This window comes from Mycobacterium sp. E1214 (assembly GCF_001666755.1).
GTDB lineage: Bacteria > Actinomycetota > Actinomycetes > Mycobacteriales > Mycobacteriaceae > Mycobacterium.
Window position 1 is genome coordinate 1 of the sequence record NZ_LZJC01000142.1, and the last position, 48955, is coordinate 48955.

The 48955-nt window shown below is 68.3% G+C and carries 50 protein-coding genes, 3 tRNA genes and 1 pseudogene; 24 read left to right on the forward strand and 30 right to left on the reverse strand.

Features of this window, described 5'->3' with window-relative positions; translation table 11 throughout:
- The 6 genes and pseudogenes from A5700_RS19990 to A5700_RS20015 all read right to left on the reverse strand — a co-directional run.
- Positions 1–645, reverse strand: a pseudogene (locus A5700_RS19990) (hypothetical protein); the annotation flags it as partial.
- Positions 646–668: 23 nt separating this feature from the next.
- The gene (locus A5700_RS19995) at positions 669–1373 is read right to left on the reverse strand and encodes a Crp/Fnr family transcriptional regulator (protein ID WP_068071880.1); all 705 of its coding nucleotides are present in this window, start codon (positions 1371–1373) and stop codon (positions 669–671) included.
- A gap of 18 nt (positions 1374–1391) precedes the next feature.
- Positions 1392–1796 (reverse strand): FHA domain-containing protein, encoded by a 405-nt coding sequence (locus A5700_RS27060; protein ID WP_068071882.1) that lies wholly within the window; start codon positions 1794–1796, stop codon positions 1392–1394.
- A gap of 159 nt (positions 1797–1955) precedes the next feature.
- Positions 1956–2453, reverse strand: coding sequence for a hypothetical protein (locus A5700_RS20005; protein WP_068071884.1), 498 nt, complete (start codon positions 2451–2453; stop codon positions 1956–1958).
- Between the two features lie 125 nt (positions 2454–2578).
- Positions 2579–5821, reverse strand: coding sequence for an arabinosyltransferase domain-containing protein (locus A5700_RS20010; protein WP_068071885.1), 3243 nt, complete (start codon positions 5819–5821; stop codon positions 2579–2581).
- A complete protein-coding gene (locus tag A5700_RS20015) occupies positions 5818–9144 on the reverse strand; it encodes an arabinosyltransferase domain-containing protein (protein WP_068204953.1) in 3327 nt (1108 codons plus the stop codon). The genes A5700_RS20010 and A5700_RS20015 overlap by 4 nt, the downstream gene beginning before the upstream one ends.
- 205 nt (positions 9145–9349) lie before the next feature.
- Between A5700_RS20015 and A5700_RS20020 the strand changes: the two genes are divergently transcribed.
- Positions 9350–10492: a BTAD domain-containing putative transcriptional regulator gene (locus A5700_RS20020; protein ID WP_068071888.1), complete on the forward strand. Its 1143-nt coding sequence runs from the start codon at positions 9350–9352 to the stop codon at positions 10490–10492.
- A 3-nt stretch (positions 10493–10495) separates the two neighbouring features.
- Here the strand turns inward: A5700_RS20020 and A5700_RS20025 are convergent, their stop codons facing one another.
- On the reverse strand, positions 10496–11104 hold the full coding sequence (locus tag A5700_RS20025; RefSeq protein ID WP_068071953.1) for a maleylpyruvate isomerase family mycothiol-dependent enzyme: 609 nt from the start codon (positions 11102–11104) through the stop codon (positions 10496–10498).
- 181 nt (positions 11105–11285) lie between these two features.
- Between A5700_RS20025 and A5700_RS20030 the strand changes: the two genes are divergently transcribed.
- On the forward strand, positions 11286–11534 hold the full coding sequence (locus A5700_RS20030) for a hypothetical protein (RefSeq protein WP_068071890.1): 249 nt from the start codon (positions 11286–11288) through the stop codon (positions 11532–11534).
- A gap of 80 nt (positions 11535–11614) precedes the next feature.
- On the opposite strand, the gene A5700_RS20035 is transcribed toward A5700_RS20030, so the two are convergent.
- The 8 genes from A5700_RS20035 to A5700_RS20070 form a co-directional block, all read right to left on the reverse strand.
- Entirely contained in the window at positions 11615–14914 is a 3300-nt protein-coding gene (locus tag A5700_RS20035; protein ID WP_082960563.1) for an arabinosyltransferase domain-containing protein, read from the reverse strand.
- Entirely contained in the window at positions 14911–16791 is a 1881-nt protein-coding gene (locus A5700_RS20040) for a galactan 5-O-arabinofuranosyltransferase (RefSeq protein WP_068071892.1), read from the reverse strand. Before A5700_RS20040 ends, A5700_RS20035 begins: the two co-directional genes overlap by 4 nt.
- 2 nt (positions 16792–16793) lie before the next feature.
- Positions 16794–17558 (reverse strand): decaprenylphospho-beta-D-erythro-pentofuranosid-2-ulose 2-reductase, encoded by a 765-nt coding sequence (locus A5700_RS20045; RefSeq protein ID WP_068071894.1) that lies wholly within the window; start codon positions 17556–17558, stop codon positions 16794–16796.
- Positions 17559–17569: 11 nt separating this feature from the next.
- On the reverse strand, positions 17570–18958 hold the full coding sequence (locus A5700_RS20050; RefSeq protein ID WP_068071896.1) for an FAD-binding oxidoreductase: 1389 nt from the start codon (positions 18956–18958) through the stop codon (positions 17570–17572).
- A 33-nt stretch (positions 18959–18991) separates the two neighbouring features.
- Positions 18992–19357, reverse strand: a complete 366-nt coding sequence (locus A5700_RS20055; protein ID WP_156671323.1) for a GtrA family protein — start codon at positions 19355–19357, stop codon at positions 18992–18994.
- A gap of 85 nt (positions 19358–19442) precedes the next feature.
- On the reverse strand, positions 19443–19934 hold the full coding sequence (locus A5700_RS20060) for a GreA/GreB family elongation factor (RefSeq protein ID WP_068071956.1): 492 nt from the start codon (positions 19932–19934) through the stop codon (positions 19443–19445).
- A 119-nt stretch (positions 19935–20053) separates the two neighbouring features.
- Positions 20054–21169: a flotillin family protein gene (locus A5700_RS20065; RefSeq protein WP_068071900.1), complete on the reverse strand. Its 1116-nt coding sequence runs from the start codon at positions 21167–21169 to the stop codon at positions 20054–20056.
- Between the two features lie 67 nt (positions 21170–21236).
- Entirely contained in the window at positions 21237–21455 is a 219-nt protein-coding gene (locus tag A5700_RS20070) for a hypothetical protein (RefSeq protein WP_068071902.1), read from the reverse strand.
- A gap of 198 nt (positions 21456–21653) precedes the next feature.
- Between A5700_RS20070 and A5700_RS20075 the strand changes: the two genes are divergently transcribed.
- A complete protein-coding gene (locus A5700_RS20075; RefSeq protein WP_068071904.1) occupies positions 21654–21980 on the forward strand; it encodes a DUF732 domain-containing protein in 327 nt (108 codons plus the stop codon).
- A 16-nt stretch (positions 21981–21996) separates the two neighbouring features.
- Here A5700_RS20075 and A5700_RS20080 read toward each other — a convergent pair whose 3' ends face one another.
- The 5 genes from A5700_RS20080 to A5700_RS20100 all read right to left on the reverse strand — a co-directional run bounded on the left by A5700_RS20080 (position 21997) and on the right by A5700_RS20100 (position 27079).
- The gene (locus tag A5700_RS20080) at positions 21997–22827 is read right to left on the reverse strand and encodes an ABC transporter permease (RefSeq protein ID WP_068071906.1); all 831 of its coding nucleotides are present in this window, start codon (positions 22825–22827) and stop codon (positions 21997–21999) included.
- Entirely contained in the window at positions 22824–23738 is a 915-nt protein-coding gene (locus tag A5700_RS20085) for a glycosyltransferase (protein ID WP_068071907.1), read from the reverse strand. Before A5700_RS20085 ends, A5700_RS20080 begins: the two co-directional genes overlap by 4 nt.
- Positions 23731–24570, reverse strand: coding sequence for an ABC transporter ATP-binding protein (locus A5700_RS20090; protein ID WP_068071909.1), 840 nt, complete (start codon positions 24568–24570; stop codon positions 23731–23733). The genes A5700_RS20085 and A5700_RS20090 overlap by 8 nt, the downstream gene beginning before the upstream one ends.
- Positions 24571–24580: 10 nt before the next feature.
- A complete protein-coding gene (locus A5700_RS20095) occupies positions 24581–25027 on the reverse strand; it encodes a bacterial proteasome activator family protein (RefSeq protein ID WP_231973855.1) in 447 nt (148 codons plus the stop codon).
- 81 nt (positions 25028–25108) lie between these two features.
- Entirely contained in the window at positions 25109–27079 is a 1971-nt protein-coding gene (locus A5700_RS20100) for a DUF6541 family protein (protein ID WP_068071913.1), read from the reverse strand.
- Between the two features lie 118 nt (positions 27080–27197).
- Between A5700_RS20100 and A5700_RS20105 the strand changes: the two genes are divergently transcribed.
- Complete coding sequence (locus tag A5700_RS20105) at positions 27198–28394, forward strand: cysteine desulfurase-like protein (protein WP_068071915.1); 1197 nt, start codon at positions 27198–27200, stop codon at positions 28392–28394.
- Between the two features lie 7 nt (positions 28395–28401).
- Here A5700_RS20105 and A5700_RS20110 read toward each other — a convergent pair whose 3' ends face one another.
- Complete coding sequence (locus A5700_RS20110) at positions 28402–29379, reverse strand: NAD(P)H-quinone oxidoreductase (RefSeq protein WP_068071958.1); 978 nt, start codon at positions 29377–29379, stop codon at positions 28402–28404.
- 80 nt (positions 29380–29459) lie between these two features.
- Here A5700_RS20110 and A5700_RS20115 point away from each other — a divergent pair.
- A tRNA-Ser gene (locus A5700_RS20115) sits at positions 29460–29549 on the forward strand.
- A 15-nt stretch (positions 29550–29564) separates the two neighbouring features.
- On the opposite strand, the gene A5700_RS20120 is transcribed toward A5700_RS20115, so the two are convergent.
- From A5700_RS20120 to A5700_RS20135, 4 genes are read right to left on the reverse strand one after another with little or no spacing between them, the layout of a single operon-like run.
- On the reverse strand, positions 29565–30671 hold the full coding sequence (locus A5700_RS20120; RefSeq protein WP_068071917.1) for a hypothetical protein: 1107 nt from the start codon (positions 30669–30671) through the stop codon (positions 29565–29567).
- Between the two features lie 46 nt (positions 30672–30717).
- A complete protein-coding gene (locus A5700_RS20125; protein ID WP_068071919.1) occupies positions 30718–30909 on the reverse strand; it encodes a hypothetical protein in 192 nt (63 codons plus the stop codon).
- 30 nt (positions 30910–30939) lie between these two features.
- Positions 30940–32178, reverse strand: coding sequence for a lipase LipE (gene lipE / locus A5700_RS20130; protein WP_068071921.1), 1239 nt, complete (start codon positions 32176–32178; stop codon positions 30940–30942).
- Between the two features lie 19 nt (positions 32179–32197).
- A complete protein-coding gene (locus A5700_RS20135; protein WP_068071923.1) occupies positions 32198–33022 on the reverse strand; it encodes a crotonase/enoyl-CoA hydratase family protein in 825 nt (274 codons plus the stop codon).
- 23 nt (positions 33023–33045) lie between these two features.
- Between A5700_RS20135 and A5700_RS20140 the strand changes: the two genes are divergently transcribed.
- Positions 33046–33630 carry a TIGR03086 family metal-binding protein gene (locus tag A5700_RS20140; protein ID WP_197502883.1) on the forward strand — a complete coding sequence of 195 codons (585 nt, stop codon included), beginning with the start codon at positions 33046–33048 and terminating at the stop codon, positions 33628–33630.
- A gap of 21 nt (positions 33631–33651) precedes the next feature.
- Here A5700_RS20140 and A5700_RS20145 read toward each other — a convergent pair whose 3' ends face one another.
- Complete coding sequence (locus A5700_RS20145; RefSeq protein WP_068071927.1) at positions 33652–34113, reverse strand: DUF4334 domain-containing protein; 462 nt, start codon at positions 34111–34113, stop codon at positions 33652–33654.
- A gap of 10 nt (positions 34114–34123) precedes the next feature.
- Positions 34124–35191, reverse strand: coding sequence for a histidinol-phosphate transaminase (hisC, locus tag A5700_RS20150; RefSeq protein ID WP_068071929.1), 1068 nt, complete (start codon positions 35189–35191; stop codon positions 34124–34126).
- Between the two features lie 84 nt (positions 35192–35275).
- On the opposite strand from hisC, the gene A5700_RS20155 reads away from it, so the two are divergent.
- Together A5700_RS20155 and A5700_RS20160 are read left to right on the forward strand one after the other, a co-directional pair.
- A tRNA-Ser gene (locus A5700_RS20155) sits at positions 35276–35367 on the forward strand.
- Between the two features lie 30 nt (positions 35368–35397).
- Positions 35398–35470: transfer RNA gene (locus A5700_RS20160), tRNA-Arg, on the forward strand.
- A gap of 73 nt (positions 35471–35543) precedes the next feature.
- Here A5700_RS20160 and A5700_RS20165 read toward each other — a convergent pair.
- Together A5700_RS20165 and A5700_RS25535 are read right to left on the reverse strand one after the other, a co-directional pair.
- The gene (locus A5700_RS20165; protein ID WP_068071931.1) at positions 35544–36719 is read right to left on the reverse strand and encodes a tyrosine-type recombinase/integrase; all 1176 of its coding nucleotides are present in this window, start codon (positions 36717–36719) and stop codon (positions 35544–35546) included.
- Positions 36712–37272 carry a helix-turn-helix domain-containing protein gene (locus tag A5700_RS25535; protein WP_082960566.1) on the reverse strand — a complete coding sequence of 187 codons (561 nt, stop codon included), beginning with the start codon at positions 37270–37272 and terminating at the stop codon, positions 36712–36714. Before A5700_RS25535 ends, A5700_RS20165 begins: the two co-directional genes overlap by 8 nt.
- Before the next feature lie 108 nt (positions 37273–37380).
- Between A5700_RS25535 and A5700_RS27465 the strand changes: the two genes are divergently transcribed.
- The 8 genes from A5700_RS27465 to A5700_RS26220 all read left to right on the forward strand — a co-directional run bounded on the left by A5700_RS27465 (position 37381) and on the right by A5700_RS26220 (position 41227).
- Positions 37381–37563: a hypothetical protein gene (locus A5700_RS27465; protein WP_082960567.1), complete on the forward strand. Its 183-nt coding sequence runs from the start codon at positions 37381–37383 to the stop codon at positions 37561–37563.
- 175 nt (positions 37564–37738) lie between these two features.
- Positions 37739–37999, forward strand: a complete 261-nt coding sequence (locus A5700_RS20170; RefSeq protein WP_068071937.1) for a hypothetical protein — start codon at positions 37739–37741, stop codon at positions 37997–37999.
- Entirely contained in the window at positions 37996–38838 is an 843-nt protein-coding gene (locus A5700_RS26205; protein ID WP_156671313.1) for a hypothetical protein, read from the forward strand. Before A5700_RS20170 ends, A5700_RS26205 begins: the two co-directional genes overlap by 4 nt.
- The gene (locus A5700_RS20180; RefSeq protein ID WP_068071943.1) at positions 38835–39425 is read left to right on the forward strand and encodes a hypothetical protein; all 591 of its coding nucleotides are present in this window, start codon (positions 38835–38837) and stop codon (positions 39423–39425) included. The genes A5700_RS26205 and A5700_RS20180 overlap by 4 nt, the downstream gene beginning before the upstream one ends.
- Positions 39422–39781, forward strand: coding sequence for a hypothetical protein (locus A5700_RS26210; protein ID WP_156671314.1), 360 nt, complete (start codon positions 39422–39424; stop codon positions 39779–39781). The genes A5700_RS20180 and A5700_RS26210 overlap by 4 nt, the downstream gene beginning before the upstream one ends.
- A complete protein-coding gene (locus A5700_RS26215; RefSeq protein ID WP_156671315.1) occupies positions 39774–40202 on the forward strand; it encodes a hypothetical protein in 429 nt (142 codons plus the stop codon). The genes A5700_RS26210 and A5700_RS26215 overlap by 8 nt, the downstream gene beginning before the upstream one ends.
- The gene (locus tag A5700_RS20185) at positions 40199–41032 is read left to right on the forward strand and encodes a hypothetical protein (protein ID WP_156671316.1); all 834 of its coding nucleotides are present in this window, start codon (positions 40199–40201) and stop codon (positions 41030–41032) included. The genes A5700_RS26215 and A5700_RS20185 overlap by 4 nt, the downstream gene beginning before the upstream one ends.
- Positions 41033–41035: 3 nt before the next feature.
- Positions 41036–41227 (forward strand): hypothetical protein, encoded by a 192-nt coding sequence (locus A5700_RS26220; RefSeq protein ID WP_156671317.1) that lies wholly within the window; start codon positions 41036–41038, stop codon positions 41225–41227.
- Between the two features lie 126 nt (positions 41228–41353).
- Here A5700_RS26220 and A5700_RS26225 read toward each other — a convergent pair whose 3' ends face one another.
- Positions 41354–41494 (reverse strand): hypothetical protein, encoded by a 141-nt coding sequence (locus A5700_RS26225; RefSeq protein WP_156671318.1) that lies wholly within the window; start codon positions 41492–41494, stop codon positions 41354–41356.
- Positions 41495–42307: 813 nt separating this feature from the next.
- Between A5700_RS26225 and A5700_RS26230 the strand changes: the two genes are divergently transcribed.
- From A5700_RS26230 to A5700_RS26250, 8 genes are all read left to right on the forward strand, one after another.
- A complete protein-coding gene (locus A5700_RS26230; protein WP_156671319.1) occupies positions 42308–42817 on the forward strand; it encodes a hypothetical protein in 510 nt (169 codons plus the stop codon).
- Positions 42814–43743: a low molecular weight phosphatase family protein gene (locus A5700_RS25545; protein ID WP_082960568.1), complete on the forward strand. Its 930-nt coding sequence runs from the start codon at positions 42814–42816 to the stop codon at positions 43741–43743. The genes A5700_RS26230 and A5700_RS25545 overlap by 4 nt, the downstream gene beginning before the upstream one ends.
- Before the next feature lie 32 nt (positions 43744–43775).
- Positions 43776–44915 carry a hypothetical protein gene (locus A5700_RS26235; protein ID WP_156671320.1) on the forward strand — a complete coding sequence of 380 codons (1140 nt, stop codon included), beginning with the start codon at positions 43776–43778 and terminating at the stop codon, positions 44913–44915.
- A gap of 332 nt (positions 44916–45247) precedes the next feature.
- Positions 45248–45412: a YegP family protein gene (locus A5700_RS27470; protein WP_082960571.1), complete on the forward strand. Its 165-nt coding sequence runs from the start codon at positions 45248–45250 to the stop codon at positions 45410–45412.
- A gap of 450 nt (positions 45413–45862) precedes the next feature.
- Positions 45863–46087, forward strand: coding sequence for a hypothetical protein (locus tag A5700_RS20205; RefSeq protein WP_231973853.1), 225 nt, complete (start codon positions 45863–45865; stop codon positions 46085–46087).
- A complete protein-coding gene (locus A5700_RS25565; protein WP_082960572.1) occupies positions 46071–46763 on the forward strand; it encodes a hypothetical protein in 693 nt (230 codons plus the stop codon). The genes A5700_RS20205 and A5700_RS25565 overlap by 17 nt, the downstream gene beginning before the upstream one ends.
- 246 nt (positions 46764–47009) lie before the next feature.
- Positions 47010–47180, forward strand: coding sequence for a hypothetical protein (locus A5700_RS26245; protein WP_156671321.1), 171 nt, complete (start codon positions 47010–47012; stop codon positions 47178–47180).
- 499 nt (positions 47181–47679) lie between these two features.
- The gene (locus A5700_RS26250; RefSeq protein ID WP_156671322.1) at positions 47680–48675 is read left to right on the forward strand and encodes a hypothetical protein; all 996 of its coding nucleotides are present in this window, start codon (positions 47680–47682) and stop codon (positions 48673–48675) included.
- Positions 48676–48955: the final 280 nt, after the last annotated feature.

The following is a 48955-nucleotide window of genomic DNA, read 5'->3' on the forward strand; positions in this document are numbered from 1 at the left end:
GCTCGAGACGACTGCGACCCGCGTCGGTGACGCGTGGCTGCTCAACGGCTTCAAGTGGTTCGCCTCCAACTGCGCCGTCTCACCGGCCCACTCGCCGGCGGCGAACTTGGCCAGGACGTGGTCGCGCACGTCGGCCGGCGCGTAGGCGGCCACCAGCGCCTGGACCATGCCGCCGCCGGTGCCCAGCGCGCAGCCCATCCCGATGTCGGCCTGATTGAGCAGGTAGTTCGACGCGAACAGCCCCAGCCCGGAGCTGACTTTCGCGGCGCGGGCGTCGGCGCGCAGCGCCTGCTGGGCGTCCAGGACGGCGCGCTTGGACCGGGTGAAGGACTCGGGCATCACGACGTCGCTGACGTCGTGCCCCCACCGGTCATAGCGCTCCAGCCGCGGCGGGTCGCGGTCCGTCTCCTCGGCCCAGCGGGCGACGGGGCCGCCCATCAGCTCGCCGATGCTTCTCAGGTGCGGCTCGACGACGGCCAGCGCCTCGGGCTGCAAGTAGTAGGCCATGGTGAACTGCAGCGTGGGGTCGGTGGAATACCAGTTCAGCCCGACGGCGCCGCGGTAGTCCTCGGTCCGGTACCGCCGCGCCTTCTCCGGGGTGGCGAAGGGCAGCCGGTCCACCGCCTCGACGTCGTAGTCGCTCATCCGACAGACGCTACGCGCGCCCCTCAGGCGGAGGCGCGTAACGGGCGCCGTCGGCGATTCGGGTCGGGACCGGTGCGGTCGCCCGTGCCGCTGCGCCGGGCCAGGGCCTCGGCGTCGGTCACCACCAGGCTCTTGCCCTGCAGCTGGATCCAGCCGCGGGCGGTGAAGCTGCGCAGCGCCTTGTTCACCGAGGCCCGGTCGGCGCCTACCAGTTGGGCCAGCTCCTCCTGGCTCAGCTCGTACGTCACGCGCAGCGCGTCTCCCTCGGGCGCGCCGAAGCGCCGCGACAGCGCCAGCAGCTGGCGGGCCACCCGGGCGGCCACATCGCTGGAGACCAGCTCGACCAGCTGCTCCTCGGTCTCGCGGACGCGCTGCGTCAGCGCCTGCAGCAGCTGTTCGGCGATCGCCGGCTGGCGGGCCATCAACCCGCGCAGGGCGGCCCGATCCAGCCACAGCGCCCGCACGTCGGTGATCGCGGTAGCGGTGCAGCTGCGCGGACCCGGATCGAATACCGCCAGTTCGCCGACGATGTCCGACGGGCCCAGGATGGCGCGCACGTTGGTCCGGCCGTTCGACCCGCCCAAGCTGATCTTGACCTTGCCCTCGACGATCAGATAGACCCGATCGCCCGGCTCGCCCTGCGTGAACAGGGTTTGGCCGCAGGCGAATTGCGCGGTGCCCGGTGGGTCGTCGGCGTCGGCGTGCGCGCTGCCGGGTGGGGTGCTCACCGGTGTCCTCCTCATGCGTCAGGGAGTGGGGCTGGTGCGGAACACCAGCCGGAAGTTGCCGATCTGCAGTTGATCGCCGTCGCCCAGCACCGCGGAGTCGACGGGCTGGCGGTTGACGTAGGTGTGGTTCAGGCTGCCGAGGTCGACGACGCTGAACGCCCCGTCGGTGATCCGGAATTCGGCGTGCCGACGGCTGACGGTGATGTCGTCGAGGAAGATGTCGCTCGCGGGGTGTCGGCCGGCGGTCATGGTGGGGCGGTCGACGGTGAACGTGGCGCCGACGTTGGGCCCGCGCCGCACCACGAGCACGCCCGCGCCGCGCGGCACGTCCGCAGTGTCGGCGCCCGCCGCCGGGTCGTGGGCCAACTCCGGGCGCACGGGCGAGCCGATGTCCGCGGTGTTGTCGTCCGCTGGCTGGGTCACGTGCCGCGCGTCCCGGGCCGCGACTGTCTGTGCACTGTGCTGCCTTCCGTGTGACGCGGATCGTCGGTGGCCCGCCCCCATCGCAGCAGCAGCGCCGGCCGATGCGCTAGGGGCGGAAGTCCCTCACGGGTTCGGTGCCCGCGAACCCCGCATGTGGGCTTAAACGCCCACCGGCGCCACGAATTCCGACGTGTAATACTCGGCGGGATCCTGCGAGTTGGGATTGCGTTGCTCGATGATCACCCACACGCCCGTCGTGCCGGGGTGAATGACGTCGCTAACGGTCGCATTTCCGCTGCCGGCCGCGTCGGTGTCCAGCCCCGCGAAGGCGGTGCCGGGGTCGCCGGGCCCGCAGGTGGCCGCCGCCGGGCGGGGCACCTGGATCAGGCCCACGTCGAAGTGGGTGCCGGGTTCGGGTTCGTCGACCAGGTGCACGTCGGCGGCTACGGTCGGGCCGGCCCGGCGCACCAGCACGGAGCCCGTGCCCAGCGCCGGGTGCGGAACCTTCGGCGCGAAGCTGACCAGGCTGAAGTCGCACCGCCGCAGCTTGGCGTCGAGGACGACGACGGTGCCGCCGTCGGCGGCCGCGGAGCCGGCCGGGCCGATCAGCGCGGCCAGCGCCGCGGTAGCGGCGCCCGCGCGAGCCAGTGGATGCATGAGCCGCCCCCTTGCGTGTGAACTGGGTCACAGTGCATTGGGTATTCACGGGAAATGGCGCGGATAAACCTGCCCAATGTGTTTGCTGGCGCGTTAATTAACGGCGTTATTCGCGGGGGTCGGCGTCAGGGTTTGATGCGGATTTCTCCCGGCGACCACCAGCCCGTGCGGGTCGCGGTGCCCAGGTCCAACCGGGCGGGCTGCGCGTCGGCGATGGTGTCGAATTTGCGCAGCGAGCCCCAGTCCCGGCCCCAGTCGTGCGACAGGTACGTGGACATGACGTGGGCCCGCAACAGCAGGTCGGTGATGCCGAGCAAGCCGCCGTTGACCCCGTCCTGCCAGGTGTCGGTGTCCTGTTTCTTGGCGTTGTAGTCCGGGGTGATGCGGAACTTGGGGATCTCCGTGACGCCGTTGACGTGCAGCATCGGGTGCTGGCAGGGGAACGCCAACCCCACCGCCCAGTCCATCAGCACCGGCTGCGTCGAGCCGACGTACTCCTGCAGCGAGCGCAGCTCGGGCACCCGCGGCGGGGTCACCGCGATCCAGTCGTCCGGCGTCAGCGACAGGTCCTCGGCGACCACCCGGACGGCGACCGCGTCGGCGGGCATCTGGGAGCGGGCGAAGCGCAGGTTGCGCCACACCTTGGGCTGCTCCCCGTACAGGTCGTAGGGCACCAGCCGGCCGCCCGGCAGGATCGCGCCGTCCGGGCCCGGCCTGCCGAACTCCAGCTCCACGGTCTGGCCGTTGGTGTGGTGGTGCAGCACGCTGTTGCCGGCGATGGTGCCGGCGGCGGTCACCACGACCAGGGGATGCCCGGCGTCGGGCCGGGGCAGCTGGTACCACGCCGAGGTCAGCCGGCTCTGCTGCTGGGCGCCGGTGGTGTAGCTGCCGGCCAGCGGAACCCGCGCCGGGTCCAGGCCGTAGGGCAGGGGCACCGTCGAGCCGTTGACGCCGGGCGTCGTGAGCTTGAGGGGCGCGTCCCAGTCGTAGTCGGTGCCCGGTTGCGGCACCGAGGTCTCCTTGACCGACTCCGCCAGGGTGCGGTCCGGGACGCCGTTGGGGCTGAACCCGGTGGGGTTGACGCCGCCCAGCGGTCCCAGCGGGCCGAACTGACCGCCGGCGTTCAGCGGCGGCATGAACCCGGCGTTGCTGTCGGGCTCGACGAGCAGGTCGTCGGCCAGGCCGCAGCCGCCGCTGAACTCGCGCAGGTTGTCCCACGCGTTGGAGTACGTCGGGTACTGGCGCACGATGCCGGCCACCATCGACCCGATGAACACCAGCGCCATGAACCCGGCCGCCACCGGGATGGGCGCGGCCGTCACCGCCCGCGCCAGCCGGCCCTCGCCGTGGTCCCGCGACGCGAAGTGCAGGTAGGCCGCGTACAGCGCCGCCACGGCGAACAGGGCGAAAAAGATTGTGCTGATCGAGATTCCGGCGACCTTCGGCATGGCGCTGTTGAACGGGACGCCGTAGCTCGAGACGTACCACCAGCCGTTGGTGGTGGCGAAGCACAGCGCCAGCACGAACAGCAGCGCCGCCAGGAACGCCATCCGGTTGCGCGACCACCGCAGCGCCTCGTGCGACACCAGCACGGTCGTCAGCGCGGCCATGGCCGCGCCCACCGCCGCGAACAGCCCGAAGTGGTGCACCCACTTGGTGGGGGTGAACATCAGGAAGAACATGGTGCCGAAGATGACGCCCATCAGCCGCCACGCGGGCCCGCGGGCCACACCGGGAATCCCCTTGCGCCGCAACATGATGAACATCGACGTGAACAGGCACAGCGCCGCGATCAGGAACCCGAACCGGCGCGACAGCGAGCCGTCGACGGTCGGCAGGATCAGGTAGTAGTAGCGCAGGTTCTCGGTGTACCACGCCTGGCTGGGCCCGATCGCCGTGCGAATCCTGGTGGCCTCCAACACCGTCGACAACGTCTGGTCGGCGAAGACCACGGTCAGGATGACGAAGCCGGCGGCCAGCATCGGGGCCACCAGCGGCCAGGTGCCGACCAGGCGGTGGCGCCGTACCAGGATGCGCAGGATGGGGCGGCCGCCGGCGACCAGCGCGGCGACCGCGATCAGGCCGGTGGGCTGCACGCCGAGGGTGAACGCCGCGGTGATGACGGCCAGCGCCGCGGGCGTCAGCCGGCTGTAGCGCATGGACCGCTCGATCAGCACGTAGGTGACCAGCGACCCGAGGGCGATGATCGGCTCGGGGCGCAACCCGTTGTCGAACGGCATCCAGGCCGTGAGCAGCACCAGGCCCGCCGCCCAGTTCGCCGCCTTGCTGGCGGCGACCGCGGGCCCCAGGCGCGGCAGCACCTCACGGGAGAGCAGCAGCCAGCACAGGATCCCGGCGATGAGGTCCGGCAACCGCATCCACAGGCTCGCGTCGCTGACGTGGGTCATGTACGCCAGCAGGTTGTAATACCAGCCGAACGGGTCCTCCGGGCTGCCGAACCAGCGGAAGTAATTCGACATGTAGCCGGCGCGGTCCGCGACCCGGGCCATGCCCAGGATGTAGCCGTCGTCCGACGAGTTCGCCCCGATGACGTGCCACAGCACGAACCCGAAGATCACCGTGGCGTCGGCCAGGGTGAACTTGCGCCAGTTGGCCGGGATGAGCCGGCGCATCCGGTGGCCGTCCAACTGGTCCAGGCGCCACAACGCGACCAGGGACACGATGGTGGACAGGATCGCCAGCACCATCGCCGTCAGCTTCAGCGTGGTCGGGGTGGTGGAGAACCGGGTGTCGATGGTGGCCGAGAGCTTGAGGCCCGCGGGCGCCGGCCCGGTCAGATCGGTGAACACCCCGACGATCTGCGGGCGCAGGTTGGGGTCGGGGAAGCCGCCGCGCACCGGCCGGCCCCCCGGGTCGGTCAGCCCGACGAAGGTCGCGAAGGCGCCCGCCTGGGTGGAGGTGATCTCGATGCTGGAACACCCCGGGGACCCCGCGGTTCCCTGGGCCTGCTCGCGGGACACGCTGGCGATCACCACGTTGCGGTCGGTGACGTCGACGCGCTTGGCGCTGGCGACCACGAACAGCGCGTTGAGCGCGGCGTCCTTGCCCTTCTTCGGTGCGGTGCTCAGGATCACCCCGCCCTCGGGGGGCAGCTGACCCACCAGCGAGCACGGCACGGTGACGGTCACGTCGACCGGCGTCAGCGAGATCAGCGGCGCCGTCACGCTGTTCAGCTGGCCGTTCTGCGGCCAGTTCAGGGTGGCGGTGGTCTGCACGACGGGCAGCAGCGGCGTCGCGATCGACAGGAGGAAGCCGATCAGCCCGGCGATGGTGGCGACCCAGCGGGTCACCCGGACGTCGGGCTCACCGGCCGCGGTCTTGGGGTCCGTCACGGTCGCCACGCTCATGGGAGGGCCCGAATCGGACCTTGCCGGCTCCAGCCGCGCACTGTGATCACACCCTGTTCTATAACGGCTGGCGGCGCCTGGTCGGCGGGCACCAGCGGGTAGTACTTCTCGATCGATCCCCAGTCGCGATACCAGTCGCCCCGCAGGTAGGTGGCGATCGTGGAGGTGCGCAGCATCGTCTGGGTCACCAGGAACGGGCCGCCGGTCTCGCTGGCCTGCCAGCCGTTCGACGACGCCGCGGTCTGCTTGTGGTCGGGCAGGATTCGGTATTGCGGCAGCTCGGCGACGCCGAGGTGTTCGGAGAACGGCCGCTGGCACGGGAAGTTCGCGGCGGTCGCGATGTCCATCAGGACCGGCGTCTGCGATCCCAGCACCTGCTGCAGGGTCTGCAGCACCGGGACCCGCGGCGGCGTGAACGCGAACCACTGGTCCGAGCTGAGGTTCGGGTCGTAGGCGACGATGCGCGCCACATTGGCCTCCGGCGGCGCCCAGGTCAGCGGGAACCGCAGGTTGCGCCACGCCGGTTCCGGACCGATGTCGATGGGCTGCACCTCGGCGAGCGGCTGGGTGCTGCCGTCGGGGCGGGTGACGCCCCATTGCAGTTTCAGCGACTGCCCGTAGGTGAAGGTGCCGTCCTCTTTGTAGGACCAGATGGCGCCGGCCGCCGACACGACGACGATCGGCCGGTCCGGGGTCCGGGGCGGCAGCTGGTACCACGACGACGTGGCGGTGGCGGCCAGCGCGTTCTCGCCGTAGCTGCCCATCACCGGGGTGCGGGCCGGGTCGAGGCCGAAGGGCAGGGCCGCGGTCGAGCCGTTGACGCCGACGGGCCCCTTGCCGCCGGCCGTGCCCGCCGAGTCGGTCATGCTGGCGTTGGGCTTGTTCGGCGACGCGTCGGAGTTCACCACGCCCGGCTTGGTCACCACCGGGTAGGACCGCAGGTCGTCGCCCACGCCGTCGGGCTTGAAGCCGACGGGGTTGACGCCGCCCAGCGGCCCGCCGGGGCCGAACGGCTGCCCGGGCGCCGGCGCCAGCATGCCGGCGTTCGGGTCCGGTTCGGCCAGCACGTCGTCGGCCATCGCGCAGCTGCTCGGGGACAGCCCGGAGGTGATCGCGGCCAGGTTGGCCTTGCCGGTGGTGTAGAGCGGGTAGCGGAACACCGCGCCCTTGGCCAGCGAACCGACCTCGCCGAGCACCATGATGGTCGCCACCACCAGCAACGGCGTCGACGCCAGCACCCGGTTGCGCCGGTTGTCCTTGACCTCGGTGTGGCCGGCGTAGTCCATCCGGAAGTGCTGCCAGGCGGCCAGCAGCCCGGTGGCGATCGACAGCGTCAGGAACATGGTGGTCACCGGGTGGCTGGCGATCACGGGCTGGATGTCCCACCACGGCACCCCGTAGTTGCCGACGTAGAACCAGCCGTTGACGCCCGAGGTGGCCACCGCCAGCACGAACAGCAGCGCGGTGACGTACAGCGTCAGGTTGCGCCGGTTGTGCAGCCCGATCCGCGAGCACGCGAAGGCGGTGACCGCGCCCAGCGCGCCGGCGAGCCCGGCGAACGCGCCGAACTGGATCGCCCACTTCGTCGGGGTGAACGTCAGCAGCAGCAGGCCGATCGCCGTGGTGCCCAGCAGCCGCCACGCCGGCCCGCTGGCCACCCCGGGCACCCGGCCGCGGCGCAGCAGGATCATCAGCATCCCGAACAGGCACAGCAGCAGCACCAGCACCGCGAAGCGCCGCGCCATCGACCCGTCGGGGTTGGATTCCACCGTCAGGAAGTAGTAGCGCAGCCAGTCCTGATACCACGCGATCGTGGGGCCGACCTTGTATTTGATGCGCGCCGACTCGGCGACGGTGGCCAGGGTTTGGCTGCGGAACACCACCACGAAGATCAGCGCCGCCGCGGCGGCCAGCACCGCCGGCGGCGCCAGCAGCCCGTCGGTGTCCCGCCGCCTCCGGATGACGCCCGCGATAGCCCGGGCGCCGGTCAGCAGGGCCGCGACGGCGATCAGGCCCTGCGGGGCCAGGGTGGCGGTCAGCAGCGCGACGATGATGGCGACGGCGGCCGGGGCCAGGCGTCGCAGCGCGATCGCGCGTTCCACCAGCATCCACGTGACGACGGTGCCGAGGGCGATCAGCGGTTCGGGCCGCAGGCCGTTGTTGAACGGCAGCCACGCGGCCACGAACACCGCGCCCGCGGTGCAGACCGCCACCCGGTTGGCCGCCAGGCCGCCTTTGCCCGGCCCCAGGCGCCGTAGCACCCAGTGGCTGATAATCAGCCAGCAGGCGATGCCGGCCAGCGTGGCCGGCAGCCGCATCCACACCCCGGCGGTGCTCACCGACGCGAGCTTGGCCAGCACGCCGAGATACCAGTCGAACGGGGCGTCCGTGGTGCCGAAGTAGCGGTAGTAGTCGACGAGGTAGCCGGCCTTGGGGGCGACCCTGGCGATCGTCAGGTTGTAGCCGTCGTCCGACGACGTGGCGCCGATGACGTGCCAGACCAGCAGGGTGGCGACGACGCCGGCGTCGGCGAGCCAGGTGGCGAGCCCCACCCGCCACCACGTCGCCCAGTGCGCACCGGGCCGGTAGCGGGATAGCCAGGCGATCGGGGAGCGCCAGTTGAGCAGGGCGGCAGCGCCGCGGCTGCGCCGGTCCAGCACCGCCAGCGCCAGGATGGCGCTCAGCACGGCCAGGGCGCCGACGGCCATGACGATCTGCTTGAGGGTGGTGGGCGCGGTGATGAAGCGGGTGTCGACGTCGATGCGGGCCGACAGGTTCGGCTGCGGCGGCACCTGCAGCTCGGTGAAGATGCCGCCGACCTGCGGCTTCTTCTCGGCCGGCAGCGTGCCGGCGGCGCCGGGCACGCCGACGAACTCCGCGCCCACGCCGCCGTTGGTGGCCCAGGCGTGCAGGAAGCGGCAGCCCGGGGCGGCGACGGCCGAGCGCTGGGCGACCGCGGCCACGGTGTCGCGGAAGGCGACGACGATCACGTCGTTGTTGGCGCGCACGAACAGCCCGTTCTTGCCGGCGTCGGTGCCGCCGGCGGGCAGGGTCGAGATCACCAGCCCACCGCTGGGGGGCAGCGTGGCCATCGCCGCGCACGGAACGGAGATGTCCAGGGCGAGGGGGGCGCCGGACACCAGCGGCGCGGTGATCTGCCCGACGTGCCCGCCGACGTCGCCCTGCGGCCACGACACGGTCGCCGTCGTCTGCCGCACCGGCAACAGCGGGACGAGCGCGCACAACAGCAGCCCGACGATCCCGGCGACGGCAGCGATCGACCGTGGAATCCGCTGCGATCGCTCTTCACCGTCGTGGGGCACGAGGCTCGATCGTAAGCGAAGAGTCTGCTGACCGGGCCGGGCGCCACGGGCAAACCGCACGCCATTGGTGGCTTTACCGAGTTCAGGCGCGGCGCAGCCGGGTGCCGCGCCGCTTACCCCGAGCGAGGGCCGGCGCGACGGCGCGCGCGAATCGCGGCGCGGCCGGCGCCGTCAAAGCCGCGTGCGCCGCTTCGTTGCCTTCAAAATGGATGCCGTGAGTACGGGTCTCGGGTTCGGCGTCCTGGGGCCGTTGTCGATGACGGCCAACGGCGCCGCGGTGCCGCTGGGTGCGCCCAAGCAGCGGGCGGTGCTCGCCATGCTGCTGATCCACCGCAACCGGCCGGTGTCCGTCGACGCGTTGATCGATGCCGTCTGGGGGCAGGACCCGGTGCCTGCGGCGCGCACCAGCATCCAGTCCTACGTGTCGACCCTGCGGCGGTTGCTGCGCGGGGCCACGACCGACCCGTACGCGGTGCTGGCCAGCGCCCCGCCCGGCTACCAGCTCAGCGTCGCCGATCTGGACTGCGACCTGGGGCGGTTTCTGACACACAAGGCGGTCGGATTGCGCGCCGCCGGCGTCGGGCGCTACGAGGAGGCCAGCAGCCGGCTGTCGGCCGCGCTGGATGAATGGCGCGGTCCGGTGCTCGACGACCTGCGCCACTTCGCGTTCGTCGAGGCGTTCGCCGCCGCGCTGCTCGAGGAGAAGGTGGCGGCCCACACCGCCCGCGCCGAGGCGGAAATCGCGTGCGGGCGCGCCGACGGCGTCATCGCGGAGCTGGAGGCGCTGACCGCGCAGCACCCGTATCGGGAACCGCTGTGGGCGCAGCTGATCACCGCCTACTACGTCACCGAGCGCCAATCCGACGCGCTCGGCGCCTTCCGTCGGCTGAAGACCGCCCTGGCCGACGGCCTGGGCATCGACCCGGGGCCCACCGTCAACGCGCTGCACCAGCGCATCCTGCGCCAGGAGCCGGTGGGCGCCACCCGGCCGAAGCGGACCGCCCAGGCCACGCACAAGCAGAACGCGGTGCGGTCCGAACCCCTCGCGGCCGCGCGGCGCGTCGTCGCCCGGCTGCGCGACCACACCGGCCGGCAGTTCCGGCTGAACGGCGTGACCACCCGGATCGGGCGTCTCGACGACAACGACATCGTCTTGGACGACACCGAGGTGAGCCGCCATCACGCGGTGATCATCGACACCGGAGCCGGTTTCCTGATCACCGACGTGCGCTCGACCAACGGGGTGCAGGTGCAGGGGCGCCGCGTGGACGCCAGCGCCAGCCTCGCCGACGGCGACCTGATCCGCATCGGTGGCTCGGAGTTCACCTTCGAGATCCGGCCTGGCTGACCGTCATTCACCGAGCCGGGCGGCCAAGGTGGCGTGGCCCGCGCCGGTCAGGTCCGACAGCGCGGCCGGGCGCCCCGACATGGCCATCAGCAGCGCCTCACCCGGGCCGGTGACCTGCGGTCCGCGGCCGTGGGCCCAGTCGACGTCGGTGGCGACCAGTCGCAACCCCCTGATCCGGCGTCCGGCGCCCAGCCGTGGATTGCCCGGCACCAGCCGCAGGACCCGCTCGAGCCGGTCGGCCGGGACGGCGCGGGGCCGGCCGAGGGCGCGCCGGATGTCCTGGTGGTGGATCGTGCCGTCGACCAGGGCGATCATCCCGCCGAAGCCCGCCGGCAGCCCCTGCGGTTGCAGGTGCCGCCGCAACAGGTCCAGCAGCTGTTGCGGGCTCAGCGGCGCGAGTTCGTCGACACCCAGTTGGTTGGCCCGCACGATCCGGCCCTTCACGAAGCGCTTCAGCAGCCCGCGGGTGTCCAGCTCGTCGTAGCTGACGACGTGGGCCACAACGTCTTTGACGCTCCACCGGGCGCACAGGCTGGGCGTCGCCCAATCCGGCGGCGCGAGGGTGGTGAGGAAGTCGGCAAGGTCGGCCCGCTCCGCGCGGGCCATCGCCATCAGGCTGGCCGCGGCCACCAATCAAGCCTAGTGTCGCGGTCAAGCTCAACAGGTTAGTTAGCAAACGCAAGGATTTCGCAAGAATCTCTCGAAGATCTGCCAAGCGCGGTGTCCCACTCTGGTGTTGTCGGCCCATCCCGGCCGGCGCCTCGAACACTCCTAGGGCAGATAGGACCACACGATGAACGCCAATACCCCTGAGCCGCAAGCCAACTCGCAGACGAAGAAGGTGTCCAAGCTGCGCATCGCCGCGGGCGTCGGCCTGGGCACGCTCGGCCTCACGATCGCCGGGTCGCTGATGCCGGCCGTCGCCTCGGCCAGCCCGTACGTCCCGCACAGCGGACCGCTACACCCGATCCGCCACTACGCCGCGAACTTCCTGAACCCCGGCTGGGCGATCACGCACCCGTTGCGCGCCGCCCTTCCGTGACGCGCCGCCCCTGCTCGCCCGCCCCGCTTCCCGGTCCGCGCCCGGGGGCGGGGCGGGTGCGTGCGATCCGCGAGTGCCGGCTAGTGCCTGAGCGGGGCCGGGTTCCACAGCCCGCTGCGCGTGGCCGTCCCGAGCAGCAGGTGGGCCGGTTGGGCGTCGGGATAGTAGGACGTCAACCGCTGCAGCGAACCCCAGTCCCGCGACCAGTCGTCCTTGAGGTAGGTCGCCATGGTGGTGGCCTTGAGCAGCAGCTCGGTGACGCCCAGCGGGCCGCCGCCGTTGTTGTCCATCACGGGGGAGTTGGCCTCGGCGCCGAACCGGTCGGGCAGGATGCGCCACTTCGGCGCCTCGTCGACGCCGTTCTGGTGACCGAACGGCCGCTGGCAGGGAAACGCCAGCCCGACCAGCCAGTCCAGGAACACCGGGTCGGCCGAGCCCACCACGTCCTGCAGTGTGCGCAGCCGCGGGATGCGCGGCGGGGTCAGCGCGATCCAGTGCTGCGGCGCCAGGTCCTCGTCGTCGGCCACCAGACGCACCTGGGTCGCGCCCGCCGGGATGGCGGACAGCGGCAGCCGCAGATTCCGCCAGGCCGGTGACGCCCCGACGTCGAAGAACCCCAGCGAGCCGCCAGGGTGACCCGCGGCCGCCTGCGCGTCGGTGGCCCACTGCAGCTGCACCTCGCGGGGGTCGAAGCGACCGGCGGCGCTGACCACCAGCAGCGGCCTCGCCTGGTCCCGCGCCGGCAGCCGGTACCAGCCCGAGCGCAGGTGGGCGGGCAGTTGCGGCCCGGACCGCCAGCTGCCCAGCACCGGCGCGCGCGCCGGGTCCAGGTTGTAGGGCAGCTGCGCGACCGAACCGTTGATCCCCGGCGCCGGCGTGGTCCCGCCCTCGGTGCCGGCCTCGCTGCCGGTGACCACGCCGTCGTCGCTGACGAAGCTGCGGTCGCCCGGGCGTTCCATCACGGGGTCGGCGCGGACGTCGGCGGGAATTCCGTTGGGGGTGAACGCTTCCGAGAGCCCGGCGCCCAGTGCGTCGGCCGCCGAGCCCGTCACCGGGGTGAGCAGCCCTTCGTTCGGGTCCTGCTCGACCAGCACGTCCTGGGCCAGCCCACAGGTGTTGCCGGCCTTGAAACCGGCGAGCGCCTGCAGGTTGGAGCGGCCCACCGACCACGCCGGATACTGCGCCGTCATGGCCAGCGTCAACGACGCCACCTCGAAGATCACCAGCAGCCACGCGGCAATCGCCAAGGGGGACTGGACGATTCGGGCCAGCCGTTCGCCGCGGCGGGTCCGGGGTGGCCCGTTGTCGGTGGCGACGAAGTGGAACCAGGCGGCCAGCAGCAGCACCGCCACGGTCAGCCCCAGCAGCGCGGTCGCGAACGCGTAGTGCCACGCGGGGAACGAATTCGACCAGGGCACACCGAAATTCGACACATACCACCAGCCGTTGACGCTGGCGAACGACAACGCCATCAGGAACAGCACCACGGCGGCGAACATCGTGCGGTTGCGCCGGGACCGCATCGCCACGCTCGTCACGGCGACGGCGGCCAGCGCGCCCAGCGGCCCGGCCAGCCCGGCGAACACCCCGAAGTGGTGCGTCCACTTGGTGGGGGTGAACATCATCGCGACGAACGAGATGATCGTGATCCCGAGGATGCGCCGGCTGGGGCCCGCGGCCGTGCCGGGGATCCGGCCCTTGCGCAGCGACATCGCGACCGTGATCGCCAGCGCGAGAATCAGCGCCAGCACGGCGAAGCGGCGCGCGACCGAACCGTCGGGGCTCGCCATGAACAGCCGCTCGTAGCGGATGTGTTCGTCGAACCAGCTCAGGCTGGGCCCGACGGCGCGCTTGAGGGCGGTGGCCTGCATCTCGCCGGCCAGCGTCTGGTCCCGGAAGATCAGGATGATGGTGACGGTGACCGCGGCGAACAGCGGCGCCACCAGCGGCAGGGCCCCGAACCGGGTGGACCGCCGGTGCAGGATGGTCCGCAGCGGGCCGATCGCGACCAGCAGCGCGCCGATGGACGCGATGCCCGTCGGACCGGAGAACAGGGTGAGCGCACCGAGGATGCAGGCGATCGCGACCGGCAGCAGCCGGCTGGTGGCCACCGCACGCTCCACCGAGCACCAGGTCAGCAGGATGCCCAGCGCGATGATCGGTTCCGGGCGCAGGCCGTTGTTCAGCGGCAGCCAGACGGCCAGGAAGACCCCGGCGGCGGTCCAGGCGGCGGCGCGGTTGCGTTTGACGGCGTGCCCGAGGCGCGGCATCACCTCGCGGCTGATCACCCACCAGCAGGTCAGCGCCATGGCCAGGGTGGGCAGGCGCATCCAGATGCTGCTGGTGGTGACGTGCGCCCACAGCGCGAGCAGGTCGTAGTACCAGCCGAAGGGCGCCTCGGGGGTGCCGAACCAGCGGTAGTAGTTGGCCATGTAGCCGGCGTGTTCGGACACCCGGGCCATGGTGAGGATGTAGCCGTCGTCGGAGGTGTTGGCGCCGACGAACTGCCACCACACCAGCACGGCGATGACCAGCGCGTCCAGGCCGCCGACCGACCACCAGCGCGACGGCAGGAAGCGGCGGTGCCGGGTGGCCCCAGCGGTTTCGAAGGCGGTGTCCAGGACGTGCAGCGCGACCAGGGCGACGGCCGTCAACAGCACGCCTAGGACCATCGCCGCGAGCTTGAGCGGGGTGGGGTGGCTGCTGTAGCGGGTGTCGATGGTCGCCGAGAAGTTCAGCCCCTGCGGCGCGGGCCCCGCCAGGTCGGTGAAGACGCCGACGATCTGCGGCCGGAAATCGTAACCGCTCTTCTCCCCGCGCAGCGGTGACCCCGGATGCTCGGCGTTGGGCCCCTGGGTGAGGCCGACGAACTCGGCGGTGACCTTTTCGGCGTGCGCGGTGAAGGTCAGCCGTTGGCACGCCGGGCTGAGTACCTGGCTCAGCGGGGCCGTCACGACGGCGACGTTGCGGACCACCACCACCAGGAAGTCGCCGGCGCGCTGGATCAGCAGACCGCGGTCGACGGCCTTCGGGGCCTGCTTGGGCACCGTCGACAACAGCACGGTCTTCGACGCGTTCTGTGGCCCGGCCAGCCCGGCGGCGGCCTGGCAGGGCACGGTGACCGTCATCTCGGTGGCCACGTAGCCGATGAGCGGCGCCTCGACGCTGGTGAACGTGCCGCTCTGCGGCCAGTTGAGCTGGGCGGTGGTCTGGTCGACCGGCAGCACGGGCGTGACGATCGCCAGCAAGGCGCCGAGCAGACCCGCGACGGTAGCGACCAGCCGGGCGATCCGGTGGTTGCCTGCCGCGTCGTTCACGGGGGTAGATGGTAGTTCTTCGGCCGGTCGGGGCCCCGTTTGAGGCGCGGTGTCGGTGCTCATGGGCGCCCGGCCGGCTTGCGGATGGCCAACACGAACGGACCGATGCCGCGCACGTCGAACTGCGGGCCGTCAAACTCCGCGGCCCGCAGGTCGATGGTGTAGCGGCGCACGTTGGGCTGGTTGGGGTAGACGTCCTCGGCCAGCCGCAGGGTGTAGTTGTTGTCGGCGCCGCGGCGCATCAGGAACACCGTGGGCGGCGGCCAGGGGCAGGCGTCCAGGGCCTGGATCAGCTGATCGGCGCTCTTGAGGGTGGACCACTTGTTGATCTGGGCGGCCCGCAGGTCGAACTGGGCCAGCGGGTTGGCGTAGTGCGACGTCAGCCCCTGAAAGCCCCAGTAGGGGTAGTAGGACAGGAAGCTGTAGTCGGCGGTCAGCACCACGGTCTGGTCGCGGGGCCGGCCGGTGCCGCGGGTGATGGCGGCGTCGATCTCGGCGTAGAACTTCTCCGCACCCGGGGGCCGACGGTCGCCGCGCTGGCCGTTGCCGTCGGTGTCGGTGTAGGCGACGGTGAGGTCGGGCCGCAGCACGTCGGGGATGTCCTGGCTGAACGCGACGGCGGCGGCCAGGCCGACGGCGCCGGCCACCGGCAGCACCGCCCGCCGCCGCGCGGACAACGCGCGCACGGCCTCGGCGAATCCGAACGTCCCGGCCGCCACCAGCAGCACGCTCAGCGTCGGCTGCAGGCGAAACGACAGCAGGGTGGTGCGCGCCAGCGTGGTCAGCATGGACAGCAGCGACCACAGGTACACGGCGAGCACCCCGACCGCCAGTGCGCCCGCCCGCACCGACGTGCCGGCCCGCAGCACCAGCCACAGGGTGCCGATCAAACAGGCGGCGCCCAGCAGCGAGAACTGCAGCATCGGGAAGGTCAGCACGGCGCCGTCGGCGGGCAGGTAGTGGTTGGCGCTGCCGGTGTTGCTGATCGGGCTGTGCAGCGCGCGCAGCACGAAAGGCAGCCAGGTGGTGGCGCCGATGGCCACCGCGATGACGGCGATGACGGCCAGCCGGCGCAGCGGGTCCAGGGCGGCCCGTGGCCCGTCGCGGCGCCACCGCGCCCCGGCCAGCAGCGCCGCCATCAGCGCGAAGGCGAACGCGCTGAAGCCCAGCAGCAGCGTGTACCAGGTGGCCGCGAAGCCCAGGAACAGCCCGGCACCGAGGACCGCGGCCCAGCCGCCGCGCCCACCGGCGCGCAGACCTGACCAGGCCAGCACCAGTACCGGCGGCAGCAGCACGGTGAGCATCGCTGAGTAGGGCTCGGGCGAGCCGTAGGCCAGCGTCACCGCGGCCGTCGCCGCGGTCACCAGCAGCGCGTACTCGAACCGGATCAGCCGCCACCAGAGCACCAGGGCGACGGCGACCGCGATGGTGATCGAGGTGATTGCCCACGGCTTGCAGATCGCCCACGCCGGCGTCCCGGTGAGCGCCGCGACGCGGCCGCCGATCCAGAACCAGCCCGGCGGGTAGTACGGCGGCAGCCCGAGGTAGGTCATGTCCCGCAGCGCGGCGCTGTCGGCGAGCCGGGTCAGGTACTCGGTGCGGAACTGCTGGTCGACGGAGATGCCGAACAGGTAGAGCTTGGTGGCCCCCAACGGCATACCGAGGGTGACGACCGGGAAGGCGGACAGGAACACCAACGCGGCCAGCTGGGCGAGCAGCCGGCCCCGGGGCCGCGCGGAGCGCCGCCACAGCCAGGCCGCCGCGACCAGCCCGGCCAGGCAGCCGACCTGCCCGACGGTGGTCAGGGCGTGTAGCTGGTTCGACGACGGGAACGCCGGCCACTGCACGCGCGAGATGGCGGTCAGCGACACCGCCGCGACAGCGACGGAGACCGCCACCGCCAGCGCCATCTGGCCGAGGGTGGCCAGCGCGTTGCGCATCGTCAGATGGGCAGCTTGCGGAACACCGGCCGGGGGACGTGTCGCAACACCATCATCACGTACCGGAACGCTGCTGGGGCCCAAACCAAGTCCTTACCTTTGGCGGCCGCGGTCACCGCGAGGTTGGCGACGTACTCCTTGTCGACGGTCAACGGCGCTTCCTTGATGTGCGCGCTCATCCGGGTCCGCACCTGGCCCGGCCGGATCACCAACACGCGAACCCCGTACTCGCGCAACGCTTCCCCGAGTCCCAGGTAAAAGCCGTCCAGCCCGGCCTTGGTGGAGCCGTAGACGAAGTTCGAGCGCCGCACCCGCTCGCCGGCCACGGTGCTCATCGCGATGATCTGGCCGAACCCCTGCGCGCGCATCTTCTCGCCCAGCAGTACCCCCACCGACACCGCCGCGGTGTAGTTGATCTCGGCGATCTGCACGGCCTTGCGCTGGTTCTGCCACAGCTCCTCGGCGTCCCCGAGCAGCCCGAACGCCACGATCGCCACGTCGACGTCGCCGCCGGCGAACGCCTGCTCGATCGTCGCCGGGTGGCTGTCGGCGTCGGTGGCCTCGAAGTCGATCAGCTCCACCGAGCGCGCGCCCGCCGCCTTCATCTGCGCCACCGCGGCGTCGCGGCCCGGGTCACCGGGCATGGCCGCGAGCACGATGCGGGCGTGCGCGTTCTGCAGGTAACGCTCGCAGATGGCCAGCCCGATCTCGGAGGTGCCACCGAGCAGCAGGATGGTCTGCGGATTTCCCACGGCGTCTAAAACCATTGGCGCACCATCTAGAGCAGCTCCAAACGTCGGGCCATGTCGGAGGCGAACACCCCCGTCGGATCCACCTTGCGGCGCACCGCGATCCATTCGTCGATGCGCGGATACATGGCGTGGAAGGTTTCGGCGGTGGTCCGATTGTCCTTGCCGGTGTAGAGCCGGCCGCCGAATTCCAGCACCCGGCGGTCGAGTCCGTTGAGGAACTCGTTGAGGCCGGGCTTGATCGGGAAGTCGACGCAGACGTTCCAGCCGGGGATCGGAAAGCTCAGCGGCGCTTGGTTTCCCGGGCCGAACAGCTTGAACACGTTGAGGAACGAGTAGTGCCCGGACCGCTGGATGTCGTAGATGATGCCCTTGAATTCGTCGACGGCCTCGGTGGGGACGACGAACTGGTATTGCCCGAAACCGGCCGAGCCGTAGGCGCGGTTCCATTCGCCGAACATGTCCAGCGGGTGATAGAACTGCGTCAGGTTCTGCGCCTTGCCGCGGTAGCTGCCCGACTTGCGGTACCACAGTTCGCCGATCGGGCCGAAGGTGTACTTGTTGGCCAGCCCGTTCGGGAAGATGTCGGGGAACGTCAGTAGTTGCGGCGCATCGAATTTCAGCGGATTCTTCTGCAGCTTCTTGGGTAGCTGGTCCACCTTCGCCAGCGACCCGCGCGAGATCGCCGCGCGGCCCAGCTTCGGCGGCGCGCTGATCGCGTCGAACCAGGCCGACGAGTAGGTGTAGTTCGCCTCGCTGCCGTCGCTGTGGAAGGCGATGGTCTCGTCGAGCGTGTGCGTGACGTCGCCGTCGGCGATGAAATACGCGGTCTCCGTCGGCGTCATCTCGAGCCGCACCCGCAGGATGATTCCGGTCAGTCCGTTGCCGCCGACGGTGGCCCAAAACAGCTCGGCCTCGTCGCCGTCCGGGGTCAGGTGGCGCACTCGCCCGTCGGCGGTCAGCAGCTCCATCGACCGGACGTGGTTGCCGAAGCTGCCGGCGCTGTGATGGTTCTTGCCGTGGATGTCGGACCCGATCGCACCGCCGATGGTGACCTGCCGGGTGCCGGGCAGCACCGGCACCCACAGCCCCAGCGGCAGCGCGGCCCGCATCAGCTGGTCCAAGTTCACGCCGGCGTCCAGGTCGGCGACGCGGCTGTCGGCGTCGAGCGAGTGGATGCGGTTGAGCGCCGTCATGTCGACGACCAGGCCGCCGCCGTTCTGGGCGTTGTCGCCGTAGGACCGGCCGAGCCCCCGGGCGATGACGCCTCGCCCGTTGGCGGCGCCGCCGGCGTCGGCGGCGTGCGCCACCGCGGCGGCGATGACCTCGGGGTCCGGCGTGGACAGCACGCGCGCCACCGAGGGCGCGGTGCGGCTCCACCCGGTCAGCCGCCGGGTCTCGGGAAACGTTGCGAACATCAGTGAAAGAGGGTACCGCCTGGGGCGGACCGCTCAGCGCATGCGGAAGATCACGGTTCGCTGGACGACGAAGTTGATCACCGTCGCGGTGCCCTGCGCGACGACGAACGCGACCGGGATCGCCCAGCCGCGGTAGTGCAGCAGCGCCAGGCACAGGTGGTTGAGCCCGACCTGCACGGCGAAGGTGACGGCGTACAGGGCCATCACCGCCAGGAAGCGGGCGGTGCTGGGGGCCGCCTGGAAGGTCCACCGGCGGTTGATCAGGTAGGCGGTGATGGTGCCGACGATGAAGCTGAGCGCCTTCGACACGTCCACCTGCACGCCCGCCGCCTGATACAGCAGGAGGTAGAGGCCGAAGTCCACGACGCCGGCCAGGCCGCCGGTGGCGACGAACCGCAACACCTGCGTGGTCAGCGCGACCGGCGGGTGGTTCAGCGCGTTCGGCGGGGCGGGATCGGGCGGTGGGGCGACCATCCCGCGAAGTCTAGGCGGGGCCGTCGGCGGGCAGTGTGATCGCGATGACCTCGACCTGCGTTTCGCCGCCCGGCGTCGGATAGGACACCGTGTCGCCCGGTGACCGGCCGGCGAGGGCCTTGGCGAGCGGACTGCGCGCGGTCAGCGTCTCGGTCTCCCGGCCCGCCGGGGCCTCCTCGACGATCGAGATGACGTGCATGGTGACCACCTCGCCGTCGGCGAAGCGCAGCGTGACCTCGGTGCCGCCGGGCAGCGTGGCCGGCTCCTGCACGGGCGCCGCCCCGCCCCGCAACCGGCGATCCAGCTCGTTGATGCGGTCGGTGAGGACCACCAACTCCTCGGCGCGCTGGATGGCCTCGGCCGCGTCGCCGTGGTCGCCCACCATGCCGCGGTCGCTCCTGACCTCGACCTGCAGCCGGTCGCGCCGCTGCCGTAGCCGGTCCAACTCCGCGGCGAGGTTGCCGCGCGCCGCGTCGGCGGCCGAGGGGGCCTTCTCCGTCACGTCGGTGAACCTTTCGCCGCAGTCCGCCCGGGTGGCGTTCAGTGTGACACCAGCGACGGGCGGGCCGCCACTGTTAGCGAGCACCAGGCGGTCGGCAGGTGATTCAGTGCGCCGCCCCTTCAGTTGGTGGCGATCGGCGCCGAGCCGTCCTCGTCGTAGTAGTCGACGACGCTGTTACGCAGGGTGTCGAAGATCGCCACGCCCTGCGCCACCAGCCCGCTGGCCACCTCGGTCAGCCCGTCGGCGCCGTTGAGGACCGTGACGTTCGCGTTGGCCAGGCCGCGCGCGGCCTTCTCCACGATCTCCGGCAGCTGGTCGATCAGCGCCTTGTCCAGCGCCACCCGGTTGTGCGACGCGGCGGCCTCGGCGAGGATCTTCATCTTCTCCGCGTCGGCGACGGCCAGGATGCGGACCCGCTCGGCGTCGGCCTCGGCGGGCTTGACCACCTCGGCGACCAGCTCCTGCTGGCGTAGCTCGGCGGCCCGCTGGGCCAGTTCGGTGCGCATCTGCAGCACCTCGCGCTGGGCCTGGGCCTCGGCGAGCGGCCCGGCCTGGGCCGCCTGGGCCTGGGCCTTGTCCACCTCGGCCTTGTACTGCGCCTTGACGATGGCGGTCTCGCGGGCGAACTCGGCCTGCTTGCGCTGCGATTCCTGCTCGGCCTCGGCCGCCGCCTGGTTGGCCTGCGCCTGGGCGATCTGCGCCTGCTGCTGGATGGCGGCGTTGTGCGGCGCCGCCATCGCGTTGATGTAGCCCAGCCCGCCGTCGTCGATCGACTGGATCTGCAGGGCGTCGACGGCCAGGCCGATGCGGGCCATCTCTTCCTTGGACCCGTCGAGCACCTCGGTGGCCAACTTCTGGCGCTCCCGAATGATCTGCTCGACGGTCATCGAGCCGATGATCGAGCGCAGGTGGCCGGCGAAGATCCGTCCGGTCAGCACCGACATCTGGTCCTGGTCGGACAGGAACCGCTGCCCCGCGCTGATGATGCTCTCGGTGTCGTTGGCCACCTTGAACGCGATCACGGCGCGCACGTTGAGCGTGATGCCCTGCTGGGTGACGCACTTCTCGGCGACCTCGGCCTCGCACATGGCCAGCGTGAGGAACGAGGCCTTCCGGAAGAACGGCAGGATGAACGCGCCGTGGCCGGTGACGACGCGGAACGGGGCGTCGGGCTTGGCCCGCCCACCGGAGATGAGCATGGCCTCGTCGGGATCGGGCACCTTGTAACCGAGCATCTTCGACTCCTTCTTTGTGTCGCTGGTGTATCGCGGGCGCTCCGGGTCGTCAATTCAGACCGTCAATTCAGGCCGGGTCCCGGCGCCAGGGCTCGACGACGACCGTCCGGGCGCCCCGAATGTCGACGATCAGCACCGCGGAGCCCTTGGCCAGGGGTTCGCTGGACCACGCCAGGAAGGTCTCCTTGGCCCCCCGCACGGTCACCAGCACCTCACCGGCGCCGCGGTCGCCGCGGGTCGCCACGGTCAAGGTGCCGACACAGCCGATGGCCGAGGCGTCGCTCACGATCGCATCCTGCTCCTTCCGGCGGTGTGCCGTCGAGTTTCGCGCGGTTTACTTTTCGGTTGCTGATCCGCTGAGGGAAAAGACGCACGGCCGACGTTCGGCTAGCGTTGACGTGTAGATATGCACAGGTGTGAACGTAAGCCGAGACCAGTCCGCGCGCCGAAGACCCGGCGCCGCGGAAGGTGGTCGCGGGCCGGCGTGGTCGCCTCCGCCGCGGCGGTGCTGTGCGCGGCGCCGGCGGCGGCGGACCCCACCGACGATTCGTTCCTGTCGGCTCTGACCAACTACGGGATCGTCATCGGCGGTGACAACGACCCGATCGCGATGGCCCGCGCCGTATGCGACGGCCTGGACAAGAATCAGAAGGCGAGCTTTCTGGCGCTCAAGGTCAAGAGGGAGGCGAACCTGACGGCGAAGCAGTCCGGCTTCTTCGTCGGCGCCTCGGTGTCGGCCTACTGCCCCCAGTACCGGGACCAGGTCGACGGATCGTTGGACTGGCTGAACCCCGGCCCGCCACTGATGTGAGCTGGTCAGAGCCGGATCAGACCCAGTACGGCACCCGGGCGCGGTATTGGCGCATCGCGAACGCGGCGAGCACCCATCCCACGGCGGTGAGCGCCAGCACGACCAGCCAGTGCCGCAGCTCCTGGTGCGCCCCCAGCAGCGGGGCGCGCACGATGTCGAGGTAGTGCAGCAGCGGGTTGAGCTCGACGATGCTGGCCCACCGGCCGGCGCCCTGCTGGTGCAGCGTCTCGTCGTTCCAGATGATCGGCGTCATGAAGAACAGCAGCTGCACCACCGAGAACAGCAGCGGGCCGATGTCGCGGTAGCGGGTCGCCAGGATGCCGAAACACAGTGACACCCAGACGCAGTTGAGCACGATCAGCCCCAGCGCGGGCAACACGGCGAGGTCCGCCCACGACCACGGCTTGGGGAAGATGACCGCGACCACCGCGTAGATCACGATGTTGTGCGCGAACAGGATGAGCTGCCGCCACACCAGCCGGTACACGTGCACGGACAGCGGCGTCGGCAGCTGCTTGATCAACCCCTCGTTGGCGACGAACACGTCGGCGCCCTCCAGGATGGAGGCGTTGATCAGATTCCAGATGATCAACCCCAGCGTCACGTAGGGCAGGTGCACCGACAGTTCGAGGTGGAACAGCTTGGAGTACAGGCCGCCCATCGCGACAGCCGTGGTGCCGGTGGCGATCGTGATCCAGAACGGGCCCAGCACCGAACGCCGGTAGCGCTGCTTGATGTCCTGCCAGCCCAGGTGCAGCCACAGTTCGCGGCGGTGGAAGCCCGCGGTCAGGTCGCCGCGGGCCCGGGCGAAGGTCCGCGATTGCGTGGCCGCGTCGATGAAGGTCATGGCGCTCCTCCCGGCCTGCTGAACTGCTCGCGACGCCCCAACCGGCGCAACCGAATCCACTCCCGCAGGCCCGCGGGGTCGCGGCGCGTCACCAGGAAGAACCAACCGAACCGCACCCATTCCTGAACCACCAGCTTGCGCAGCCCCGGCTGGGCCAGCAGGTAGCCCCGGTTGCGGTAGGTGTAGAACCGCTTGGTGGCGTTGTCCGGATACTGGGTGTGCATCCGGCCGCCCAGGATGGGCCGGAACTCGTCGGATCCGCACGGGTGCAGGTAGACCGCGTCCAGACAGGTTCCGAACGGCAGGCCGGACCGCACCAGCCGGCGGTGCACCTCCACCTCGTCGCCGCGGATGAACAGCCGCAGGTCGGGGACGCCGACCGCCTCCAGGGTAGCCGCCCGAAACAGCGCGCCGTTGAACAGCGACGCGATGCCGGGCAGCAGATCTTGCTCGGCGTCGGTGCGCAATTCGCTTGCGCGCCTGCGCCATACCAGGCCGCGGCGTAGCGGAAACGCCAACCGCTCCGGGTCGTCGGCGTTGCACACCATCGGCGACACCTCCGCCAGGCCGTGCCGGGCGGCGCTGTCCAGCAGCGTGCCGAGCACCTCGGAATCCTGTGGCCGCCCGTCGTCGTCGGCCAGCCACACCCAGTCCGCGCCCCGCGCCAGCGCGTGCAGCATGCCGAGGGCGAATCCACCCGCGCCGCCGAGGTTGCGCCGCGAGGCCAGGTAAGTGGTCGGAACCGGTTGTGCCGCAACAAGTTCGCCGATGCTGCCGTCGGCGGGTCCGTCGTTGTCCACGACGATGAGGTGGTCGGGCAGCCGGGTCTGGCTGGTCACCGCGCCCAGGGACTTCGCGAGCTCGTCGGGCCGCCGATGGGTCACGACGACGGCGATGACGGTGTCACTCATCCACGGAAGCTCTTTGCGCGAGCGGTGTTTCGTCCCGGTCCTGCAGGCGCGTCTCTTCGAGCACCTCGCGGACGTGCCGCGCCGCATCCTCGCCCTCGTAGGCGCGCACCACGTCCTCGATGTCGCCGGCCATCCGGATCGTCCCGTGGTCGATCCACATGGCGGTCTTGCACAGGCGGGCCAGGAATTCGTTGGAGTGGCTGGCGAACACCAGGATCCCGGAACGCTCCACCAGGCTCTGCAGCCGCGACTGCGCCTTCTTCAGGAAGTCGGCGTCCACCGCGCCGATGCCCTCGTCGAGCAGCAGGATCTCCGGGTCGATGCTGGTGACGACGCCCATCGCGAGCCGCACCCGCATGCCGGTGGAGTAGGTGCGCAGCGGCATCGACAGGTAGTCGCCCAGCTCGGTGAATTCGGCGATCTCGTCGACCTTGGCCAGCATCTGCTTGCGCGTCTGCCCCAGGAACAGGCCGCGGATGATGATGTTCTCGTAGCCGGAGATCTCCGGGTCCATGCCGATCCCCAGGTCGAAGACGGGGGCCACCCGGCCGGTGACCTTCGCCCACCCGCGCGTCGGCTCGTAGATGCCCGACAGCAGCCGCAGCAACGTCGATTTGCCCGCGCCGTTGTGGCCGACCAGCCCGACCCGGTCGCCCAGTTCCAGGGACAAGGTGATGTCGCGCAGGGCCTCGATGACGACGACGTTGGAGTCGTTGCGCCCGATCGTGCCGCCCGCCTTCCCCAGGAAAGCCTTCTTCAGCGAGCGCGACTTGGCGTCGAAGATGGGGAACTCCACCCACGCGTTGTGCGTCTCGATATGTGGACCGGGCACGTCGGTCGGTTCAGAGGTACTGGCCGTGGCCGGGCGCGCCGGGCTTGCCGATGCCGGGGGGCAGCGCGCCCTGCCGCATCTTCTCCAGCTGGGCGCGAGCGGCCATCTGCTGGGCGAACAGCGCGGTCTGGATGCCGTGGAACAACCCCTCGAGCCAGCCGACCAGCTGCGCCTGGGCGATCCGGAGCTCGGCATCCGACGGCGCGCTGTTCTCGTTGAAGGGCAGGGTGAGGCGGTCGAGTTCGTCGCGTAGCTCGGGTGCCAACCCCTCCTCGAGCTCGCGGATGCTGGTCGCGTGGATCTCGCGCAGCCGGTTGCGGCTCGCCTCGTCCAGCGGTGCGGCGCGGACCTCCTCGAGCAGCTGCTTGATCATGGTCCCGATGCGCATCACCTTCGCCGGCTGCTCGACCAGGTCGGTCAGGGAGCGCTCGTCGGAGTCGTCCTCGGAGATCGCCATGATCCGCGGATCGACGCCGCCGATGACCTCGACGCCGTCATCGTCGCTGCGGGTACTCAATTCCTCACCATCCTTCGCGGATCAGGGGCGGGGCGCCGCGCCGATTCCGCGCCACTCGTAGATTTTGGCTCCGCCGTTGTCGTAGATCAGGGCCCACGACTTCGACTTATCCAGTGACACTAGTCCTTCCGGTACCGCGAAACCCCGAACCGTCGGCGCGCTGGTGTAGATGTACCGGATATTGAGCGCCTTAATCGCCTCGACGACGCGCGGATCGGAATCACCCCGCCGGGCGAAGGCCCAGAAGATGTAGCGGTTGGGGCCGGGGCCCATTTGCTGCGGGTAATCGTAGTGGGTCCACAGCGGGTGCAGATCGGCGACGGCGTACATCCAGGCGGTGCCGTCGGTGTTGGCGTTGCCGATCGTGGTGGTGTGGGCGCCGGGCAGCGTGGCCAGGTACGCCATCGCCATCAGGTCGCGCTGGTCGATGATCACCGAGTCGTACTTGTCGCCCATCAACACCAGGTGGCGGTAGAGGTAGTGCCGGCCGGTCAGGACGGTGGTGAGCACCAGCAGGATCGCCGTGGCCGACGCCCACACCGGCGCGGGCAGGGGCCTGCGTCGGCTGACGACGCGCTTGGCGCCGGCCACCACCGCCGTGACGAGGGCGAACACCGCGACCCCGGCCATCGGTTCGAGCAGCAGGGCGATGGCGGCGGAGATCCGCCGCGGGTCTTTGTAGAAGAACTCCCCGAACACCCCCGCCACCGCGCCGATCGGCCCGCCGAGCGGATTGCCGGCGTCGACGTCCACGATCACCAGCAGCAGCCACACCGTCAGCGGCCACCAGATCCGCTTCACCAGGAAGATCAGGCCCCCGACGGCCGTGACCGCCATCAGCCCGTACTGCACCGGGAAGTCGTTGAGGTGGCGGGAGTGCTGCATCACGGCGTCGAAGATGCCGCGCTTTTTGCTCAGGTGGGTGAGGAACGAGTGGCCCGCGATGATGTCTTCCTGCTGGCGCACGCTGATGAATTGCGGCAACAGGATCAACCCGGCGGTGATCGCGACGATCGCCAATGGGATGACGTCGGCCAGCCTGCCGCGGACCGGGTGCCGCAGCGCGTCCAGCAGCCACCAGGCCGCCAGCAGCAACAAGACGATCGCGCCGCCGGTGATGTGCACCGACATCACGCCGACCAGCGCCAGCACCGCCGCCGGGATGCGGTCGCGGTGCCCCAACGTGGAGGTGATCAGGACGAACGTCGGGACGGCGACCCCGTAGGAAGCCAGGTTGGGCATCGCCGCGACGCCGAACTCGACGTAGGGCACCGCGGTGAACGACGCCGACAGCGCGGCGGCGGTGGCCGCCGCCCCCGCGGTGCGCCATTCGCAGGCGAGGGGACGCAGCAGGCGCCAGGTCAACACGGCCGCGCTCGACGGGAACAGCCACACCGACGCCGCCACCGCGTTGAGGGTGTAACCGGTGGTCGGCGCCGCGCCGGTGAGCTGACAGAACACCGCGGTCAGCGCGTGGAAGACGGACGGGTAGTAGAGCAGCTGGTGGGTCTCGACGTTGCGCAGCTCGCCCATGTGCGTCGAGGAGGCCTGGCCGGTGTCCAGGATGAAGCGCACCTCGTTGGCGTGCCACACCGCGTCCCAGGTGCTCGGGATCGTCTGCCAGTGCGTCAACCCCCGATAGGCCGCCCACATGGTGAGCAGGGCGCCCAGCAGGACCCCGGCCGCCACCGTGATCGCGGGCCCGCGACCGGCCCCCCGGGACTCCGCGTCGGTGTCGCGGAACCGCGACAGCAGCAGCTGCAGCACCGTCATCACCAGGCACACCGCGGCCAGCGCGGCCAGCGCGGTCCAGCCGTTCCAGGGGATTCCGAGGGCACCGAACGGGATGATGGCCAGGGCCACGACGCCGTAGGTCAGCGCCGGGCCCACCGCGATAGCGGTCGGCCACGAAAGCTGGGTGATACGTGCGATGGTCGTCCCTGGCGCTATCAGCAAAAACAACGCGATCAGCGTTCCGAACCACAGCCCCACTCGACTAGTATGGCTGGCCGGGAGCCCTGGCTTGGGAGGCCACCGACTGGCCGGAATCTCCGTGGCACCCGCTACCGTTGCAATTTCGCCGAAAAGCGGACGCCTTAAGGTGGCTGGCATGGCTTACGACGTCGCCCGGGTGCGCGGACTGCATCCGTCGCTGGGTGACGGGTGGGTGCACTTCGACGCGCCCGCCGGCATGTTGATCCCCGATTCCGTCGCGACCACGGTGTCGACGGCGTTCCGCCGGTCGGGTCCCACCACGGTCGGCGCGCACCCGTCGGCGCAGCGCAGCGCCGCCGTGTTGGAGGCGGCGCGGGCGGCGGTGGCCGACCTGTTCAACGTGGACGCCGCGGGCGTCGTTCTGGGCGCGGACCGGGCGATCCTGCTGTCGGCGTTGGCCGAGGCGTCGTCGTCGCGGGCGGGGCTCGGCTACGAGGTGATCGTCAGCCGCCTCGACGACGAGGCGAACATCGCCCCGTGGCTGCGGGCCGCGCACCGATACGGCGCCAAGGTGAAGTGGGCCGAGATCGACATCGAGACCGGCGAGCTCCCGACCTGGCAGTGGGAGGGCTTGATCGGCAAGGCCACCCGGCTGGTCGCCGTCGCCTCGGCGTCGGCGACCCTGGGCACCGTCACCGACCTGCGCGCGATGACCAAGCTGGTGCACGACGTCGGCGGCCTGGCGGTGGTGGACCACTCCGCCGCGGCGCCCTACCGGTTGCTGGACCTGAAGGAGACCGACGTCGACGTGGTGGCGGTCAACGCCGCGGCGTGGGGCGGACCTCCGATCGGGGCCATCGTGTTCCGGGACCCGGCGCTGCTCAACTCGTTCACGTCCATCTCGACGGACCCCAAGGCCACCGGCGCGGCGCGCCTGGAAACCGGGGCCCACCAGTTCGGCCTGCTCGCCGGGGTGGTGGCCAGCATCGAATACCTGGCAGCGCTGGACGAATCGGCCCGCGGCAGCCGCCGCGAGCGCCTGGCCGTGTCGATGCAGTCCTCCGCGTCGTACCTGAACCGGATCTACGACTACCTGATGGTGTCGTTGCGGTCGCTGCCGCTGGTGATGGTGATCGGCCGGCCCGAGGTGCGCATCCCGGTCGTCAGTTTCGCGTTGAACGGGGTGCCCGCCGAGCGGGTGGTGCAGCGGCTGGCCGACAACGGCATCCTGGCCGTCACCAACGAGAATTCCCGCGCGCTCGACGTGTTGGGCGTCAACGACATCGGCGGCGCGGTCACGGTGGGCCTGGCCCACTACTCGACCACGGCCGAGGTCGACCAGTTGGTGCGGGCGCTGGCTTCCCTGGGCTGACGCCGGGTCAGCCCGGCACCGTCAGCACGATCTTCCCGGTCACATCGCCGGCCTGCAGCCGCTGGTGCGCCTCGCCGGCCCGCTCGATGGGGACGCGGGCGCCGATGACCGGGCGCACCCGCCCGTCGCCGATCATCGGCCACACCTTGGCGGTGACCGCCTGGACGATCTCGGTCTTGCTGTTGGGTCCGGTCACGGGCCGCGCCCGCAGCGTGGTGCCGATGACCCGCGCCCGCTTCATCAAAAGCTTGGCGATGTTGAGCTCGCCTTTGATGCCGCCCTGCATGCCGATGATGACGATCTGCCCGTCGGTGGCCAGGGCGTCGACGTTGCGGTCCAGGTAGGCCGCGCCCATGATGTCGAGGATGACGTCGGCGCCGTCGGTCTCGTCGCGCAGCCGCGCGACGAAATCCTCGTCGCGATAGTTGATCGTGATCTCGGCGCCCAGCTGGCGGCAGAATTCGAGCTTGTCCGCCGAGCCGGCGGTCACGGCCACCCGGGCCCCGATCGCCCGCGCGATCTGGATGGCGTGGCTGCCGATACCGCTGGCGCCGCCGTGGATCAGCAGCAGTTGGCCCGCGCCCAAATGGGCGGTCAGTACCAGGTTGGACCACACCGTGCATGCCACTTCCGGAAGGCCCGCGGCGTCGATCAGGTCGACGCCGGAGGGGATGGGCAGCAGCTGACCGGCGGGGACGGCGACGCGCTCGGCGTACCCGCCGCCGGAGAGCAGCGCGCAAACCTCTTGCCCGACAGACCAATCGGCAACGCCCTCGCCGGTCTCGGCGACGACGCCGGACACCTCCATGCCCAGCGTTTCGCTCGCCCCCGGCGGCGGCGGGTATTTGCCGGCCGCCTGTAACACGTCGGCGCGGTTCACGCCGGCCGCGGCCACCCGGATCACCACCTCCCCGGCGCCGGCGGACACGTCGGGGACTTCTTGCCAGGACAGTCGATCGGCGGCTTCGGCGACGATGGCGCGCATGTCGGCCACGCTACTAGCCGCGGTTACCGGCCGCCGACGCCGAGGTCCGGGCGCCAGCCAACTCGACTAGCCTTACCCGTGGTGGCGTGGCAGAGCGGCCTAATGCACTCGCCTTGAAAGCGAGAGACGGCTAACAACGTCCGGGGGTTCAAATCCCTCCGCCACCGCCAGGCCAGCCGCCGCCGTCAGTGCAGCGTCGGCGCGTAGCGCAGCACGGCGGCGACCCCGTCGGCAGGCTCGATCCGTTCGTCGGTGCGCACCAGCGCCGCCCCGACCGAGACCGCGAACGCGGGCAGCGCCTCGTCGGCCCGCAGGATCTTGTCGGGGGCCGCGCCCTGCTCGGAGAGCACGTTCTCGTTCGGCGCGACGGTCGTCAGTCCCTCGTCGGCCACCACGGTCGCGTCGCCGATGTCGCCGATGATCAGCGTCTCCACGGCACCCTGCCGCAACGCCGAGCACACCGCCCCCAAGCCCTCGGCCGCCAGGCCGGAGTCTCGCCCGATTTCGGCCGTAAAGCGTTGCGCCGCTTCGTCGATGGTCCGCAACTGGCGCTTGAGGAACTCCGCCTCGATGGCGTGCTCGATCTCGCCGAAGTCGTGACCGCTGTGGCGGGCGCCGACCTCGAGCGGCACCGCCCGGTCCGCCAGGCGCTGGGGCAGCGCGGCGAGCAGGTCGGAGCGGGACCGGACCTCGCCAACGACGAAGACGACTTCGATGCCCTTGTCGTCGACCAGTTCCGCCACCCGGTCGGCGACGGCGCGCACGTTCTTGCGGGCGGCTTCGTCGGTGCGCTGCTGGGGATCGCCGTATCCGGCGTTCTCCGCGCCCGCGGCCTTGTGCACCGGGTGCCCGCCGCCGTCGACGGTTTCGCTGCGCAGCGTGCCGCCGATCTGGGTGGTGATGTCGGCGCCGCTGTGGTCGACGACCACCAGAACGTAATCCGGGTGGTCGAAGCTGTGCTCGAGAATCGGTACCAGGTAAGGCAATTCGGACACCCGGACCACGCTGGTGGCGGCGGCGCGGGCCAAATGCTCGTTGATCAGCACGCCGGTGGCGCCCGCGATCACCGCCCGCCCGCTGCGGCCGACCGGCGGGCGCAGGTCCCGCACGGCGCTCTCGATCCCGTCGACGACGCTCTGCTCGGCGCCCTGCTTCTCCAGCTCCTCCTTGACCGCGCGCCACTTGAGGTCGAGTTGAGCCTCAGCGTCGTGGGTGTCGTGCGAGTCGTCGAAGTAGACCGAGGCGAACGGCCCCGGCGCGTCCAGTACCTTGCGGAAGCGTTCAGAATCCATGTCTTGATGGTTGCCCCGCCGGTGGGGGCACAAACCTCGGCGGAACCTAGTAGCTGCGGTCGCCCTCGCTGTCGTCGAAGAAGCGCCATTCGCCGTCGCTTTCGACCTCCATGCGCCAGCCCAGCTCGTTGCCTTCGACCTTGTTGTCGGCGAACCATGCGTGCGCTTTGTCGGCGCTTTCAATGTCCTTCGTGGCGACGACGTCGCCCTTGGGGTTGAGCACTCGGTAGGTAGCCATGCCCGGCAGTGTTCCCACCTCCGGGCGATGTCAACCGCCGGTTATTTCGGCGGTGATCGTGTCCAGCAGGGCGGTGTACCGCTTGGCTTCGGGGTCGCGCCCGGGCTTTCCGCTGCTGATGACGCCGGCGGCCAGGCCGCGCGCGGGGTCCGCCCACAGGGCGATGTTGACCAGGCCGAGGTTGCCGAACGCGTGGGGCGCATTGCGGCCGAACGGCCCCCACCTTTTGGTGCCCAGGATCCATCCGGTGCCCCACCGGGCAGGTTGCAGGCCGACGGCGAAATCCGGCCGCAGCCGTCGGCATTCCTGCACCGCGCCGTACATCGTCTCCGGGCTGAGCACCCGCACTCCGTCGAGTTCGCCGCCGCGGCGCCATATTTCGGCGAACCGCGACATCTCGTTGGCCGTCGACACGGTGTTGGACGACGGGATGATGGTGTTGAGGAACAGGGGAGTGTTGGTGATCGGGATCATCTCGTGCACGGTCCCGCCGATCGCCTTGCGGAAAATGGCGGCCACCACGGGCGGCAACGGCCGGCCGGTGGCATGACTGGGCGCCACCAGCGGCAAATCCTGTTGCGAGACACCGAAATTCGTCCACCGGAAGCCGAGAGGCTGCAGGATCTCGGTGGCCAGGATCTCGCGGATCTCCGTGCCGGTGGCCGCGTAGACAAGCTCACGCACCAGCGGTCCCCAGGTCAGCGCGTGGTAGATGTGCACCAGGCCGGGGCGGTAGAGCGGGCGCAGTTCGCTCAGCTTCTGCTGGGCGTACTCGTGGTCGTCGGCGCGCTTGACGTCGGGCCGCGGGCCGGTGGGGAAGGGCAGCCCGGCGCTGTGCGTCATCACGTGCCGGATGGTGATGCGGTCCTTGCCGTGGCTGGTGAAGGTCGGAATGTATTCGCAGACACGGTCGTCGAGCGCGAACACACCGCGCTCGACGAGCATGTGGATCACGGTGGCGGCGATGCCCTTGGCGGCCGAATACACGCAGAAGGGCGTGTCCGGAGTAACGGGGATTTTCTCGGCGTCGGGCGCATCCGTCGGGGCGTTGCCCCAGCCGTGGCCGATCGCCCGGTTGAGCACCACGCGCCCGTGCTGGCGCAGGCACAGCTGGATCGCCGGGTGAAAGCCCGCCTGGTACCAGTGCCGCGCGGCCTGCCAGATGCGTTCCACCGCGGCGCTGTCGATCTCGGAGTGGTCCTCGTCGCCGATCGACGTCACGGAGTCCAGGTCAGACGGGACGCGGATCCTGCCGTCGGGTGTCGTCACGTCAGCGAGGGTACGTGGCTCACTCGCCTCGGAATTGCGGCGCACGTTTTTCGAACGCCGCGGTGATGCCCTCGGTGAGGTCCTTCGACGGCAGGAACGCCGCGTTCCAGGCGGCGACGTAGCGCAGGCTCTCCGAGACCGCCGCGATGCGCTGCTGATCCAGGACGTCCTTGACGCCGTGCACGGTCAGCGGCGGGTTGGCGGCGATCTCGGCGGCGGTGGCGTGGGCGGCGGCCAGCGCGGCGTCGGCGTCGGCGTACACGTCGTTGACCAGGCCGATCTTCTCGGCGCGGGCGGCGTCGATGTCCTTGCCGGTCAGTGCCAGCTCGCGCAGGTGCCCGTCGCTGAGGATCCGGGGGAGCCGGGCCAGGCTGCCGACGTCGGCGACGATGGCCAGCTTGACCTCGCGCACCGAGAACTTGGCGTCGGCGCTGGCATAGCGGATGTCCACCGCGGAGATGAGGTCGACGCCGCCGCCGATGCACCAGCCGTGGACGGCGGCGATCGTGGGGGTCCGGCAGTCGGCGACCGCGGTGATCGCCGCCTGCATGCGCTTGATCTCGGCGTGGAAGTCCGCGCGTGGACGGGCCAGCGCGTCGCCGCCCAGCAGCGGGGTGAACGCCCCGCCCATCGCGGGCACGTCGAGCCCGTAGCTGAAGTTCCTGCCCGAGCCGGTCAGCACGATCGCGCGCACGTCGCGGTCGGCGTCCAGCGTCGCGAACACCTCCGGCATCTCCGCCCAGAACGCCGGGCCCATCGCGTTGCCCTTGCCCGGTCCGATCAAGGTCACCTGCGCGACCTGGTCTTTGGTCTCCACGGTGACCGATTCGTATGCTTGCGCCATATCGAGACCGTAGCGTGGGAAACATGCCCCGCGACTTGCGCCCCGGCCCGCATTCCCCGCCCACCGACGAGCTGCACAGCGCCGAAGACACCCTCGGCGTGCTGCAGCGGGTGCTGCACACCATCGCCGCCGACGACCTGTCGCGCCGGACGCCGTGCACGGAGTTCGACGTGGCACAACTGACAACGCACCTGCTCAAGTCGATCGCGGGCGTCGGCGGCATGGCGGGAGCGCAGATCCCCGACTCCGACGAGGGCGACTCGGTGGAGCGCCGGGTCGTCGCCGCGGCCCGCCCGGCCGTCGACGCCTGGCACCGGCGCGGGCTGGACGGCACCGTGCCGTTCGGCAAAGGCCAGCTGCCGGCCAAGAACGCCTGCGCCATCCTGTCGATCGAATTCCTGGTGCACGCCTGGGATTACGCCGTGGCCGTCGGGCACGACCTGAACGCCCCGGAGCCGCTCTCGGAATACGTGCTGGGCCTGGCGCGGCAGGTCATCCGCCCGGAGATCCGCCGCGGCGCCGGCTTCGACGACCCCGTCGACGTGCCCGACGATGCCGGTGCCCTGGAGCAGCTGGTCGGCTTCACCGGCCGCGACCCGGCCCGCTAGCGCTTCTGTAGGCGCGAGCGCCTACACGCGCTCCAGATAGAAGTAGTAGTAGCGGCCGCTATCGCGGACGCCCTTGCCGTTCATGATGCCCATCACGGCGTCGTCGTCGATTCGCTTGAAGTGGTCGTGCACGGGCTGGCCGTCGTAGACCATCGTCGCGGTGACCTCGCCGCGGAACTCCTCGAGCCACAGGCTGGCCTCGCCCTTGCCCATCTCCTTGTTGGAGAACTTGTTGCCGTCGGCGTCCAGGCATACCAGCGGTTGCACGTCGCGCGCGGACACGAAGTTCTTGCCGAACCAGCCGGCCTTCTCGAGCTGCCCGTTCATCCGGTGGCCGGTGCGGAACTCGCCGCCCTTCCACTCACCGAGCATGCCCTCGATGGTCGCGGGCGGTAGCGTCGCCCAAAACTCGTCGAGCTCGGCATCGGGGATGTCACCGTCGCGCTCCTTGAACTCGGTGAACAGCTTGCGCGCCAAGTCCATGAGCGCTCCTTCAGGCGTCGGTGCGGGAGATCCAATCGCAGGCGAACTGCAGCAGGGCGTCATTCTCCTCCACCGCGCCGATGGTGATCCGCACCCCCTCGTCGGCGAAGGGCCGCAGCACCAGGCGCGCCTCGGCGGCCTGCTCGGTGAAGTCCGTGGTGCGATCCCCCAGCGGCAGCCAGACGAAGTTGGCCTGCGACGGCGCCACGGTGAACCCGGCCTCGCGCAGGGTGGCGCTGACGCGGGTGCGCTCGGCGACCAGCGCGTCGGTGCGGGCCATCAGCTCGTCGGAGGCCTCCAGCGACGCGATGGCGGCGGCCTGTGCGACGTTCGTCACGGCGAACGGCATGACCACCTTGTCCAGCGCGGTGATCAGGTCCGGGCGGCCGATGGCGTAGCCGACGCGTAACCCCGCCAACCCGTAGGCCTTCGAAAAGGTCCGCAGCACAACGACGTTGCCGCGGGTGAGCGCTAGCTCCAGGCTGTTGGGCAGCATGCCGTCGCGGATGTACTCGACGTAGGCCTCGTCGATCGCGATGAGCACGTCCGGGGGCACCGCGTCCACGAACCGGGTCAGCGCGTCCGGATCGACCACCGTCGAGGTCGGGTTGTTCGGGTTGCACACGAAGATCAGGCGGGTGCGGTCGGTGATCGCGGCGAGCATGGCGTCGAGGTCGTGTGTGTGGTCAGTCAGCGGCACCTTGACGGTGGTCGCCCCGGACACCTGGATGATCGGCAGGTAGCACTCGAAGCTGCGCCAGCCGACGATCACCTCGTCGCCCGCCGCGGCCGTGATCTGCACCAGCTGCTGGCAGAGGGTGACCGAGCCGCTACCGACGGCGAGGTGCTCGGGCGCGAATCCGGGGCCCAGGTGCATGGCCAGGGCGGCCTTGAGGTCGACGCTGGCGTTGTCCGGGTAGCGGTTGACGATCGCGACGGCGCGCTCGATGGCCGCTTGCACGCTGGGCAGCGGCCCGTGCACGGTCTCGTTGCTGGCCAGTTTGATGGAACCCGGGACGTTCTTGCCGGGCACATAGACTGGCAGTCCGGCCAGTTCGGGTCGCAAGCGGGCGGTCACTTCGACAGTTTATGTCGCGGATGTGTACAGTATGGCCGGTTCCGCGAGACCGGAAAGGGGTCGGGTACCCTCAGAAAGTCCAAGGGAGGCGTGCCAGAGCGGCCGAATGGGGCTCACTGCTAATGAGTTGTCCCCCTCAAAGGGGACCGGAGGTTCAAATCCTCTCGCCTCCGCCAGCGGAACACACGCAACACAACTGAAGACAGGCGCCCGTAGCTCAACGGATAGAGCATCTGACTACGGATCAGAAGGTTAGGGGTTCGAATCCCTTCGGGCGCACTCACGACCAGCGCAGACGCTTCGCGCGGCACCGATAGCGCCAGCGAGGATCCTGAAATCTGATACTTTCCTGTCACTTTCGCTCCGCACTTTCCTGACCAGCGAACTCATCGAGAATGGCGCGTACGTCCGGGCCACGGGTATGCCGTTGCAGATAGTGGGCTTCAGTGGTTGCGAGCTTGGCGTGGGAAAGCTGTTGCTGAGCCACCTCGGCGCCCAATGCGTCTCGGACCACCGTGGCCACCGTCCGCCGAAACGAGTGCGGCGTTACCCACGAGAGGTCGGCCGGCAGCGCAGCCCGCAGCGACCGCCGCATGTTCGCGAGCGACATCCAGTCACCGTCGCGATTGGCGAAGACCGGTCCGTCCATCCCGGATTCACTGACCAACGATGCGAGGGCTTCGACACCGAAGCGAGGCAGCACAACGGTATGCGGGGCAGCGTCGCCTTTACGGTTGTCTTGGCGGTGCAGGGGCTTGCCGGCGATTCGCCCGTGGTCGATGAGTGTCCCAGTGATAATTGCCGTCGGGGGATTGCCCAACAGATCAACGTCTGACCAACGCATGGCCAGCACCTCGTTCGGCCGCGCGCCGGTCGCTGCCAATAGCTCCACGAACGCGGGCAGCAGTCGCCCTCGCTGCGGACCGGACCCCTCCCGCTGAACATAGGCGCGTACTGCGGCTCGGACGCGCTCAAATTCGGCTGCCGTCGCCGCCTTGGCGGCCTTGCGCGTGGTCTTTACCGTGCGTGCTTCCCGGATTGGATTCACCGCGAGCACGTCGTAGCGCACGGCCAGGCCGTACATCCCGGACAGGATCATCCGCAGCCGTTTCGCTTGGGTCGTCGCTCCCATCGACTGCAAGCGTGCGTTGGCGCGGCTCGTCGACAACTCTCCCGTGCGTAGCGCGCCGAGCTGTTCCGCACCGTGCGAATCCCACACCGCGCGGTACTGGTTGACGGTCTGCTGACTCACTCCGTCTACTACGGCTTTCGCCTCAATCCAGATTGCAAACAGTTCAGCTAGTGTCGTCCGGTCGGTCACGATCTGACCCGACATAGGCGCGCGCCGACCCTGTAGATGCCGTTGGAGTACTCGCCTAGCATCTTCAGTCGACTTACGGCTCGATCGCTCTACGCGTCGGCGCTTGCCGTCCGAGTCGCGGACGTATGTAGCTGCGAAATGCCTTCCGCTACTTGTCCATTCGGAGATGCGGCCGTGCTCACCCGGTTGCAAACGTTGCCTAGGCATTGTCTTCACCTAGCGACGCCAGCCATCGATCAATCTGCCGGTCTAGAAAGGCGTTTTCCGCTCGCTGCTCATCGGTCAACTCTTTGCCGGTCGGCACCACCTTCGCTTTACGTGCCTGCAATTCGTCAATCGTGCGCAATACGGCGAGAGTCTCCATACTTTTCCGGTAGCCGGCCCGGAGCCGCGCAGCGTCAGAAGCGTTCGTATCGTCTTCGAGAGCAGGGCGCAAACCTGAAAACCACTGTGCTGCTTGGAATTCAGTTACTCGCACGCTCGGCGTTATATCGACGAGCCCTTCGTAAGGGCCCGGGTATACCAGTCCAACTGGGGAAGTGTTTAGTGCCACGGCCAAAACGATCAGCTCGCCGAGGTCGAACCGCGACCTCCCGTTCTCAATCTTGGTGATGGTTGTCCGATGTATCGGTACGCCAAGGTCTTTGCATCGCTCGGCGAGTTGTTGGGCCGTCATATCCAACGCCTTTCGCCGCGAGGCGACCGCCTGGCCGATCCGTTGAGACAGCGCCGCGTGCCAGCCCTCCCCGACGTTCTCCATAGCGACATTCTGACATAGATGCTGGCGAACTAGTGCACATTCCGATAAAGTTCCCCACACTGACAAAAACGACCTTCATGTGTCGCTGTAAAGAACTATCGGGAAGGCATGAACGTGAACGACTGGCAGGCTACGAGTTCGAGGTTGGGCGGTATATGCCGCTCAAAAGTGTTTCAACTCTGGGCATCCGGCGAGCTCGGCTCTGTAACAATCGGCCGCCGGCGCTTCTCTACCGATGCGCAGATCGCGGACTACATCAGCCGCCTTGAAGCGGGGGCCGGCGCAGCATGAGCACAGGGCGGCGGATTCCGGTCGCCCTGGACAACGGCTGCGAGAGCACTCCGTGTAGCGAAGCAACTGAGACCCGGGCCGGAACGCTTTCACCGCTGCGATGCCCGGGTTGTGCCTTAGTACACACGCGCCAGCCGTGCTTTCCGGGCTGCGCTGACGAGACGGCGATCAGTGCATGACCACCGTTGGCCACGACAGCGACGACATCGATTTGATTGACGAGTCGCGAAGCGTCTGCCTGTGCGACGTTGGGGCGCCCGGCTACCTCGCGGCGACGGTAGTATCCGGTGACGGCACAACGCATTTCGTGCTAGCCGCCGGCGTGGCGCTCGGTGACTACAACGTTCGATACGACCCTGTGTGTCACGACGCCCAGCATGAACAGGTCGGGCCGCCCCCCGCCGGGGCGCGCGAGCGCATCAAGACTGTCTCATGAGTCGGCCGCCGTTCGTCCAAGTCGTACCGAACGAGATCGAACGCTACGGCGCAGCCGGCGCTGTCGTGCTGGCGCATATCCGGTACCGGTGCCATTCAGATGGCCCGGGCCGCATCCACATTGAAGGCATGCGGTGGTGGCGAGTCTCCTATGCACAACTGGGCAATGAAGTCGGGTTGGACAGGGAATCGATTCGCCGCGCACTCAGGCATCTAGCAAACGTTTTGCAGATCGAACATCACGAGCCTTTGGAGGATCAACGTCGATCTTTCCGAATAGCGTCTGACCTCCCAGAGGTTAAATGCGACACCCCGGCGACCTCCCAAAGGTCGTATGCGCCACCCCCCGTGTCGCATACGACAGCCCCCCGTGTCGCATACGACACCTGTACTTCTTATAGAGAACTGGGAGAAGAAAGAAAACAAGAACCCCCTAACCCCCAGTCCGACGGCGCACCGGCGCAACCGCTTTCGCCAGGGCAGGGCAAAGCGATCGCGCGCATTCGTGAACTGAACACAGCCGGCTGTTCGGCGAACGCCCACGCCATCGCTGAAGCCTTCAGCGCATCGCTTCCCGTGCCGGTCGAACGCGGCCTGTTGGCCGGCATCGGCAAGCAGATCGACAACTGCCTCAAATCGGACATTCCGCCCACCGCGATCGCCGCCGGGCTCAAGGTGTGGTCGGCGTCCGACTCGTGGTCGCCCACGCAGATCCCGCATTTCGTGCTCAAAGCCGCCAACTCGCGCGCCGCCGGCAACGGCGGCGGCAAGCCCACTGCGAAGGCTGTCGGCTACGACGAGGCCGCGGCCGAACTGCTCGCGGAAGTCGAAACGCTATGACGACAGCCCTGAACGCCACCGCCGACGACGTTCGCAACACCGCCGAAGCACTCAAACTCGCCGCCGTCCTGGACGACCGCGTCACCGCCGGCGACAAAGCGCGCATCGCCGCGTGGGCCGAGCAGATCCACCGCCACAACCTCATCCGCTCGGATCTGCTCGACGGCCTACAGGCGTTCTACGACAACCCGAGCGCCAACGCAATTCAGATCGGCGACCTGATTCAGCACGCACGCATCGTGAAGAACCGCCGGCTCGAACGCGAGTCCGACGCCGAACGCGACGCACGCCGCGAGCTAGCCGACACCAAGGCCGCCGACATGACGCACGCCCTCGCCGGCGCCGCGCTCACCGGCCCCACGAAGAACCGCACGGCGCGGCTCGAACGCGCCGAAATGGGCTTGCAGGTCTGCGAGGGCAAGACCGAATCAATCGCCGCGCTACGTGAGTACTTCGCAGCCAACTCCGGGAGCCGGGATAGACAGAACCCGACGAGCGACCAACAACGCGCCAAGCCCGTAGCCGGCCGTAGGCGCGAGTGGGTCAGCCATCCATCTGAAGCCCGAGAGCGCGGCAGATCAGCATGAGCCAGCTCGACGAGCGGATGCTTCGACTGGCGCTGTGGTGTGCCGAACAAGAACTGACAGCCAGGCGCAAAGGCGACCGACCCGGCGGCGTGCTGCCGTGGAATGCCGAACTCGTGCGCGCGCTCGAACTCGAACTAGCCCTGTCCGCATCGGGACAAGATGAAGGCGCAGAGCTGAAATGCTCTCTGCATGACGACGAATGGATCGGAACGGTTGAGGCAGCACAGATTTTGCGTTGGCATGAGCGCACGCTTCGGCGCCGAGCGTCTGACCTCGATGGCCGGAAAGTGGCGGGCAAGCTGGTATTTCAAGCCAGCACTGTCCGCTCGTATGCGGAGGCGATGACCGATGGTTGACTTTTCGCCCGAAGTTGAAGCCCAACTAGCCGCACTCACCGATGGTGAATGGTCGGTGCTCACAGCGAAGCTCCGTGCACCCGATACGACTGAGATGCTGAGAAGTGCTGCCGCGCAGCATATTTCCGGTGCCCAGCTCGACGCCTTCGTCGCGGTAATGGACGTGTCGAAGTTTGTCGGGGACGACGGCCAGATCAACACCCGCAAAGTGGAAAGTCACCTGGCGGCGCTCTACGGAACGCCAACGGCGGCCGACCAATGGGGGCGAGGCGGCGCGTCCGGGCGTAAAGCTGCGGCCGAGCGCCACAACCGCAATGCCGAAGCCGACGCGTCCGAAGCGCCACCAAACCACGGCCCCGGCGCCGCCGGACGTGCGGCCGCAGCCATACGACACCCATCCCGGAAGGACGCCGAGCAATGACAACAATGAGCGAACGCATTACCGCCATCACCGAAGACAGCCTGCCCCCCGAGTACTTCACCGCGCAACGCGTCGCGGACGAGACCAAGCGCAAGCTCAATGAGCTAGCGGCACCGTCGGACGTATCCGCGCCTCATCCGCTCGACACCGGTGAAATCACCGACGAATGGATCAACGACACCGCCGAACTCGAAACCCGCCGACGGCAGTGGGAACGCCGCCGCGGCGTGCTCCTAACCCTGGCGAATGACGCACGTGGCCGAGCGCAGTCGCTACGGGATGCGCAGAAATCCAACATCTTGGCCGCATACAACGACGAACTCAACCGCCTCCTAGACCGCGCGCACGAACTCTCAGGCGAACTTCGCGGAGTAGACACGGCACACGAGGCCATCGCCAACGACCGTGGCCCGCAATGGAAGGCGCTCACCCAGCTCACCGAGGACTACCACGAATTACGCGTCGCCCAGCACGCGCTAATGTCGCACGACGTTGTGTTCAGCGCCAAGGCCAAGGCCGGCGAAGACCACGCCAGCGACTTGTATCTGAAGAACCTCGACGACATCTGGCCCGGCTGGCGCACGGCCCAATCAGACGACAGCATGCAATACCCCAACGGCGGCCGCCCGTCGACACGCCGAGAACCGTGGCCCGACGAACCCGCCGCGCTGATGCTCTGGCTCGTGCGCTCGAAGGCCGAACCCTGGATTCCCAGCGAGGCTGACCTCGAACGCCTACGCCAACGACGCATCGCCAAAGCCAACCCGATCCCGAAACTCATCCGCGACGACCCCGCATACCTCAACAAGCCCACTAAGAAAGGACGATGAGACATGGCAGACACATTCGACCTGGACCCAAACACATTGCCGCCCTTGACCAAAGCCATCCGAGAGACATGGCGACCCGCAACCGCGTTCAGCGCCGGCCTCGACGCGCCGCCCACACGGGAGACCATGCGCGCGATCCTCGACGCGGTCTACGTGCTCGAAACCCGACTCACAGCAGTCGAGTCGGGCCAATGACTTGGCGGCGGCCGGCGTCAAACCCCTGCGGTCAGTCTGCGGCAAGGGCGTGCCATGACGGCTAAGTCAACGGCCACGAGTGCGTACCTGCGCCGCGCCGCCGCCAACACTACGACGGCACTGCGATCAGACGTCGAGCCCGAGTTCGGCCCACAGTTGCTCGGCCGGCACCGTGACTCCGCTGCGCTTGCGCGCGCTGCGTCGATCCTTGGCGTCCTCGACAGCCTCAAGGATTCGATCAAGCAAGCGGAGCAGCGGGCGGAACATCACACCAGATTACGAGAAGAGACAGGTGCTGCTTATGCCACGAGCGCCGCGACGCTGCCCGGGCAAGAACGGCGAGTGCACCAACCTGATCGGGAACCGTCGCTACTGCGACGAATGCACCGAGGCATGGAAAGGTCCGCGCACAGCATCCAGCCGCGTAACGTCCAGTGCCGCATGGAAAGCAATGCAACCGACCATCCTCCGGCGGGATGGCTATCGGTGCCAGATCCGCTATGCCGGCGTGTGCACCAGCTACGCCACGGTGGTCGACAAGATCAAGCCCGCTGCCCGTCGGCCGGACCTGGCACTCGACCCGAGCAACGCGCAAGCGGCATGCGCTGCGTGCAACGACCTGAAGGCTCGAACAGTCGACCGCGGCAAGGCGGAACCACCACGATCGCCGAGCTGATCGCACGGCAGCGGCGCTCTCAGGCCCCGCAACAGGCCGCTCACGCCAACCCCCATACGGGGGAGGGGTACCCCGGGGTAGGCACTTCCGCCGTATCAGTCTGCGAAAAATGGTCTGTACGGGTTGGAAGATTTTCCGGTCGCACGGGCGAATTCGCCCTGAAGTGAATCGAATAGTGCCGTGAGACAACGTAATTCGAGCTACTACATGAAGACGGTTCCGTGCGGTTGGTGCGGGAAAAGGGTACGCGAGTCGGAGTCGGGCCGAGAGCGGCGGTGGTGTTCGAATGCGTGCCGAATGAAGTCGTACCGCGCGCACAAGCGAGAGCGCACCCCGCAAGCAGAGGTCGATCGTCCGTTGGCTGGTGCACGCCGACGACAACCCAATTAGCGAGGCGATGCGACATGAAAAATACCGCAGGCAACAGCATTCCGTCGCTGATTGGCTTCCGGTTTTGGCTAGTGCGGCCGGGCCAGGACTTGTTGCTGTCACCGTACGACTGTGGACCGGCGTGGCCGAGTGCTGCGTTCGTGGCGAAGTGCTCGACGAACCCTGAGCACGTTCCGCCGGCGTCCGGCTGCGATTGCGGCGTCTATGCGGAGCGGACGGTCGACGATGCTCGCGAGCGGGTGCGCCGGCACCGAAGGACCGTAGCAATGAACCTTGCGCTCGCGGGCGTGCGTCCGCCTGCGCTGCCGTCGTACGTGATCGGCCGTGTCGCGCTCAAGCGCCCACTGCCGTTCGTACCCCGGGCGGGGATGATGCGGATTGGTGCTGACGAACTTCGGGCAGCATCTGCCGAAATCGTCGATTTGACGGTGCAACCCGGTGCGAGTGACTCGCAGGTCGGTGCGCGGCTGGCCGCACGATATGGCGTGTCGGTGTCGGTCGGCCAACTTGGGTGTGTCGGATGAGCGCACTGCAAATCGCCTTCGTGTGTCGGTACAACCGGGCCCGTTCGGTGATTGCCGCGACCATATTCTCCGAGCAGCTCGCTAGGCGCGGCCTGGCCAATGCGGTGCGGGTGAGTAGTGCGGGCACGGACGCGGTTGCGGGCGGGCCGATCGACCCGCAGACCGTTCACGTGCTTGGCCGACACGGTTATACGGCGCCGGCGGATCACCGCGCCTCTCTGCTCGGCGACGATCACCTGTCCGCAGACCTGGTGGTGGCCTTGGGGTACGAGCACGTAGGGGTGTTACAGCAGCGCGGGGTGGATAACGACCGAATCCGATATGTGGATGTACAAAATCCCTGCTTACCAGGTGATTTCGAGGACGCATATGTTGCTATTCAACCGGCGATGTTTGGGCTGCACGCTTGGGTTAATAAGCAGCTCGCGGTGTCGGTCGTGGAAAGCACTGTGGGCTGGCGGTTTTGGATTTGGACGCCCGGCGATGTGCTGCGGTCGCCGTTCGCGCCGGCTAAAGCGTGGTTGTCGACATCGATGCCGGCGCATGGTTGCGTGAATCCCGAACATGAGCCGCCTGTGCCGGGCTGTTGCGGCTGGTATGCCGACCTTAACGAGGCCGATTCGATCGCGCGGGCCCGCGCATACCGGGTCAACCTGCGGGGCTACGCCTTGTGGGACCACCTCGTTGTCGGAAAAGTCTCACTGGCCGGCGCGGTGCCGTTCCGGCCCCCGGCGATGATGCGTCAAGGGGACGCCGAGGTGGAGTGGCAAGCGCGACAGGGCACCCTCGTCGAGCTGGGCATCCTTGATGCCGAACTCAACGACGCCGCCGGCGCGGCTTGCCGTGAATTGGCGGTGCGGTACGACGTGCCAGTCCACATCAAGAAATATCCCGCACACGGCAAGCCTGGACGGGAGGTTCGCTGATGGCGGCTGGTTGGTGGGCCGAATACATGTCGGTGGTCACGGCCACGCTTCAGCAGTTGCAGGCGTCGTTGGTGGGCGCCGAGACCGCGCCTGCGGCGATCACCGTGACAACGCTGATGCCCACAGCGCAGCTGTCCGGCGTCATGCTGCCCGCCGGCGGCCTGGCGGCCGGCTTGCCAGCGGTGACTGCGAACCTGACTGGCGGCGAGCAGGAAAGCGGCGCGATCGGCGCGAGTCTGCCCATGCCCGCGGTCGGCATGACGGGCGGCCGGTTCGAGTCGGGCAACGTGGCGGCGATGCTGTTGGCCGTCGTGGCGTCGCTCTCGGGCTCGGAGATCGGTCAAGGTGAGTTGTCGGTGTCGTTGCCGAAAGTGGTTGTGGCGCTTGCTGCGAGCGAGGCGTCGAGCTTTGTCGACTTCAACGAGCTGTACGCGGGCGGGCAACTGGCGGCGGTCACCAACAAACCCGTGCCTTCGGGCTGCGCCGGCCTGTGGGTCACCCTGCTCGGCGCCGGCGGTCTTGGCGGCACCGGAACGTCGACGTACAACTCGACTGGTGGCTCGGGTGGTGGCGGCGGCGGTCGGGTCAACCGGGTGTGGATACCTGCGTCTCTGCTCGGGCCGACCTATTCGGTTTCGTACGGTTTCAACGGAGCCGACACTGTATTCACCAGCGGCGCAATCACTTTAACCGCCAAAGGCGGCGGCGCTGGTTACTGCACGACGGCGTACAACGCGGTCGCCGGCGGCGGCGTGGGCGGCGCCTGGTCGGCCACCCCTGCCACGATCAACGGAGTTGCCGTGACCGGCGCCAATGGCTCTGCCGGCGGTAACTCGCACATGCAGGCCAGCTACCCCGGCAACGCCAACGCTAGCGACGCAGGCCCGGGTGGCGCCGGCGGCCGCGGCTCGTATAGCGGCCTCTCCGGCGGCCAGCAGGGCGGCGCGGCGTCGAGCACTGTCGCAGCTCCCACCGCTGGCGTGGCCGGCGGGGACGCCGCGGCACCGCCACCGTTGCACGCCGGCGCGAGCGGCAGTGAGGGCGCGCCGGGCGGTAAGTACGGCGCCGGCGGTGGCGGCGGCTACTCGTACGGAAACGTCGCGGGCCAAGCCGGCGGCGGCGGCGCCAGCGGAGCCGCACTACTCGAATTCAAAGGTGTTGCGCCGTCATAACGGTGCGGCGCTGGCGGCGAAGCACGGGAACCGTCAACTAGGCATCCCCGACGAAACACCGGCGTATCTCCGTGCCCGGGGCTAGTGAAGTAGAAGAGATCCGGGAAACTACCTGACGCCGCTTCCGGCCGAACGTCGAAAGCCGAAAGCCTTGAGCTGTCGTGGGTCAGGGAGGGTGAGTTTGACGGCCTGCCACTGCATCCCGGATTCGCGGCCAGCTAGCCAACCCTTCGCACTCCCCGCTACTTCGTCTAGCGGGTAGGAGTCCTCTTCCAGTCGCGACACGTCGGTGGGAGCATATGACGGTATGGCGAACGACAGACGTTTTGTGATTGATCGCAGCACCAACGGCCAATACTATTTTTTCCCTCCGAGCCGACAATGGTCAAGTCCTTGTGACCAGCAAGACTTATACGACCAAGCAGTCCGCCCAAAATGGCATCCGCGCCGTTCAAGAAATCGCAGCCTCGTCGCCGGCCATACACATGACGTCGTGACCGACGTGATTTGTGGCGGAATCGACGCACCATGCACGGTCGATGGCGCGGCGCGCTGAAACCGACCATGGCAGGCTGGCCGCTGCTAGCCCGCCAGCGAACCGTTGCTCGACTAAGTGGCGATTCCGCGACTAGTCACACAACACGCCGATCGGTTTACTTGGCGGGTTCCTGGGCCCGGGTAGGCTCAAGAGAGCCACCCGGTGCCCAGGCATCCGAGGCTGGCCTGAACCCTAACTAGTGGCCGAAGTCACAGCCGAGCGTTCTTTGCTGGCTCTAAGCGACAAACCGACCTTCCGATGCCGGTCCCGCTGCCTCTACTAGTAGCTTCTACCTGCGGTTTGTGACGGAGGCGGATCAATTGATGCGTAATTGGGCATACCTGTCATACGTCGGCTGTTCAATCGTTAGATTGGCAGGCATCGACGAGTGAGCGTGGGGGTGAAGGCAGTGACAGCAGCGTTGAAGGCGACTGAGGTCAGCACCGACGTGGAAGTGGCCACCCGTGAGGATTTGAAGGCTGCGGTGTTCAATGCGCTTCGGCGTGCTGGTTGCAACAGCTTTGACGAACTGGCTGCGCAAGCCCGCACGGGTCGATTCAAGTCGATGCGGGCTCGTCTCGCCTGGGTCGCGATCGGAGACCTGTACCAGGTAGACCTTGACTCGGAGGTTTGACCTAGAACAGGAATCCCGTAAGTTCGGCGAGCATCTATCCGAGCTTCTCAATGGCACCATTTGCACGGGTATCCGACTGACTTCCGTCGTCTCGACTTATTCGCGCGACCGCACCGTCGTCGGCTACCAGATCAGCAAGCACAATCAGGATTTAATCGACGGCATTCCTGTCACCATTGGCCGACGTCCAGCGAACTTCTACCTCGGCCTATCTGTCCACCTGGCCCCCGATGACCAGGTGCAGCACCTGATGGTCACGCAATCAGTGATGATCCTCGCGAACGATCCCGACGTCGGGAATGACTCAAATGTCTTGTTGCACTATGACTATGAGCGCAACAAGGAGGACGACTATCCAGAAGCTCACCTGCAAGTCTGCGCCAGTTCGAAAGCATGGGAGATCGCTGGAAAACGCTTAGATGGCAGTAGGCGGCTACTTGAACGGCTCCACCTCCCGGTGGGCGGGCGACGCTTCCGACCCACGTTGGAAGACCTCTGCGAATTCCTCGTGCGCGAGAAACTCGCAGAGGCACAACCAAACTGGGAAAGCGTGATTGAGGAAAGCCGCGGAGGGTTTCACGAGAGGCAGCTCCGCGCCGCAATACGTAGAAATCCAGAGGCGGCCGCCGACCAACTGCGCAAGCAGGGGTACTCCGTCATTGATTTCAATGCCTGACAACCTGCGTGGCTGGTCTGCCACGCCAGCACCAGGTCGGGGCACAGCAGATACCGTTGGTTTCGGTCACGCTAGACTGGGCTACACGTACATGGCAGCTCGCTCGCCGATAAAGGTCACAAAACCGCAGGTCGTGGGCGAGCCTGTCAGGGGGATGTGATATGGTGCGCTATCTTTTGCACGTTGGAGTCCCCGCCGTGACGAAAACCATCCGAGACAGAGGACTGAGTGCCTAGCATGGCAAGTATGCCCACGTCAGAGACATCAGCCACCGACCTCCTGCCCGACAAAGAGATAAACCGGTATGGCCTAACCCTCAACCGGGCTTCATTTGAAAAGCTCGGCGAGGCTCTCAATCGCATCAGCGATGCCGAGCGTTCGGCCGAGATTGCAGCATCGACCCTGAGAGTTTTCTGATACTAGGCACCTGTTCAATAGCCTGGTGGCATTCCACGAGTGGACCGAGAATCCCCCGGAGTACACGTCTACGTATGATGTGTCCGCCCCGGACGGTTGGCAGCAATTCTACGGCCGGTACGTTGGCCCGAGTGGTAACCAGCCACTTCGGCGGATAATAGAGGTAGCCCAGCAGCACAATGTACGAGCTGTACTCGTTGAAACCCGCTACATAGATGCTGATTGGCGCAGTGAGCACGCGAGCTTCTACTCGACAACTTACGTTCGATATCCGTCCGTGGCACATCGTGCGCACCTTTTCACGGATTCCTTGCCGCCCGACCTAGGCGACTTGTCCTCATTGCGAAGTGCATATAAAGGCTATGTAGTACTTCGCCCGCTCAAATCATCGCCTGTTGGGCGAACAATGATCTCACCCCCTCCGGAATTAGATGGGGGAACGCGATGCGAAGCCATTGAGCACGTCGACGTGCTGGGATGGCAAATGACAGTGCGGGGTATGCCGTTCATTAGCCAAGATGCACAATATCTGCGGTGCGCGCATGCGGACATGTGGATGGTGCTTCGGCATTCTTACCTGCGCCACCAGGTAGGCAGGAAACTGCCGTCGACCGTTCACGACGCTGCCAAGGGTGGCGTTGTAGCGAACCGTCAACTTCCATCTGAAGGTTTAACGCATCCACAGATGATGGCAGGCATGTCGCTTTTGGGACTGTCACCCGCGACCCTTCAATTGCCCAAGGATTCGGCAGAAAACGCTAAGTTGGGAGACCTTGGCTTATTCCAAATCCTCTGCCGCTACGTCAATAGCAATATCACCCCAATGGTCTACTCGCAGGTCGGGGGGCATATTTGGCTGATCGTCGCTTATACGCGGGCTCCGTCGGCAGCGCATCCCCACGTCACGCTGTATCGCCACGACGATGCGCTAGGGCCCTACCTTCGTATCGACGATCCCTGGAATGAATCGATACCATCACACAAATCATGGGCTCAAGTCATCATGCCGTTACCGCCCAAGATTTATATGACGGCTGAACGTGCCGAGGCAATTGCCCAGTGGTGGTTCAGCGAATGGTTTTCGACCGCAGATCAGGGCAACCCTCTATGGCAGACCCGCCAGCAAGGCGAGTTCCGGGTACGTACATACGGTATCGATTCCAGTGAGTTCAAATTTGCTCTTGACTCAAGACCCGGCTTTGATTCAGACGTCGCTCGGCAATATCGCCTAGCCCCGTGGCCACGGAACCTCTGGGTTGTCGAAGCAGTCGATCGGAGATATCGCGGAGTCGCCGGCGGAAGCGTGCTGGGAGAAGTGATAATTGACCCGACCGCTAATCATTACCCTTCTCCATCCGAACCTGGCATTCTCGCCGCGCATGTTCCCGGTTTCTGGATGCGCCAAAGCGTCGACGATGATACTCAGCAGCAAGGTGCTTGCGGTGAAGGACGCTACGAAACGGGACGCCCCGACTACAGCAACCAGCTGCCCTGACCCACCGCGCAACATCACGAGCAGCCGACGTTGTGCGCATTGATGCCCTGGCACTGAAATGGCGGCAATTGGCTGCCGTACGGAGGATTGCCGGGGTTGGGATATATCGGCTGGTCGCAGGGGTGTTGCTGGTCGTAGTACGTCCCTAGGTATTGGCACGTTCCCGGGTCCGCGTGCGCCGGCTGCGCGGCGGCGACCGCGGTGGCCGCGAACAAACTTCGACCAAGGCGCCGTCGGGCCGCCGAACATTGGCCGACAACCCAACCAATGCAGGGGGAGC

What these genes read in the sequence shown, in the direction of transcription:
- A5700_RS20005 (WP_068071884.1), bottom strand. Translation starts at nt 2,453, where the DNA reads ATGCATCCACTGGCTCGCGCGGGCGCCGCTACCGCGGCGCTGGCCGCG.
- A5700_RS20010 (WP_068071885.1), bottom strand. Translation starts at nt 5,821, where the DNA reads ATGAGCGTGGCGACCGTGACGGACCCCAAGACCGCGGCCGGTGAGCCC.
- A5700_RS20020 (WP_068071888.1), top strand. Translation starts at nt 9,350, where the DNA reads ATGGATGCCGTGAGTACGGGTCTCGGGTTCGGCGTCCTGGGGCCGTTG.
- A5700_RS20025 (WP_068071953.1), bottom strand. Translation starts at nt 11,104, where the DNA reads ATGGCGATGGCCCGCGCGGAGCGGGCCGACCTTGCCGACTTCCTCACC.
- A5700_RS20030 (WP_068071890.1), top strand. Translation starts at nt 11,286, where the DNA reads ATGAACGCCAATACCCCTGAGCCGCAAGCCAACTCGCAGACGAAGAAG.
- A5700_RS20035 (WP_082960563.1), bottom strand. Translation starts at nt 14,914, where the DNA reads ATGAGCACCGACACCGCGCCTCAAACGGGGCCCCGACCGGCCGAAGAA.
- A5700_RS20040 (WP_068071892.1), bottom strand. Translation starts at nt 16,791, where the DNA reads ATGCGCAACGCGCTGGCCACCCTCGGCCAGATGGCGCTGGCGGTGGCG.
- A5700_RS20045 (WP_068071894.1), bottom strand. Translation starts at nt 17,558, where the DNA reads ATGGTTTTAGACGCCGTGGGAAATCCGCAGACCATCCTGCTGCTCGGT.
- A5700_RS20050 (WP_068071896.1), bottom strand. Translation starts at nt 18,958, where the DNA reads ATGTTCGCAACGTTTCCCGAGACCCGGCGGCTGACCGGGTGGAGCCGC.
- A5700_RS20065 (WP_068071900.1), bottom strand. Translation starts at nt 21,169, where the DNA reads ATGCTCGGTTACAAGGTGCCCGATCCCGACGAGGCCATGCTCATCTCC.
- A5700_RS20080 (WP_068071906.1), bottom strand. Translation starts at nt 22,827, where the DNA reads ATGACCTTCATCGACGCGGCCACGCAATCGCGGACCTTCGCCCGGGCC.
- A5700_RS20085 (WP_068071907.1), bottom strand. Translation starts at nt 23,738, where the DNA reads ATGAGTGACACCGTCATCGCCGTCGTCGTGACCCATCGGCGGCCCGAC.
- A5700_RS20095 (WP_231973855.1), bottom strand. Translation starts at nt 25,027, where the DNA reads ATGGCGATCTCCGAGGACGACTCCGACGAGCGCTCCCTGACCGACCTG.
- A5700_RS20105 (WP_068071915.1), top strand. Translation starts at nt 27,198, where the DNA reads ATGGCTTACGACGTCGCCCGGGTGCGCGGACTGCATCCGTCGCTGGGT.
- A5700_RS20110 (WP_068071958.1), bottom strand. Translation starts at nt 29,379, where the DNA reads ATGCGCGCCATCGTCGCCGAAGCCGCCGATCGACTGTCCTGGCAAGAA.
- A5700_RS20120 (WP_068071917.1), bottom strand. Translation starts at nt 30,671, where the DNA reads ATGGATTCTGAACGCTTCCGCAAGGTACTGGACGCGCCGGGGCCGTTC.
- A5700_RS20125 (WP_068071919.1), bottom strand. Translation starts at nt 30,909, where the DNA reads ATGGCTACCTACCGAGTGCTCAACCCCAAGGGCGACGTCGTCGCCACG.
- A5700_RS20135 (WP_068071923.1), bottom strand. Translation starts at nt 33,022, where the DNA reads ATGGCGCAAGCATACGAATCGGTCACCGTGGAGACCAAAGACCAGGTC.
- A5700_RS20140 (WP_197502883.1), top strand. Translation starts at nt 33,046, where the DNA reads ATGCCCCGCGACTTGCGCCCCGGCCCGCATTCCCCGCCCACCGACGAG.
- A5700_RS20145 (WP_068071927.1), bottom strand. Translation starts at nt 34,113, where the DNA reads ATGGACTTGGCGCGCAAGCTGTTCACCGAGTTCAAGGAGCGCGACGGT.
- A5700_RS20165 (WP_068071931.1), bottom strand. Translation starts at nt 36,719, where the DNA reads ATGCCTAGGCAACGTTTGCAACCGGGTGAGCACGGCCGCATCTCCGAA.
- A5700_RS25535 (WP_082960566.1), bottom strand. Translation starts at nt 37,272, where the DNA reads ATGGAGAACGTCGGGGAGGGCTGGCACGCGGCGCTGTCTCAACGGATC.
- A5700_RS27465 (WP_082960567.1), top strand. Translation starts at nt 37,381, where the DNA reads ATGAACGTGAACGACTGGCAGGCTACGAGTTCGAGGTTGGGCGGTATA.
- A5700_RS20170 (WP_068071937.1), top strand. Translation starts at nt 37,739, where the DNA reads ATGACCACCGTTGGCCACGACAGCGACGACATCGATTTGATTGACGAG.
- A5700_RS26205 (WP_156671313.1), top strand. Translation starts at nt 37,996, where the DNA reads ATGAGTCGGCCGCCGTTCGTCCAAGTCGTACCGAACGAGATCGAACGC.
- A5700_RS20180 (WP_068071943.1), top strand. Translation starts at nt 38,835, where the DNA reads ATGACGACAGCCCTGAACGCCACCGCCGACGACGTTCGCAACACCGCC.
- A5700_RS26210 (WP_156671314.1), top strand. Translation starts at nt 39,422, where the DNA reads ATGAGCCAGCTCGACGAGCGGATGCTTCGACTGGCGCTGTGGTGTGCC.
- A5700_RS26215 (WP_156671315.1), top strand. Translation starts at nt 39,774, where the DNA reads ATGGTTGACTTTTCGCCCGAAGTTGAAGCCCAACTAGCCGCACTCACC.
- A5700_RS20185 (WP_156671316.1), top strand. Translation starts at nt 40,199, where the DNA reads ATGACAACAATGAGCGAACGCATTACCGCCATCACCGAAGACAGCCTG.
- A5700_RS26220 (WP_156671317.1), top strand. Translation starts at nt 41,036, where the DNA reads ATGGCAGACACATTCGACCTGGACCCAAACACATTGCCGCCCTTGACC.
- A5700_RS26225 (WP_156671318.1), bottom strand. Translation starts at nt 41,494, where the DNA reads ATGTTCCGCCCGCTGCTCCGCTTGCTTGATCGAATCCTTGAGGCTGTC.
- A5700_RS26230 (WP_156671319.1), top strand. Translation starts at nt 42,308, where the DNA reads ATGAAAAATACCGCAGGCAACAGCATTCCGTCGCTGATTGGCTTCCGG.
- A5700_RS25545 (WP_082960568.1), top strand. Translation starts at nt 42,814, where the DNA reads ATGAGCGCACTGCAAATCGCCTTCGTGTGTCGGTACAACCGGGCCCGT.
- A5700_RS26245 (WP_156671321.1), top strand. Translation starts at nt 47,010, where the DNA reads ATGCCCACGTCAGAGACATCAGCCACCGACCTCCTGCCCGACAAAGAG.
- A5700_RS26250 (WP_156671322.1), top strand. Translation starts at nt 47,680, where the DNA reads ATGCCGTTCATTAGCCAAGATGCACAATATCTGCGGTGCGCGCATGCG.